Origin of the sequence: Chenggangzhangella methanolivorans (genome assembly GCF_042648545.1) — a bacterium.
Lineage (GTDB): Bacteria > Pseudomonadota > Alphaproteobacteria > Rhizobiales > Methylopilaceae > Methylopila > Methylopila methanolivorans.
Window position 1 is genome coordinate 1 of the sequence record NZ_JBHRXS010000016.1, and the last position, 57068, is coordinate 57068.

A 57068-nucleotide genomic window follows, 5' to 3' on the forward strand; every position below is an offset into this window, starting at 1 on the left:
CGCGTCAGCGCCGCTCATGAACTAACATTGCAACCGGACCACTCGATGGGGGCCGGCCACTGACGCCGAACTGCCAGATGTGACCCTTGGCGATATTGCGCAGCATGGAGGATCGGCGCTCACCCTGCTTCCCCCAGGGGATGCGCTGACCGGTCGAAGCTTGCTCGGCGGACGCGTGGAAGCCGGCGCCTTTCGAGTATTTGTATTCGACGAAGCCCCTGTCGCGGCAGAACTCCAGCCAGGCGACGTTAATCATCGCGACGACGTTGTTCGATGCGATCTTCTGCCCAATGCCCAGGGCGGGAAAGCCGTGCTCGACAAACTCCAGCAACGGGATCTCATGCTTCAGCACGAACCTGCCGACTCTCGCGAGGCCCGCGTCGATTTCGGATTGGTCAGCGAAGCAGAGCACGCCGGAGCCATGGACGACGTGGGGGCAATCGAAGGCGGCAAGCGCCTGATCCAGAAGCTTGCGATCGATCGCTCCCGAACTCTCGAAATACCGGATGACGTCCGGGGCCTCGGCCGCGCGCAACCAGTTTGACGTGAGGCGTTCAGCCTGATCAACGAGCGCAACTGCGCCGCGTCGGCGAAAGATCTCCCAATTGGGATCGATCGCGACCTTGTCGGGGAAGCGGGGCGCGTTGCGCCGCTTGAGCGCGTCCAGCAGGCGATCGAGCCCTTCCGCCCATCCTCGAACGAAGTCGACAGGTATCGCGTCGCCGAGGCCTTTGACGTTGCGAGCCGGCTCCAAGCGAAGCGGAATGATGAAGCGCGCGTCGCCGAGCTCCTTCGACATCTCCAGCGCGAGATCGAGATCGTCCCTGACGTGAGGGTCGTCGAGCGTGGCCTGACGGCAAATCAGCAGGACCTTCGCCGCTCGATGCTGCAACGCCTGGCCGACTTCACGGCGCCAGCGGTCTCCCGGCGAAAGGGTCAGGACGTCGGCGAACACCCTGTAACCCGCGGCCTCGAGCTTGGGCGCGAGCCAGAGCGCGAATTCGTCGTCGGATGGAGATGACTTGATCAGGAAGAGCGTGTCGCGCTCGGCTGCCTCGCCGACAGCCTCGGCGCGAGGCAGCAGTCTGGCGAGGACGTCCGGAACCGGTGCGGACTTCGCAATGCCCTTCTGCACAGCGCTGGTGACGATGGCCTCGAGAACACCGGCGCTTTGCGTCCAGAGTTTCGGGTGCGCCCTCTCGATGTCCGGATACTTGCGAAGCAGCGCATTCAGGTCTTCGAGCCCGACGATGTCGCCGCTCGTCAACAAGGCTGGCCCGATGAGCTCGCCCAGCACGGCTTTCTTTTTGTTTGTGAGCGAGACGGATGTCGCAAGGACATAGCGCTTAGGTTGGAGCCGATCGACGGACTCCCGCTCCTTGGACATCTTTGACTTGAGCTTTGAGAACCCGGATCGCTGGTAGTGCTTCGCCTGGAGAATTATCGCGCCGTCGGCGAGCGCATGGCGGCCGTCTATCCCGTCATCCGGGCCTTCGGGGAAGGCTTCAAAGCGCAGGCCGATTTCGCGGCCGATCAGGTCGCGGGCCAGATCTTCGAATTCGCTGAAAGACAATCCGGTGAAATCATAAGCCATCAGCTCGCAGAATGCGAACTTATCTACTTGGCGGTCAAGGAGTTCAAGCGATGGTGCGAGACACATATCCCTTACCAACACCAGAAGTTTTTTTTGGGACACGCGCCAGCCGACCGGCATCAACGACCCCGCATCAGCAGATAACGAAAGGTCTCGATAAGTTGGCTCGCTTTTCGCACGTTGGCGCCGTCTAGAAGACACTGGCTGCAGTGTATCGGAGCGGACTTACGCGGCGTCCGGTGGGTCAGAAACTGCCTATTCGAGAAGCTTAGCGGCTGGCACGGCTAGCGCTGAGGCGATCCCCTCGAGCACTACGATCGTGGGGTTCCTTACGCCGCGCTCGACCCCGCTGATATAGGTCCGGTGCAACTTGGCCTCAAAGGCGAGCGCCTCCTGCGACAGGCCTTTTTCCTGCCGGAACCGCTTCACGTTGAGGCCGACCCGCCGCCGTACGTCCATGGGCGGACGGTCACGGCGATGTCGCCTATCAATCTACAGACGATGAGTCTCATTTCACTCGACACGCCCACGCTTCCGAGCACTAGTATGCTGACTATGAGTCTCATCCGGACAACGTCGAATGTGTTGCTTATCTCGGGTTTCGAAGCGGAAGGCTGATGCCTTCTCAAGACGTCAGTCGCGAGTTCCCTCTCGCGGGCTCTCGCTTCATTCATTCGATCGCCCCGGCACAGCTCATAGATCTCCGCTCGCCGCGACGCGGCTGGCGGCGGCCCATCAACATTTCTACGTGACCAGGTAGCCGACGCCATGTCGCAGGCGCTCATCGCGATCAGCATGATTTTGCAGGTTGTCTTCGTGATCAGTCTCGTAAGACTGATCTTCCACTCGCAACGAGCGTCAGCGAAGAAATGGCTTAAACTTTCTGGATGGGCGTTCCTGGTCAGCATTGCCGCGCTGTCGTTTGTCATGATGCGCCAACTGGACGACGAAGCCGTCGCTCTAGGTTTTCAAGATTCCGCGGACCACCAGAAGGCCCAGGCTGAAGGCATCCTTGATCCAGCGGTCTGGCGTGTCCGCAAGGCGGAGCTCGCCGCCGAAGCCGCGAAGCTCCGGAAGGAAGAAGAGCGAAAGGCCGAGATCCAGGAAGCCGCGGCGGCCGAGCGCAAAGCGACCGAGGTCAAACTCGCGGCCTGGAAAGAGAAGAACTGCGACAAGGATCTCGACTGCATCGGCATGAAGAAAATGGCTACCGCAAACGCCTTCTGTTCCATGGCCGTCGAGCAACTGGCCAAATACCAATCTGAGTGGAGCGACAGCTTCGGCGAGCGGAAGTTTCCCTACTATCGCTGGGGAAACCGCGCGGGCGTCGTCACCTACTATGGTGGAGCCATCAAGTTCCAGAACGGCTTCGGCGCCTGGCAGAACATGGTCTACGAGTGCGACTTCGATATCCGGCGGGACCAGCCGATCGACGTCCGGGCAGAAGCAGGTCGGCTCCGCTGAGTGTGCGCCTAAAGCCGACGCACCGGCGCAGCCGTGCCGGTCCGTCGCATATCAAAGCTGTTTCCGGCGCTTAGGCTCGGAGCGACCTAAAACACCGTCCCTTGGGTCTTGGAGGGCTGGGCCGCTGCCTGCCGTTTTCGAGTTTGTGCACCGGGTTGAGGGTTTTTGTCCGGTCGGTCAGATACGCGAGCGCCTGGCTCGTAGAGTCGACCTGGTCATCGTGCTTGCCGTTCGGGAACGCCAAGAGCTCGTTCAGCCAATCCGCATACCACGGTGCCTTAACCGGCACGTGCACTTGCCCAGACTCAAAACGCGCTGATTGCGCCAAGAAGCGTGCCTGCTTTTCAATCCGCACCTTCTGCATGATGAAGTTCCGATGGCGTGTGCGCCGTAGGTCTTGGACGATCGCCCGGCCCATGTCGCCTTCTTCCACGACGGTCTGATCAACGTCCCAACGCTCAGCGAGCGCGACGATCTGACGGCGGAGCTCCGGGACCTCGCTCCGGACTCGAAGGCAGTCGAGCAGATAGAAGTCGAGCCCCTTCGCGCCCCAGACCGTGCCGACCGACCAGTCGGCGGTTTCTGAGAGGGTCGAGGCCGTGTCCCAACTGGCGATGACGAGGTCAAATTCCTCTGGCGCCTCGACATAGCTCCGCATCCACTCGCGCTTGACGATGTTGCCCTCGAGCGGGAGCGGCTGCTGCTGGTACTGGCTCGAGAATGTGAGGCTGCCTTGGGCTCGCCGTAGCGTCTCGAGCTCTTCGAGGGGCTCGCGTTCGGGATGCAGGACCTCGTTCGCCTTGCGAACGTAGACGTCACCGGGATCGTCGCTCAGCTGATAGGTCTGGTCTTCGGGCGCGATCGCTGGGATCGCGACGACCTCCCAGTCCTCGGATTTGAGCACATGGCCCACAAGATCGTCCTCATGCAGGCGCTGCATGATGATGACGATGGCTCCCTCGACCTTGTTGTTGAGGCGGGTGCGCAGCGTGTTGTCGAACGCCTCGTTGACGCTTCGACGGCTCGCCTCGGAAAGTGCGTCGGTCGCCTTGATCGGATCGTCGACCAGGATCAGGTCCGCGCCTTCGCCAAGAATCGATCCGCACATGCCTCTCGCCAGACGGTGACCCTTGAGCGTCGTTTCCAGCTTGAGCGTGCGAGGGCGTCCCGCAAAACCAAACCGCGGAAACGTCGTTCCGAACCAGTTGGTCTGCATGACGGTTTTGGCGTCGGAGGCGAGCTTGCGCGCGAGCTCTTCGGCGTAAGACACCGCGATGATCTTCTTGGTCGGATCGCGGCCCATCAGCCAGGCCGAGAACGCGACCGAGACCGTGATCGACTTCATCGAGCGCGGCGGAACATTGATGATGAGGCGGCGCACGTCTCCGCGCGCCACTCTCTCAAGCTGCCAGCAGATGTGCTGGATGTGCCAATTGGGCTGATAGGCGACGCCGGGTTCCAGCGTCGTAAAGCACTTTTCGACAAAGACCTTGAGATCCTTTCGGAACACGGCGCGCAGACGCGGATCAGACATCCTCGTCGCTCTCCGTCTTCGGCTGCGCTGCTCTGTTCGCCCACTCGCGTTTGAACTTCGCGAGCGCCGCATCGATTTTCGCTTGGACGTAGTTCTCGAGCAGCGCGTCGTCTGAGGCGTCGTGATCCTGTTCAGAAGCGTCGGAGGCCAATTCGATGCGCTGTTTGCGATCGTAAATGCCCTCAATCGCACGAACGTTGCCCTTCAAGCCCTCCTGCACCCAGCGCAGCATTAGCGCTTTCTCGAGAGTGGCGCGTTGCTTCTTCTGGCTCTCGGTGATTTCAACCTCTTGGTCGAGCACCTCCTTCAGTGTGGCGCTGATGTTCTGACTTCCCTTCTTGCGGCCACCCGGATTGCCGCTCTGGCCCTTTTTGAATTGGCCGGTCTTCGGCGGCTTGCAGTACCCGACCTCGTAACCGTCATCGCCCCCGGATTCGCCATTTGCACCGGCGGGCTTCTTCGACTTCGCCATGTCGATCACTCCGCAGCCTGAACCGCGGGAACGCGGCGGCGCACGCGGATGGCCGCCGGCGCCGGTTCCACCTCGGGCTCCGGCGTCTCGTCGCTCTTGGCGCTGCGCATGGCCGCCAGTTCAGCGAAACTTGCGCCCGTCTCGACGTGGCGGGCGACGCCTCCGGACCACGCCTCCCAGCGGCGGATCGCGACATCGACATAGGCCGGGTCGAGCTCGATGACGCGCGCGCGGCGGCCGGTCTTGGCCGCCGCGATGATGGTCGTGCCGGAGCCCGAGAAGGCGTCGAGCACGATGTCATTGCGGTTCGAGACGTCGCGAATCGCGTCCGCGATCATGGCGACCGGTTTGGGGGTCGGGTGCAGCTCGAGCTCTTTGCGCAGGCCCGCCGCGCCCGGATAGGCCCAGACGTTCGTGCGGTTGCGGCCGAACTTGCCGAGTTGGACATTGTTCGCGTGCGGAGCGCTCGGCTCCTTGAACACGAACACCAGCTCATGCTGGCTGCGATACAGCGAGCCCATCGCGCCCGAGCCCTTGTCCCAGACGCAGAGGTTTTTGAGCTCAAGCTTCGACGCGGCTCCTGCTGCCAACATCTCGGCCATGTGGCGCCAGTCCATGAACGCCATGTGCACCGCGCCAGCACGGCAGAAGCGCGAGCACATCATCAGGAAGTTTGCTAGGAACGTCGTGAAGGCCTCGGCGGTCATCTCGCCGACGCCCATTACGAACTCGCTGTGGCGAGAACTGCCGACGTGGTTCCTGATCGAGACGTTGTACGGCGCGTCGCTGATGCTCATCGCCGCCTTCTCGTCGCCGAGCAGCGCCGCGTAGGTCGCGAGATCGGTGGAGTCGCCGCAGACGATGCGGTGGTCGCCGAGCTCGAACATATCGCCGAGGCGGGTGACCAGCTGCCCGGGCGTTTCCGGAACGCTGTCGTCCTCGTCCTTCTGTTCTCCCTCGGCGCCGCCCGTCTCAATGAGGCGGTCGATCTCCGGGGAGGCGAAACCCGTCACCGTCAGGTCGAACGAGATGTCCGTCTTGAGATCAATCGCGACCAGCTCGGCGAACTCGATCGCCAGGAGCTTTTTATCCCAGCCTGCGTTCTCGGCGATTTTGTTGTCGGCCAGGCGCAGCGCGCGCTTCTGAGCATCGTCGAGGTGGCTCACGCGGACCGCCGGCACGCTCTTGCGGCCGAGCAGCTTGGCCGCCGCCACGCGGCCGTGGCCGGCGATCAGCGTACCGTCGTCTTCGAGCGTGACCGGGATCACAAAGCCGAAGCCCTCGATCGAATCTTTAATCTGCTCGATCTGGGCCGGCGAGTGCGTCCGCGCATTGCGCGCGTAACCTTTGATCTGGCTGATCGGGACGTCTTCGATCTTCACGCGCAGGTCGGCGTAGAGGTCGCGCGACGTAGCTGAGACGTCAGCGGCCGGGATCGGAATAGTAGTGGAGTTTCTGAAGCGGGAGGAGCTCACAGTCGTTTCGCCTGGGCATGAGTCAGCCTCTCACGCCAGACGAACTCTGGCGGTTCTCGACACTATTGTGTCGCCGAGAGGCCCAACTATAATGCCCGTGCGATGCACGTTCTTCCGAGTCGGTATACGAGGAAAGAACCACCACCGTACGCGGATGTCAAGGCCTTGGACTTGGATTTTTCAAGACCTGAAAGTACAAGTGTTTGTCAACGAGAATTGTTGCTGCTCCGAGGACATTTTCCTGCAGATTTCCCTCAGAGCAGTGAAGTTGGCGCAGGTGAGACCAGTTCGCTGTGGACCGCGTCCACCACCAACAAATCCCTGGCGTTATCCCACTCCTGAAGCCTGCGCGTTGGAAGCCTTCGTTTCCACCGTGTTATCCGCTCGGGGGGCGGCCCGCAGTTTCGCGACCTTCGACGTTTTCGACGCGCCGTCTCGCGAGTGGCGAGCCGTCGTCTTCAGGTTCGAACGGCCCGGCAGGCGACGGGCGCGTTCGAGGTCGGCGCCGGCGTCGATCGATTCGGTGACGCCGCCGGCACGGCTGTCCATCTGCCAGACGTTCCAACGCCTCGCAGCCGCGAGGTGGCTTCGGCCCGTTTTTTTCTCGACGTCTGGCTGGCTGCTTTGACAAACGGCATGCCTCAGCCAAGCGACTGTGGGCCTGACGGCAATAAAGACTGATAGCCAACGGCAGCGGCTGCCTGGGAAACAACCCGGCCAACCAGTCTAACGAAGGTAAGAACTTTCTCCGGCATAGATTGCCGATCGCCTACGGTCGTAGAACCTTCCAGACCGCACCTCGGTCTAGTGATGTGGATCTGATTTCTGAGGGGACTCGTCGCCAAAGCTGGGTTTACGCCACGGCTCACTGTCGCTAAGAACGGAGTCTGGGTACTCTGAACGCATCGGATAGCGGGCCGTCACGTCCGCCATCAGCAGGGTTGGACCGATGGCGTCTCTCAGCATCAGGATCGATCTTCATCCAGAAGGCAGCATCGGCCCCGGGAAGATCGAACTGCTCGAAGCGATCCATCGGGAGGGGTCAATTTCAGCCGCCGGGCGCGCGATGGATATGTCTTATCGTCGGGCGTGGGACCTCGTCGACGAGACGGCGAAGATCTGCGGCCGCCCGGTGGTCGCGTCGCAGACCGGCGGGAAACACGGCGGCGGAGCGAAGCTCACCGCCTTCGGCGAAGAACTGATCCAGCGGTATCGCGCGATCGAGAAGGCGGCCGCTAAGGCTGCGAAAGCCCAACTAGCCGCGTTGCAGTCCGGCACGCAGAGGTCGGATGAAAAGAATCCGGTGACTTCGAACGCCGCCTGAGCGCCGCGGCTTGGCTCTTTAGAAGGGGCGGCCGCATGCGCCCCGGCGCCTCGTCTGACGTGCGGGCAAGCTTGGTCGCGGCGGATTTGTCGAGAGAGCAGGACGCCTCGAAGCCATCGGAGGTTCGAAGCGTCAGAATCACGGTCTCACAGTCGGAGGCGGCTTCGAGCGTCCAGCGCCGTCAGTTCCGAACGGGATACGCGGACCCCGTCGCGGCCCGGTGATAGACCGCGCCGCCGAGCACGATCGCGACCGCTCCGGCGAGCACCGGCGCGACGAGGAACGTCCAGGAGGCGCCGGCAAGAATCACCACGATCGGGTCGGCTCCGGCCGGCGGATGGGTCGTTCGGGTCAGCAGCATGGCGGCGATTGCGAGCCCGACGCCCACCCCGAAGGCGAGCGGCGTCGCCCCAAAGGCCATGAAGGCCGCAAGCCCGACTGCGGTCGAAACGAGATGGCCGCCGATGACGTTACGCGGCTGGGCGAGCGGGCTGGCGGGCAAAGCGAAGACCAGAACGCAGCTCGCCCCAAAGGGCGCGATCAGGAGCGCGGCTCCGGAGAACTGCGAAAGTTCGGCCAGCGCGAAGATGACGAGAAAGCCGCCGAGGCCGGCCATCGCCGCGGCGCGCGCGGCCTCCCGGGACGCCATAAGCGCCCTCCCGTTTGGTGTTCTTGTGAGAGCGTGGCGGGACCGGCGGCGAGGCCGCCGATCCCCTTGAAGGCGCTTGGCCTCAGCTCGCCTTCTTGAACCTCGCGGCCTCGTCCGAACCGCCGGTCGAGTTTCCGCTGGCGTAGGACTTGGCCCCGACGCCCGCGAGCGCGCCGCCCTGGACGATCAGATATTCGTCGCGGATCGGACGGCCCTCGAAGTGGCATTCGAGGATTTCGCGCGTTCCAGCCGCATAACGCGCCTGCGCCGAGAGCGAGGTTCCCGAGATATGCGGGGTCATGCCGTGGTTCGGCATGGCGCGCCACGGATGGTCGTTCGGGGCCGGCTGCGGGAACCAGACGTCGCCGGCGTAGCCCGCGAGCTGCCCGCTTTCGCAGGCGCGGACGATCGCGTCGCGATCGACGATCTTGCCGCGCGCCGTATTGATGATGTAGGCGCCGCGCTTCATCTTCGAGATCATGGTCTCGTCGAAGAGGTTCAGCGTCTCGCTGTGCAGCGGGCAGTTGATCGTCACGACGTCGCAGACCTTGACCATGTCCTCGACGGTGTCGTGCCAGGTGAGGTTGAGCTCCTTCTCGACCGGTTCCGGCAGACGATGGCGGTCAAAATAGTGCAGGTGCACGTCCCAGGGCTTAAGACGGCGCAGCACTGCTAGGCCGATACGGCCGGCAGCCACCGTGCCGATGTGCATGCCCTCGACGTCGTAGGAGCGCGAGACGCAGTCGGCGATGTTCCAGCCGCCCTTCTTCACCCACTCGTAGGACGGCAGGTAGTTGCGGACCTGGGACACGATCATCATCACCACATGCTCGGCGACGCTGATCGAGTTGCAGAAGGTGACTTCCGCGACGGTGATGCCGCGCTTCACCGCGTCGATCCACGCCTTCGCGTCGCGGCCGCGGCTGTCGGGCTACTCCACCACCAAGGGCGCGGTGATGGCGATGACACGCGGCCTCGCGCTCGAGCTCGGGCCCGACAAGATCCGCGTCAACGCAGTTTGCCCCGGCCCGGTCGACACCGCCATGCTCCGCGGCTTCGCCAAGACCGAGGAGGCGCGCGATCGCATCTCGACCGGCGTCTGGGGCCTGAAGCGCCTCGGTTCGCCGGAGGAAGCCGCGGGTCCGATCCTGTGGCTCGCCTCCGACGAGTCGACCTTCGTGACGGGCGCGGCCTTCGTGGTCGACGGCGGCACGCTCGCGGCCATCTGATCGGAGCGCCGGTTTTCTGCGCGCGACAATCCACTAAACATTCCCTCCATTGCGCCGCCAAGCGCAATGGAGGTCGGCTTGGGCGAACAGAATCTCGATCGGCTGTCGGCCATGCGCGCCTTCGCGATGGTCGGCCGGCGACTCTCCTTCGTGAATGCGGCCGCGGCGCTCGACATCAGCGCCTCGGCGCTCAGCCGCCGAATCGCGCAGCTCGAGAACGCGCTCGGCTGCCGACTGCTCCACCGCACGACCCGAAGCGTGACCCTGATGGAAGCGGGCGAAATCTATCTCGACCGCTGCCTCGACGTGCTGGCGTGCGCCGAGGAGGCGGACGCGGCGGTCTCGGCCCACGCGGTCGAGCCGCATGGCCTGCTGCGGATCGCGCTGCCCAACCTCTATGGCCAGAAGGTGGTCGCGCCGCTGCTGCCGCGCTTCATGGAGCGCCACCCGCGGCTCAAGCTTCAGCTGCTGTTCGACGACCGGTTCGCGGACCTTGTCGAGACGCGCGTCGATGTCGGCGTCCGCATCGGGACGCTGACGAGCGGCGACTATGTCGTGCGCAAGCTGACGATGAACCGGCGGAACCTGTGCGCGTCGCCCGCCTATCTCGAACGGCGCGGCGCGCCGACGGCGATCGACGATCTCGGCGCGCATGACTGCCTGCATTTCAGCCCGCTGATGGACGGCGCGAGCTGGCGGCTCGTCCGCGACGGACGCGCCGCCGACGTGACGATCGACCCCTTGCTCCAGGCCGACAACGCCGAGGCTCTGCGGCTCGCCGCGCTCGGCGGGCGCGGGATCGCGCTTCTGGCGGATTTCCTGGTCGAACCCGACCTCGCCGAGGGACGGCTCGTCCGCGTCCTGCCCGAGTGGCAGGTCGCCGACAGCACGGTCTACGCGGTCTACCCGCATGGCCGCCACGTGCCGGCGAAAACGCGCGCCTTCGTGGACTTCGTGGCGGCCGAGATCGGCACTTAGGCCGCGACCTTCAGCACGACGCGGAAGCGCGCCTTGCGACGCAATCGCATGCAAGCGCAGCATGAAGGACAGATTGTCCAACTTGCCTGGAAGTCGCCGGGCGCAGAAGGACATTTTGTCCACTCGCGCGCGACGAAGATCATGGAGACCGTTGAAAAACGAGGCGCTTGGCGGGTGGCCCGGACATTGCTGACCGGCTCGGCGAACGCGGCGAAGACCGCGTCGCCCGGGACCGCCAGGAGGCTCCATGTCCGCAAGCATCGCCGCAGACGCCGGCTTCTTCAGCCGCGAGCGAACCATCGCCGCGCCGACCTTCAATCGCTGGCTCGTGCCGCCGGCTGCGCTCGCCATTCATCTGTGCATCGGCATGGCCTACGGCTTCAGCGTCTTCTGGCTGCCGCTCTCGCGCGCGGTCGGGATCACGCAACCCGTCGCCTGTCCGGCCGACATGAGCTTCCTCGCAGGGATGGTGGCCACGGGCTGCGACTGGAAGATCAGCCAGCTCGGCTGGATGTACACGCTGTTCTTCGTGCTGCTCGGCTGCTCGGCGGCGATCTGGGGCGGCTGGCTCGAGCGCGCAGGCCCGCGCAAGGCGGGCCTCGTCTCCGCCGCCTGCTGGTGCGGCGGCCTGCTGATCTCGGCGCTCGGCGTCTACACCCACCAGCTCTGGATGCTGTGGCTCGGCTCGGGCGTCATCGGCGGCGTCGGTCTCGGCCTCGGCTACATCTCGCCGGTCTCGACGCTCATCAAGTGGTTCCCCGACCGCCGCGGCATGGCGACCGGCATGGCCATCATGGGTTTTGGCGGCGGCGCCATGATCGGCGCGCCGCTCGCCGATTTCCTGATGCGCCACTTCGCGACCGAGACTTCGGTCGGCGTGTGGCAGACCTTCGTGGCGATGGCCGCGATCTACGTGGTGTTCATGGTCGGCGGCGCGCTCGGCTACCGCGTTCCGCGCGAGAACTGGAAGCCGGCCGGCTGGACCCCGCCGGCGCCTTCCGCCAACGCCATGGTGTCGGCCAAGAACGTCGACCTCAACGTCGCGACCAAGACCCCGCAGTTCTGGCTGATCTGGCTGGTGCTCTGCCTCAACGTCTCGGCCGGCATCGGCGTCATCGGCATGGCCTCGCCCATGCTGCAGGAGGTGTTCGGCGGCAAGCTCATCGGCCTCGACATTCCGTTCAGCGAACTCTCGGCCGCCCAGAAGGCCTCGATCGCCGCGATCGCGGCCGGCTTCACCGGTCTGCTCAGCCTCTGCAACATCGGCGGCCGCTTCGCCTGGGCGACCTCTTCGGACAAGCTTGGCCGAAAGCTCACCTACGCGATCTTCTTCACGCTCGGCGTCGTGCTTTACGCGCTCACCCCCACCTTCGCGGGCTTCAACACCACGCTGTTCTTCGTGCTCGCCATGGGCGTCATCATCTCGATGTATGGCGGCGGCTTCGCCACCGTCCCGGCCTATCTCGCGGACATGTTCGGCACGAAATATGTCGGCGCGATCCATGGCCGCCTGCTGACCGCCTGGGCGACCGCAGGTATTCTTGGCCCGGTGCTGGTGAACTATCTGCGCGAATACCAGCTCGCCGCCGGGCTGCCGTCGTCCCAGGCCTACAACCAGACCATGTACATCCTGGCGGGCCTTCTGGTGCTCGGCATGATCTGCAACCTGCTGGTCCGCCCGGTCGCGGCGCGCCACCACATGGCCGAGGACAAGACCGCGCGGCAGGCGAACGCCGCGACGGCGCAGGCCAGCATCAGCGAGACCCCGACGGCGGCGGCCACGACCTCGCTGGTCCTCGTCGGCCTCGCCTGGGCCGCGGTCGGAATCCCTCTCGCGATCGGCGTGCTGATCACGCTGCAGAAGGCCGTGATCCTGCTGCACTGAGCGGATCGCGCGTTCTGCTCCCCTCCCCCTTGCGGAGAGGGGAGAAGCATAACGCGCGACGTCCGTGACCCCTTCTCCCGTTTGCGGGAGAAGGTAAGGATGAGGGGGCATAGCGCAGCGGGATCCGAACGCCGCTCGTCCGCCCTGGAAGCGCTCAATTCTGAAGCCTCTGAGCTTCAATTCTGAAGCCTCGGAGCTAACGCCCCTCACCCCTACCCTCTCCCGCAAGCGGGAGAGGGAGGCGGGAACCTCCAGCCTCTCGACCGGCGACAAACCGGCGGGCCTTCGCGTTCAGCGCCGCGATGTTCTAATCACGTGGCGGCGGACTATCCGCCCGAGACGGCGGCGCCATGAGCGACCAGACGACAGCTCCAGACGACCAGCCGGACGCGCCGAACGATCCATGGCTCGCGCGCGCCCACATCCTCGTGGTCGACGATGAGCCGGGCATGCGGAACTTCCTCACCCGCACGCTGACCCCGCGCTGCGCGCGCGTCGAGGCGGTGGAGAACACGGCTGCGGCCGGACGGCTGATCGACGCCAGCCATTTCGACCTCATCATCCTCGACAACAAGATGGCGGGCCGCACAGGCCTGGAATGGCTCGCGGAGCTGCGCCGCGACGGCTTCTTCACCGAAGTCATCCTGATCACGGCCTTCGCCGACCTCGAGACCGCGATCGAGGCGCTGCGCGCCGGCGCGGCCGATTTCGTGCTGAAACCGTTCCGCACCAAGCAGATCCTCAACGCGATCGCGCGCTGCCTCGACCGGGCGGCGCTCCGGCGCGAAAATTTCGTCCTCCGCCGCCAGCTCGGCGCGAGCCCTGAGCCCGAAAAACCCGGCCGCCTCGTCGGGACCTCGCCCCAGATGGCGCGCATCCGCGAGATGGTGGCGCGCGCCGCCGCCACCCCGACCACGGTGCTGATCACCGGCGAATCCGGCACCGCCAAGGAGATCACGGCGCGGGCGCTCCACGACCAGTCGCCCTATTCCGCAAAACCCTTCGTGCCGGTGAACTGCGCGGCGATCTCCTCGGAGATCATCGAGAGCGAGCTGTTCGGCCATGTGAAGGGCGCCTTCACGGGCGCGGCGTCCTCGCGCGAGGGCCTGTTCTTCTATGCGCAGGGCGGCACGCTGTTCCTCGACGAGGTCGCCGAGCTTCCGCTCGCGCTTCAGGCCAAGCTGCTCCGGGTGATCGAGGACCGCAAGGTGCGGCCCGTGGGCTCGGACCGCGAGGTGCCGATCGACGTCCGGCTGATCGCCGCCACCAACGCCGACCTTTCCGAAGAGGTCGCGGCCGGGCGCTTCCGCGCCGACCTCTTCTACCGGCTCGACGTGTTCCGCATCCACCTGCCGCCCTTGCGCGACCGGCCGGAAGACGTCGAGGCGCTGGCGCGGATGTTCATGGGGCAGATTTCGGCGCAGCTCGGCCTGCCGCCGCTCGCGCTCGATGACGAGACGTTGAAACGCTTCGCGGCCTATCCCTGGCCCGGCAACGCCCGCGAGCTGCGCAACCGCGTCGAGCGCGGCCTGATCATGGGCGCCTTCGACGTGCCGCATGTCGAAGACGCAGGCGAGGCCGAGACCGACGACCTGTCGGAACTGGAAAAGCGCCACATGCTGCGGGTGCTGGACGCCGCCGGCGGCAATCGTGCGGAGGCTGCGCGCAGGCTCGGCGTGTCGCGCAAGACGCTCGACCGCAAATGCGCCGAGTGGAATGCCTGAGAGCCCCTCCTCGGACTGGCGGCTGCGGTCGGTCCGCTCGCGCCTGCTCGCCATCGCGCTGCTGCCGATGGGCGTGGTGCTGCCCGTAGTGCTCGGCTTCGCGCTGTTCTGGTGGCTCGCCCAGTTCGACGCCCTGCTGATCTCCAAGGCCAATGACGACCTCATCATCGCGCGCCAGTATCTCAGCCGCCTGAAGGAGCGCGGCGGCGAGCAGCTGACCGCCCTCGCCCAGTCGCAGGCCTTCGCCGACGCCGCGCGCTCGGGCGGGATCCGGCGCCTGCTCGACGCAAGGCGCGCCGAACTCGGACTTGATTTCCTCTACCTCGTCGAGCGCAACGGCGCGGCGACGCCCGATCCCGAGCGCAAGGTGGTGGAGGCGGCGCTTTCCGGCCGCCCCGAAACCGCGCTCGACCTGTTTGAGCAGGACGAGATGATGCGCCTGTCGCCCGGCATGGCGGAGCGCGCGCGGGTCGAGCTGGTCAAGACCCCGAACGCAGCCGAGACCGACCGCACGGTCGAGACGCGCGGCCTCGTGATCCATTCCGCGACGCCCGTGACGCTCGGCGACGGGCGGCGGGCCGCGCTCGTCGGCGGCGCGCTGCTCAACGGCAATCTCGGCTTCGTCGATACGATCAACGACCTGATCTACGCCCATGGCGAGCTGCCGGCCGGCGGCCAAGGCACCGCGACGCTGTTCCTCGGCGACGTGCGCATCGCCACCAATGTGCGGCTGTTCGGCGATCGCCGCGCGCTCGGCACGCGGGTCTCGCGCGAAGTGCGCGACGCTGTGCTGGGCGAGGGCCGCACCTGGCTCGACAGCGCCTTCGTGGTCAACGACCGCTACATCTCGGCCTATGAGCCGATCGTGGACGGCGGGGGAACGCGCGTCGGCATGCTCTATGTCGGCTTTCTGGAGAGCCCGTTCCGCACCGTGCGCTGGACCATGATCGCGGCCGTGCTCGCGGCCTTCGCGCTTGCCGCCGCCCTCACCCTGCCTTTCCTGCTGCGGCTTGCGCGCGCGATCTTCCAGCCGCTCGAGCAGATGAACCGCACGATCGCGGCGGTCGACGCCGGCGACCTGTCGGCCCGGACCGGCAACCTCGCCTGCCATGACGAGATCGGCCTCGTGGCGCTTCGCTTCGACGAGCTGCTCGACGGGCTGCAGGCCCGCGACGCGGAGCTTCGGACCTGGGGCGCCGAGCTCGACGCCCGGGTGGCCGAGCGCACCCGCCAGCTCGAGGACGCCCGCCGCCAACTGGTGATGTCGGAGAAGCTCGCGGCGATCGGCGAGATCACGGCCGGCGTCGCACATGAGATCAACAACCCGATCGCGGTGATCCAGGGCAATCTAGAGGTCGCGCGCGAGGCGCTGGGACCGGCGGCGCTCGACGTGAAGACCGAGTTCGACTTGATCGACCAGCAGGTCCACCGGGTGAACATGATCGTCACGCGGCTGCTCCAGTTCGCGCGGCCGGACGAATACGCCGGCTATGTCGAGCAGGTCGCGCCGGGAAGCGTCGTGACCGATTGCCTCGTGCTCGTTCGCCACCTGCTCGAACGCGCCGCCATCACGGTCGAGACGACGGATGCGACGAGCCGCGAGGTCGAGGTCAGCCGCACCGAGCTGCAGCAGGTCGTCATCAACCTGATGGTCAACGCCATCCACGCCATGCCGGAGGGGGGCGCGCTGACGATCTCGACCGCCGACGAAGCCCGATCGGGGGCGCCCGGCGTCGCGATCCGGGTGATCGACACCAGCGTCGGCGTTCCGTCCGACAAGCTCGAAAAGATCTTCGACCCGTTCTTCACCACGCGCACGAGCGGCGGAACGGGGCTCGGCCTCTCGACCAGCTACACGCTGATGGCGCGCTATGGCGGGTCGATCACCGTCGAAAGCGAGGTCGGTCGCGGCTCGACGTTTACGATCTGGCTGCCGGTCGCGCTTAGCTGTTCAGATGCGCCCCGTTGAGCCGTTCGAGGTCGGCTGCGGCGATCTCGAGCTTCCGCTCCATCTCCGCATTCCACTCGGCGAGGTCGCATTCTTCGGGAAGCCACATCTTGATGTCGTAGGGGGCCCCTCGTTGAGGCGTGACGGTGAAACGCGTCAGGCCGTCTGCGTCCACGCCCGTCTTGCGCATGTTTTGGGCTCTGACGAGCAACATGAGGAACCGCGACAGGGTGACGATCGCGGCGGAAGAAGCTGTGGTCGTCATCGGCTCCTCATGGCGCTAGGCCGCTCATTATCAGGCGATGCGCGGCATGTTTCACTGATTTGGATTAGGCGCCCCGACGACGCCGCCGGCAGACTCGATGCTTTGGGCGAGAAGCCCCCGCCCTCGCCCGCGCGTCACGCCGTCGCCGGCCTCGCGGCGCGCTGGCGATCGCCTCGCCGGCCGGCGTCGGGAGACGACTTCGCCAGAAAGATTTGAGCGTTACGAAGCCGCGCTTATCCGGATGACCGCCGCGACGCTTGGGACGCCGTTCGGCTCGATCGCGAACAGCATCCAGTCGCCCGGGAGCAGCCGCGCGCCCTTCGTCTTGAGGTCCAGGGCGTACGTCGTCCCGTTGACGGCCGCCGGCTTCAATTGCACCGACCTCTGGTCGTTGCTGACCGAATGGGTCACGGCCGCCAGCCTGATGAGCGAGAACTGGGAGACCGGAACGTCGGTCGACACGCTGATGCGCTCGCCCAGTCGCGCTGTGGCGGGCGCGCTCGTGATCGCCGGCCGGGCCGCGAGCGATCCGTCGTCGTTCAACAAATAGGGAGGCGTCAGAATCTCTGCGTCGGGATGATTGGTGTCGCATGGGGAACCGCACAGCCCGCCGCCGCCGACGAACACCCTCGCGTCCTTCATGAGAAGCGCGATGCTGTGATAGTTCCGCGGGACCGTCATGGGCGCGAGCCTCCGGAAGGCTCCGTTTCCGCCGGACTTCGACCAGAGCTCGGGGATCATGACCGACCGCTCGTCGCTGAAGGCTTCTGGAAAATTGCTTCCTCCGATCACGACGACGTCTCCGCCCGGCAGGGCGACGGAGTTGGCGAAAGCGCGGGCGAAGGCCATCGGCCTTTGCCTCGTCACCTGGATCGGTCCCTTCGGCCCGTCCCCAAAGTCGATCAGATGGGCTCCATCGGACGCCTGGAGGCTTTCATAGGCCGGAGCCCCGCCGATCTTCAGCAGCTTGGTCGGCCCGATCATCACGACGTTGCCGTTCATGGCGTAGGCGTCGTCGCCCCGATCGCCGGCCGGCAGAATGCGCCCGTCGCCCTTGACGTCGATCCAGTGCATTTGCGCGCTGGGGCCGGCGTGCAGCACGTATCTATCGCTGTAGGCGAACAGCCACATGTGGTTGTCGGAGCGGAACTGTCCGGCGGGATCGGGTCCTGCGAGGTCTTCGCCGTTGACGCCCGAAAGCACCCGCCAGCCAGAGAGACGGTTCCAGACTTCGCTCTTCTTGTATCCGATCCCGCCGCTCCATGATCCGCCGACGGTCAGCACGTCGCCGGACGGCAGCACGGCGTCTCCCTGATAGCCGCGCGGCACGTTCATTTCCGCGCTCGTGGTCCAGACGTTCAGCTCGGGATCGTAGATGCTGGTCTTGGCGTTGCTCGATCCGCCGTTCACGAGGATGCGACCGTCAGGCAGGGTGGCGGTGCCCGGACAGAACATGTCGTGGCCGGTGCTCGAGACAGTCACGGACGTCGAGGATCCGCTCGCGAGATCGAAGATCGTCGTGAAGGTCTTTCCCTGATCGTCGCCGAAGGTGAACGGGTCATGGGACGCCCACATGAGGATCTTGCCGTTGCGCAGCGTGGACGCGGCGACCGGGATCAGCGGCAGGGAGATTTTCGGCGACCAAACCGACTTCAGTGCGGGATCCGACAAGGTCCATTTCTGGGAGTTTGCCTCGCCGCACGCTGCGTGGAGCGACGCCGCATCGTCGTCGATCGACGAGTCGGCGACGTCGAGACATTCGCCGGACACCGCCGAAACGATCTGGAACCAGTCCTGAACGCGCCGGAAACTCCAGTTCTGGCTCGCCTCGCCGTTGCACGGCGCCTGAACGACTGCGGCTCCGTCGCTCGGACGGGCCGCGAGGCACATGCCGGAGCGGACGTTGACGATCCGGCTGACGGCCGCCGTCTTCTGGAACAGCCACCTCTGGTGCGGCTGATCGGAGCAACGGCCTTGGGACACGCGCGCGCCGACCTGAAGATTCGCGTCCTTCAGCTCCGCGCACATTCCGCTGTTGCGGTTGACGAGCAACCGCTCGACCCGAGCGAACGCGCCGCCCGACCCGATGAACGCCAGGCAGACGACCGCTGCGACAAAGGAGACGATGGGCGCCCGCATGACAGTTCCCCGAAACGTTTGACGAGGAATTCCTAGGCTTGCCCGCCATGCCGCTTAAGACGCTCAAAAGAGAGTCTCGAGCAGCGCGGGCGACGCCCTGGGGCGGCGTAGGCGTAGAAAGTGGTAGGGCCAGCATCGGGTCCGCCGTCATATCCGGACAGGGCGACACGTCTTTTTGCCGCCTCCATCGCCTCGAAGCTGAATCGAGGCGGCCAATGCGCGGAGGTACTGAAGAGCGATCGTTCCGCTCTTGGGAGCCTTCCAGATGTCCTACATGGTCGTGTCACGAACGGAGCCGCCTCACACGATGGTCGCGGCGACCGTCACCGAAGCCCTCGAGCTTGCGCGCGAACTCGGGCAGGCGGAGCATGAGAAGGTGACGATCCTGAGCGACAGCGGCTGGATTCTCAGCCTCGACGAACTCGAGAATCTCATCGAAGGCTGAGAGCGGGCTCAGGCCCGAACGGCGAACCGCGCAAGGTCGATCGCGCCGCGCGCGAAGGCGCGGGTGCGCTTCTCGACCCTCCCGAGCGCGAACATCGCGTGGAATCTCGGCGTCTCGTAGCGCGCTCCGGCGAGCCAGCGTTCATAGCGCGGCTCGATCACCTTTCGGATGACGGACGTCCAGCGCGAGCACAGAGATTCTTCCGAGAACGCCTCCGCCGCAGCCCGGCCCGTCTCGACGAGCCGTTCATACGCCGAGCGGTCGTGCTTGAGCACGAACGCCGCCTGCATGACGCCCTCGACCGTTCTCGCCTGAAGAAAGTCCTGTCCGGGCCGCCCGACCTGCTCATAGGCGCTGTCGAAGCCGCCGATAAAGGGAACCTCGGCCCGCCAGGCGTTGATCAGCTTGCTCGGGGGCTTGGTGGGATAGCGCCGGCGATCGAAACTCCGCACCCCGACAAGGATGTCGACGCCGCTGAAGTCGTGCCACGCCTCCCGGGGCGGCGTCAGGAACTCCAGGTCGATCGAGGCGAAGGCCTTGCGCCAGAAGACGGCGTCGGCGGCGAGATTGCCGTTGAACGTCTGCCCGACATAGGCAGCCGTCTCGACGCTTTTCCGACCGCCGCTGCGCTTGATGAGTCCAGGCTGGGCCCACAGCGGCAGGTATGTCGCCGTCGCAGACGCCTGGAGCTTGTTCTGGACGATGTGGTGATGGGCCCAGCGCCGCGCCGGGTAGTCCGCGCGGAGGCAAACGACGAAGGCCGACGATCGTCCTCCGATTTTGCCGAGCTGGTCGGAGTGCACGAAGTTGATCGCGTCGTCCCGCAGGCGGTTGCTGCACGACACCGGCAAGTAGGTCCATTGCGCGAGATTGAGATAGGTCTGGAGGCTCCAGCACAGGTCGCCCTGGGAGGCGATCCCCGCGGCGACGCCGGGGTCGCGCGCGAAGCAGTCGGCCACGCTGCGGATCGCCAGGAACCGCGGCATCGCGTGGTCCGGCTGGTCGATCACGAAATTGAGCTGCGGCGTCATCTGGGCGAACCGTGGAAAGCAGGACTTGGGTCAGGTCGCGAGCTCACGGGAGGCCGGCGCGGCGGCCGATCATGTCGGAGAAGACGCTCTTCAGCCTCCGATCGACGCGCTCGAGCCTCATGAGGTGGCCGAAGGGCGGGGCCGTTCGCATCGCGGGATTGAGGCGCAGCCCGAAGCCGAGGACGTCCGCTCCGGTCTGGCGTCGCCCCCGACACCATTGCGCGACCCCGGTCCAGAAGGCCGCGGCCGCAAGCCGGCGCCGCGCGAGCGCGCGCAGAGCCTCCGCGTCCTCGAGCAGTCGCCCGTCGCTCCCGAAGAACGTGTCGAAGGCGTCAGCCCGCTGAGCGTAGTCGATCAGGACGTTCCGGTAGTAGTCCGCGGACATGTTGGCGCCGTGCAGCCGATAGACCGCCTGCGGAACCGGCGTATCGGCGACGTCGCCATGAGCCGCGAACCTCAGCCACATCTCCATGTCGCCGGCGTGCGGCAGGGACGGAAGATAGCCGCCGATCGCCTTCTGCGTCTTCGTCCGCACGATGGCGGTCGGCGTCGGCACGAGATTGCGGATCTGCTCGCAGTGCTCCTTGACGAAATCCCGGCCTGGACGCACCCGCCAGCTTGGGTCGACGCGGTCGTCGCGAAGCGCGGGCGCGGGTTCGTCGGGGCGCGCGGTCTCGCAGGCGCCGTAGGTCAGCACGACCTCGGGCCGGGCGTCCATCAGCGCGGCCGCGCGCTCGAGCGCGCCGGGGGCGAGATAGTCGTCGGCCGACAGCGACAGGAAGTACGGAGCCGTCGCCCAGGCGATGCCCTCGTTGTAGGTCGCGATGTGGCCTCGGTTCTCCCGGTGGACCAACGCCTCGACCCGAGGATCGGAGGCGGCGAGCTCGCGCGCGACATCGGCGGAGTCGTCCGGCGAGGCGTCGTCGATGATCAGGACGCGAACGTCGTTCATCGATTGGGCGAGGATGCTGCCGACGCATTCGCGAAGGAAGCGCCCGTAGCGATAGCAAGGTATCGCGATGTCGACGACCGCCATGGAGCCCTCGCAGTCGGAGCGTTGCCGGATCAAGGTCTGATGCGACGCTAAGCGCTCTGCGCTCGGCCGCGCGACGCCCCCGATAGGACGCCGCAGAGATCGAAAGTGGTACGCGCAGGGCCGATCAGGGCCTCACGTCAGGCGCAGCCGGGCGCTTCGATTGACCTGCGCTTTGGAGTCGATGTTCGAAAACCCGTTGAGACTGATGTCGGTCAGGCGTAGGAATCCGCTTCCGCACGCCACGATCGGATCGCCTTCGACGGGTTCGCAGGGCTGGCCGGGAGCCGCGAGATAGCGGGACGTCGGCTCGACGACGTCGGCCCGCCAGATCGTCACGCGGCGGTCGTCGAGGAAGCAGAACGCGCCGTCGAACGGCCGCGACGAGGCGCGGATCAGGCGGCGGATCGTGTCCGCGTCGGTCCGCCAGTCGATCCTGGAGTCGTCGGGGCGGCGGGGATAGCAGCGCAGCGCCGCCGAGGGATCCGGATTCTGCGGCACAGGCTCCTCGCCGCGCGCGATCGAAGCGAGCGCGGACGAAAACAGCTCCGGCATCGTCGCGTCGATCCAGTTCTGGACGTCGGTGACGTAGGTGTCGGCCTCGAGCGGATAATGGGTCCGCGCATAGATCGGACCGGCGTCGAGCTCCGGCGTCATCTGGTGGACGCACAGGCCCACATGGGGCTCGCCCGCCAGTATCGCCCAGTTCGGACAGGCGTTTCCGCGAAATCGCGGCAGGTCGCCGGCATGTCCGTTGAGAACGCCGCGCGCGAAACAGGCGAGCGTCGCCGGCTTGATCAGCGTTCTCCAGTTCAGCGAGATCCCGAGTTCGCAGGCGGCGTCCCGCATGGTCTCCACGATCTGCTGGGAATTGACCTTCGCGGTTTCGACGAAGGCCGCCCCGCAGGCGAAGGCGAGCGCCGCAAACGGTTCGCTGGCCGCCATGTCGCCGGAGGTCACGACGAGTCCGATCGTGTGCCCGTCCGTGAGCAGACGACGCGCGGTATCGACGAGCAGTTTCGTGCGGCCGACGATCGCCAGTCTCATGGCCTGGTCGTCAGCTCCCCGACGCCTGGTAGATGACGTCGACCCAATAGTTGGACTTGTTGAAGCTGAGGTTGGGAAACACGCCGGACGCGCCGTAGGCGTAGACGCCGTTCCCGCCGCTCGCCGCATCCGACGGCGCGGTCAGCGCCCCGCTCGTGCGCGCGGAGGCGAAGTAGTTCCCGTCGACCGAATAGTATCCCGCGGTGTGGTACGAGGCCACGTAGGTCACGCCGGTCGAGACCGGGACCGGGGTCGAGAACAGCACCTGCTGCCAGCCGCTGGCCGTCTCGTTCGCGAAAGTCGTGGTCGCAAGCAGCGTCCCGTTCGCGTTCCAGAGGCGGGCCTGATGCACGCCGACATTCTGCGGCCCCTTGAAGAAGCGCATTCCCACGATCGTCCCGGCGGCGCTCACCTGGAACTTCACGCCGAGCTCGACGGACTGGGAGTCGTTTTCCGTCACGGTCGCCGGCGTGTCGGTCGTCGCGAACAGCGTCGTGCCCGGGGGCGGCGGCGGCGGCGCTGCGGGCGCGAACACCACGTCGACCCAGTAGTTCGACGCATTGGCCAGAGTGTCCGGAAACACCGTCGCAGCGCCGTAGTGAAACACGCCGTTGCCGCCGCCGGCGGCTCCCGGCGCGGTCAAGGGAGCATTGGTCCGCGCGTTGGCGAAATAGCCCGGATCGGCCGAATAGAAGCCGTTGGTGTGATAGGACGCCACGTAGGTGACCCCCGCCGAGACGGCGACCGGCGTCGCGAAGGTCGCGGTCTGCCAGCCGGTCGCGGTCTCCTGGGCGAAGGTCGCGGCGGCGAGTTGCGCGCCGCCGGCGCTCCAGAGGGCTGCGCTGTGCGGCCCGACGTTCTTCTCGCCCTTGTAGAACCGCACGCCGGTGATCGACCCGTTCTGGGATGACGAGAACCTCACCCCGAGTTCGACCGAATTGACGTCCTGCGTGAAGACGTTCGTCGGCTTGTCGGCGTAGCTCCAGAGGCTCTTGGTCGCCGCCGGCGCGACCGTGATGGGCACGCCGGGCTTCGGCGCCTCGAGGTTGGCGCTGTCGTCGGCCGCGCGCGAGCGGATGACGTAATTTCCGGCGGACTGGGCGATCCAGAGATAGGACCAGGACGCAAGGCCCGCAGCCTTGCGCCAGGTGGCGCCGTTGTCGGTCGAAACTTCGACGCCCGCCACCACGCCGCCGACGTCGGTCGCGGTCCCGGTGATCGTGACGAACTGGCCTTCGACGATGCTGGCTCCGCTCGCCGGCGCCGTGATGGTGGAGACCGGGGGCGTCACGTCCGTCGACTTCGTCGCGGCGGTGAGACCGTTCTGAAGCGTCGCCGGCTGGACGTTCATATCGGCGAACAGGTTGACCACCGCCTGGCGGACGCGCGTGTCGGTGGCGGTGGCTTCCGCGTCATGTTGCGCGTCGAGGCCCCAGACCAGGTAGACCGTGCCCGCGCCGAACACCAAGCCGCCGCCGGATCCGCGGTAGAGCGTCATGCTGTGGGTGGCGTTAGCCGAGCCGAGCGTCAGACCGTAGTCGCGCAGATATGTGCCGACCGCGACAGTCGTCAGCGACAGGTCGATGAGGCCGGCGGGCCGGAAGCCGTTGTCGACGTCCTCGTCCCACTCGTAGCCGAGATAGTTCGTGACCAGGGAGGCCGTCTGGCCCGGCGTCAGATTGGCGACGGAGGTGTTGCGCCAGAAGCGGAAGCGCGACTGGGCGTAGGGGATCCTGATCGTGTCGAGGCGATAGGAATCGACCTGGAAGATCGTGCCCGTCAGGGCGTTCTCGGGCCGGCCGCCGTCGGAAGGCGGCGAGAAGCGCGGGTCGCGCCACGTCCCGGTCCATGTCGCGCTCGGGTCGGTCTTGGCGTTTTCGCGCGTCTCCTTGTAGCAGACCATCGTCCGGTACGGCGTCGCGCTTGGGTCCGTGCTCGGCTCCCAGCGGATCTTCCAGTAGCACTCGTTGCCGCTGAAGAAAGCGAGGTTGACCCCAGCCGCGCGGGCCGCCTCGACGTTCGCGCGTTGCGCGGCCGACCAGTATTCGTCGTGGCCGACCGAGAGATAGATCTTTCGCGTCAGAAGCTGTCCGCCCCGCCGGTCGACGTCGACGCCGGTCGTGTAGGAGACGTCGTAGCCGTTGCGCTCGAGCCAGCGGATCATCGAGTGCTCGACGCCGAAGATCCAGTCCCACGGGCCGCTCTGGAACTGGTAGCCGCGGGTGTTGTACGGCCGATTGTAGCTGACCTTGACGGCGCGATTGATCGCGGTCGCGCCGCCGTAGAGGCTATAGTTCCCCCACGAGTTGTAGGCCTGCCACGTCGTGTCCGACGTCTGGAAGATCAGGTCGCTGGTCGCGCCGTCGTCGCGCACCACGAAGGGGATGTGGTTAGCGCCTGTGGTCGCGTCCTGGCGAACGAGCTTGGCGATGTAGAGCCCGGAGACGGCGCTCGCCGGCACGGCCCAGCTCGCCGACGTCGCCCAATTTCCGCAATCGACGAGGCCGAGAGCCGCGTTGACGATCGGGGCCGGCTGGGTCTGCGCGCTCGGGAGCTGCCGTTGGATCGTCGTCACTTTGCGCGCGCCCGATCCGCCGTAATAGCCGAGGCGATAGATGTCGATCCTGTAGTTGGTCGAGTCCGTCAGGATCTTGAAGCTGACCGTCTGGCCGCGGTTGACGCTGATGTCGGTCGCGAAGCCGACGATGTTGTCGTCGCCGATGCCTTGAAGATCCCATTCGCTGGCCGGGTTTCCGGCGAGCTGGTTCTCGATCGAGATCTTGTTCGTGGCCATGGAGCGTTCGCCTGGGTCTCGGACGGACCGATCCGTCCTTCGCGAGCCTCCGGCCCGATGATGAGGACAGCGATCGCGCAGGAGGGAGTGAAGCGCACGCTCGCCGCGGCGAGCGCTTCCTTCCATCGTGGGATGGGCTCGTCAGCCGAGACCTTCTTGGCGTCGGCCTGGCGACGCAACACCGTTTCAGGATGAGGACAGGAGCCCTCCGAACGGTAGAAAGTGTTACGGCTGGACTTTCGACGGACCGGCTCGTGGACGCTCGCGCGAGTCGGCTGGAGCGACGCCTGACCCTTTCGACGGATGCCCTGGCCAATCCCGCACGAAAGAGGTAGCCGGCGTCGCCGAGCCCGATCCTTCGGGCGCGTTGCCCCAAACCGGACGCCTCGGCCATCACCACGGGGGCGGTCGACGGGGAGTTCGGGCCATGAAATCGTTCGAGACGTCGAGCCGCGGCTCCGTCACCGTCCCGAAGCCGCGCGCGACAAGACCTGACGACACGATCGTTGGGCTCTCCCGACCGTGACGGCTTCGTCGCCGGATCGCGCGGCGCCGTCCACCGCGCGCCGCATCACCTTGGCGGTGCTCGCGATGTGGCTGTCGCGCGTCGCCGCCATCGCGCTCGGCCTCTTGCTGATGCCGCTCCTGTTCGCGCGGCTGCCCGCCGCGGAGCTTGGCGTATGGTTGCTTCTCAGCCAGAGCGGCGTCCTGATCCTGCTGCTCGATTTCGGCCTGACCTCGACGCTCATCCGCCGCTTCGCGTTCTGGCAGGGCGACCTCATGGTGGGCGGGGGCGAATCCGACGACGCGGCCCGGAGCTTTTCCCGGCTCGCGGCGACGGGACGGCGGCTCTATTTGATGATCGCGCTCGCGGTCGGAGGAATTTCCTGGCTCGGCGGGCTCGCCTTCATCGCCACGCTCGATATCGATCGGGCGCTGATGCAGGAAGCTCTGCTCGCCTGGTCGATCATCTGCTTCGGGCAAGCGATCGCGCTGTCGAACGGGCTCTGGACCGCGGCGATCTCGGGCCTTGGCCACGTCGCGCCGGTCTCGCTTCTCGCGATCGCGTTCAACGCCGCCACGATCCTCGCGCAGTGCGCCATCGTCATCGCCGGCGGCGGGCTGACGGCGCTCGCGGTCGCCGGCGCACTTGGCAGCCTCGGATTTCGCATCGGCGCGGTCGCCTATCTCCGGCGCAAGGAACCCTCGCTGGCCAAGATCAATGGCGGGTGGGACAAGGCGACCGCCGTCGACCTGATGGGGCCGTCGCTGAAGTATTTCCTGACCGAAGTCGGCGCGCTTCTGCTGATGAAAGCCGACCCCTACTTCATCGCCGCCTTCCTCGATCCCGCCAGCCTGCCGGTCTACGCCGCCAACTATCTGCTGGCCTTCAACGCTGCGGTGATCTCGATCGCGATCGGCGACGCCGGCAACGTCTATGTGTCCCAGCTCTGGCGGACCGGGACGACCGACCGCGTCCGGGCGATCGTCCTCAGGAGCATGAGAGTGGGCATGGGGCTCATGGCGCTGGGCGCCGCTCTCCTGCTGTTCGCGGGGCCGTCGATCACGGCGGTCTGGCTCGGCGACGGACGCTTCGTCGGCCTGCCCGTCATGGCGACGTTCAGCGCCATGCTGATCCTCTACACGCAGCAGAGCCTGCTCTTCGGCTTCTCGCGGGCGACCGAACATGAGGTCTACGCCGGTTGGTATCTTGCGGCCGGCGCCCTGAACATCGGCCTGAGCTTCGTGCTGACCCCCACGCTCGGCCTCGTCGGCGTCGCCTTGTCGACCCTGCTGGCGCAGGCCGCCACGACCGGATGGCGGATACCTCTTTTGGGATTGCGGCGGCTCGACATCGAGCTCTCGCAGTATCTCTCGCACGTGGCCGCGCCGATCGCCGCGCTGTTCATCGCCGCCTGCGCGGCGATCTGGCTCGTGACCTACGGACCCGCGGCGCCCGACGCGCCGTTGGCCAAGCTGATCGCCGCGACGGCCGCGGGCGGCGCGGTCGGACTTGCGGGCTTCTGCACCCTCGTGCTCGACGACGGAATGCGCGCCCGCCTGCTCCAAAAGGCGGCGCAGCTGGGCCGGCGCTCTCTCGCTCCTGGCGAGTGACATCGTCCGACTGTCTGAGCGCCTACGCCCTTTGACTTCCCCGTGGGCCCGGACGGCAAGAAAGACGGACGGAAGATCGACAGGAATCCTAGGTCGCGGCGCGCGCAGACGCCCGCCTATCGTCGGCGCGACCGAGAGGCCGGCGGCCTCCGAACGCGGCGGCACCACGATGTCTCAAGCGCCCCTCTACCTGAACGCCTTTCTCCTGACCGTGGTCCTGATCGTCCTGTTCCGCGACATCGCCTCGAGAGCAGGCTTCGTCGACCGGCCGGATCAGGAGCGCAAACGACATCAGGGCGACGTCCCTCTGGTCGGCGGTCTTGCGATGTTTCCCGCCTTTGTCGTCGCGTCGATCTTCCTCGCGCCGGACCTCAGGGCGCCTCTTGGCGTGATGGCGGGGCTGGGGGCCCTGGTCGTAGTCGGAGCGATCGACGACAGGTTCGGTCTGCGGGCCGGAGTCCGGCTGACGGCCCAGACGGGCGCCGCGCTCCTGATGATCTGGCCGATCGCGCCCTCGGTCGACTGGTTCGCGGGAACGCCCGCGGAAGTCCTCGCGCTGGCCGCCTTTGCGGGAGCACCGCTCGCGCTTGTCTTCGTGGTCGGGCTGGCCAACGCCTTCAATATGATGGACGGCCTTGACGGTCTCGCGGGCGGCGCGGCGGCCTCAGCGCTGTTCTGGCTCGCGCTGACCGCTATGGCGATGGGGCGCGAGGACGCGATCGTCGCGGCTCTGCCGCTGCTGTTCTCGGTGCTCGGCTTCCTCGTTTTCAACCTTCGCCACCGCTGGCGCGCGAAGGCGTCCGTGTTCATGGGCGACGCCGGCAGTCTGATGCTTGGCGCCGCCGTCGCCTATTTCAGCCTTTCGCTCGCCAATGGCGGCGAACGCGTCGTCTCCATGGGGCCGCTCCTGTGGATCTGCGCGCTTCCCGCCATCGAGACCCTCAGCCTGATCGTCAGGCGCCTGCGCGCCGGCCGCAGCCCGATGGCGGGCGACCGCCGGCACCTCCATCACCTTCTCGTCGACGCAGGCATGTCTCCGCGAAGCGCGGCCGCGACGCTCATCGTGGCCTGCGGGACGCTCGGCGCGCTCGGCTACATGGCCGCGATCCTGGGCGTCGACGACCTCGCGATCTTCGTCGGCCTCGCGCTGGTCGCGGCGCTCCATTCGCTCGTGGTCTGGAAGGCTCCCGCGTGGATCGCGCTCCAGCTCGCAAAGCCCGACGGCGCGGGCGCGCTGCAAGCCGCCAGGTCGATCTCCGATCGGCTCGCCGGACCCGCGTCTGGGCTCAGCGCGGCGATCGTCTCCCCTGCAGAAACGGAAGAAGCAAGATGATCCCCGTCTCCGTCGTCATCCCGACCAAGAACGAGGCGGTGAACCTGCCGCATTGCCTGGCGGCGCTCAAGGCGTTCGATCAGGTGATCGTCTGCGACAGCGAAAGCGCCGACGCGACGGCTGCGATCGCGCGCCGGTTCGGCGCGGAAGTCCTGCCGTTCGTCTGGAACAGGCAGTATCCGAAGAAGAAGGAATGGTCGCTGAAGCACCCTTCGGTGCGCAACGACTGGGTCTTCATGCTGGACGCCGACGAGATCGTGTCTCTGGCGCTCGTGCAGGAAATCTCGGCGCTGCTCAGGCAGGGGCCGCGGTGTTCGGCCTATTTCATCGAGGGCCGTTTCGTCTTTCTTGGAGAGCAGCTTCGCTTCGGCCATCGCAACTGCAAGATGATGCTGGTCGATCGCCGCCGCACGACGTTCCCTCATCCGGACGATCTCGACATTCCCGGCGGCTGGGAGGTCGAAGGCCATTACCAGCCGACGATCGACGGCAGGATCGGCCGGCTGAAGTCGTCGCTGCTGCACTGGGACCGCAAGCCCGCCGCCGCCTATTTCGGCCGGCACGACCTCTACGCCGACTGGGAGGCCCGGCTTGCGCAACGCGGCGGCCTGGCGAAGCTCGCGGCGAGCGAAAGTCTGTCCCGCAGGCTCATGAAGACGGCGTTCAGAAAAATACCGGGCCGCTGGCTTACGGCGTTCCTGCATTCTTACGTGCTCAAGCTCGGATTTCTGGACGGCTCGGCGGGGTTTCACTTCGCCATGGCGCGGGGGTTCTATTACTGGCAGATCGCGCTGCGCGGCCGGACGCTGGTCGCGGAAGCCAAGGTCGCGGAGAACGCCGGGAGCGCTCCGGCCGCGCTTGCAAGCCAGAAGCCCTGACCGATGGAGCAGCGCAGCCTTTGCAGGCCGGCGTATGGCCGACCGGCGCCCGGACTTTCAGGCGCTTCGCACAGGCTGATCAGGACTTTGCGCGGTCTGATCTACGTCTCCACCGCCGCATGTCTTTTCGCCGCGGCTGCGATCACCGGCGCTGGCTATGTGCTGCCGGTCAAAGACGTTTCACAGTCGGCCGACGCTCTGGTGGTTCTTGGCGGATTCGGCGTCCCTAGGGCTGAATTGGCGGCGTCTCTGTTCGCTCGCGGAGCCTATGCGCGCGTCGTCGTCACAGGCGCCGGGGACGGCGACGCGATGCGCGACACCCTGACCGCGCGCGGCGTTCCGGAGCGATCGATCGTGATGGAGCCGAATTCGAGAACGACGCAGGAGAACGCGATCAACGTCGCCGCGATCCTGCGCGCGCAGGGGCTGCGCTCCGCCAAACTCGTCACTCACTGGTTTCACGCTCGCCGGGCGATCGCCGCGTTTCGCGCGGCGGCGCCCGAGGTCGCGTTCACGGCGGCCTCCGTCACGCCGGAGGGCTCCCCGCGCTGGCGCCTGGGCTGGTCGTCGGAGCCGCAGGCGACGCTGTCGGAATACGTCAAGATCGTCTGGTATGCGATCGCCCACGGGGTGTTCGTCCGCCTGACCGCGGAACCTCTGGGGCCGCCGGCGTGAACGAAGCCCTGATCCTGGCCTTTGCGGCGCTGTGCTTCTTCCTGATCGCCGAAGGCGTTCTCCGTCGCGGCGCGGTCTATGAGTATCCGTTTCTCGCCGCGGCGATGATGACCGCGTTCATCCTTCCGCAATTGCCCGGGCTCGCGGACAATGTCTTCCTGCCCGCCGACGGGTTCGCCAAGACGCTTGCGTTCTCGATCGTTTGTCTCGCGGCCGTCCCGATCGGCTGGCGGCTTTCGGACCGTCCCCTTCTTTCGACGCCGATCCCGCTCGACGAGACACGGCTGCTGACGGCCGCCGCGACGCTGTCGGCGATCGGGGCGGGCTTCTACGTCGTCATAAGCCGCCTGCCGCCCGAGACCGTGGTGTCGACCGCGCTGAGCGGCCCGACCGTGATCTACCTCTTCTTCTCGAAGATGCTGGTCTTCGGCTTCGCGATCGCGGCGCTGTGCGCGGCCCGCCGGCCCTCGGCCGTCGCGCTTGCGATCCTCGCCTGCGACGCGGCGCTCTACCTCGACCGCATCGTCGTCACCGGAAAGCGCGGCGAAGCGTTCGAATTCGTCCTCATCATCGCGTTGGCGGTGTGGTTCCAGATGCGCCGCGCCCTGCCGCGAGCGCTCGTGATCCTGACGGTGCTCGTCGGCGTGATCGGCCTGTCAAGCACGGAGGATTACCGCAACATCACGCGGCGAGGGCAGACGCCGGGCCTCGAGGACATCGCCAAGATCGACTTCATCGGAAATTTCGAGACGCTGCTCGAGTCCGGGGGCACGGAGTTCCAGAACGCCGTCATGCGGATGGACGTCGTCTCGCGCAACCAGTCGTTCGACTACGGGCTCTCGCACTGGAACGATCTGGTGATGTCCTATGTGCCGGCGCAGATCGTCGGAGACGCCTTCAAGCGCTCCTTGCTGGTCGTGACGCCCGGAGCCGTGGACAGGTTCTACGCGGCGAATTACGGGACGACCGACACCGGCATGGCCGACGCCTTCGGCTCGTTCGGCTATCTCGGCTTCGTCAAGTTCTTCGCCGTCGCCTGGCTGATGCGATGCATCTATCGCAGCGCGGAGTCGGGCGACGCCTCCTGCCAGATCATCTACATGCTGAGCGCGTTGCCGGCCATGCACGTGTTCTCCCATCACACCAACTGGATCGTCACCGCCTGGATCCAGATGGCGATGTTCCTCGGGCCGGCGCTTCTCTACGCCGGCCGCCGGCGACGCCGCGCGCCCGTCGCCGGCAGGGCGGCCTAGATGAGCCTCGTTCGGGAGACAGCTGCGGCCGAGCCGCTCTCCCCTCGCCTCGGCGGCCCGACTTTCACGCTGCGCCATCGCCTGCTCCGCATCGGATGGAGGCTGTCATGGCTTGCGCTCGCGCGCTGGACCCCGTCGCCGATGCATGGCTGGCGGCGCGCGCTGCTCAAGCTCTGGGGGGCAAGGCTGGCGGCGAGCGCACGGGTCTATCCGGACGTCGTCATCTGGTGGCCTGCGCATCTCGTCATGGAGACGCACGCGTCGCTTGGGCCGGGCGTGACCTGCTACAATGTCGGCGAAATCCGGCTCGGTGCGTTCGCGATCGTCTCCCAGCGCGCGCATCTCTGCTCCGGCACGCATGACTGTCACGACCCGGATTTTCCCCTTCGGTCCCTGCCCATCGAGATCGGGGCGAACGCCTGGATCGCGGCCGAGGCCTTCGTGGGCCCCGGCGTGACGGTCGCCGAAGGCGCGGTCCTCGGCGCCCGCGGCGTCGCGATGCGAAATCTCTCGGCCTGGACCGTGCACGCCGGAAATCCGGCGTCGCCGATGCGCGAGCGGCGTCGCCACCCCTCCAACGCCGGAGCTCAGGCGTAGGTTTGGTCTTCGACCAACCGGGGCAGGCTAAAACCACCGACATCCTTAGGGGGTAGAGGCGTCGTCGAAAGGCGACGCCGCTTTCGTCTTACGAGACGATTTTGGCCTAGAGGCTCGAAACCTTTCATCATCTTCCCGCGACTCCGGGGCGGCCATAGCCTTCTCGCGTTCGCCTCATTTCGGGGCGACGGGGGGCAGCATCCATGGCGATCGCAAATGTTTCGCTGGGCGAGGGAGCGGGTTTCTCCCATCCCGACCTCGTCAACGCTTACGGTTGTTCGATAGGGCGCGGCACGCGCGTCGGACCCTTCGTCGAAATCCAGAAGGGCGTCGCGATCGGCGCGTCCTGCAAGATCTCGTCGCACTCCTTCATCTGCGAAGGCGTGACGATCGAAGACGAGGTGATGATCGCCCATGGGGTGATGTTCACCAATGACCTTTTCCCGAAGGCGACCTCGGACGGCGGGGCGCTGCAGGGCGAAGGCGACTGGACGCTGACCGAGACGCTCGTCGGCCGGGGAGCCTCGATCGGCTCGAACGCGACCATCGTCGCCGGCGTCACCATCGGGGCCGGCGCGCTGGTGGCGGCCGGGGCGGTGGTCACCAGGGACGTGCCCGACCACGCGCTCGTCATGGGCTCGCCCGCCCGCGTCGTCGGCGACGTCAGGGACAGGCGCAGGAGCGGCGCTGCGGCGCTGCTGTCCGAACGCGTCGCCGGCCAGCGGGTGGCGTCATGATCGGCGTCGGCGTCATCGGCTACGGGTATTGGGGGCCGAACCTCGCGCGGGTCGCGGCGGAGACCGAAGGCTGTTCGGTCGTGGCGATCGCGGACATGTCTTCGGCGGCGCTCGGCCGCGCGACCCAGCGGCATCCGCTGGCGCGGCTGACCAACGACTGGCGCAGCTTGATCGCCGCGCCCGACGTCGAGGCCGTCGTCATCGCGACGCCTGTGCATACGCACTATGAGATCGCCCTCGAGGCGCTTCAGGCGGGCAAGCACGTGCTCGTCGAAAAGCCGATGACCGAGACCGCGGAGCAGTCGGAACGACTGATCGAGGAAGCGGCGCGCCGAAACCTCGTCCTGATGGTCGACCACACCTTCGTCTACACCGGCGAGGTGCAGAAGATCCGGGAGATCATCTCGTCCGGTCACGTCGGCGACGTCTTCTACTACGAGTCGACGCGCATCAACCTCGGCAAGTTCCAGAGGGACGTCAACGTGATCTGGGACCTCGCCGTCCACGATCTCGCGATCCTCGACTACGCCCTGGGGGCGAAGGCGGTCGCGGTCTCGGCGAGCGGCGCAGGCCACATCATCGGCTCGCCCGAGAACCTCGCCCACATCACGGTGTTCTTCGATTGCGGGGCGATCGCCCATCTCAACGTGAACTGGCTCGCGCCGGTCAAGGTCCGGCAGACCTACATCGCCGGCAGCCGGCAGATGATCGTCTACGACGATCTCCAGACCAGCGAAAAGCTCAAGATCTACGACCGCGGCGTCACCTCCGACGCCACGCCGGAGGACCTCTATCAGCGCCACGTCGCTTACCGGATGGGCGACATGTGGTCCCCGCACATCCCCATCAAGGAAGCGCTCGCGACGGAGCTCGAACATTTCGTCGAGTGCGTCACGACCGGCGCGACGCCGATCACCAGCGGGCGCAACGGGCTCGACGTCGTCCGAATGCTGGAATGCGCCACGCTGTCCATGAAGCGGCGCGGCCATCCGATCGACCTCGAGCCGTTGAGGGTCGCGTCGTGATCCCGCTCTCGGACATCTCGGCGCAATACGGGCCCATGGCCGGCGAGATCGAGGCGGCGGTGATCTCCGTGCTTCGCGGCGGCCGCTACGTGCTCGGACCCGAAGTCGACGCCTTCGAACAGGAGTTCGCGGCCTTCTGCGGCGCGCGGCGCGCCGTGGCGGTCGACAGCGGCACGTCGGCGCTGCATCTCGCTCTGCTCTCGCTCGGGATCGGCCCGGGCGACGAGGTCATCACGACGTCCGCGACCTTCGTGGCGACGGTCGCGGCGATTCTCTACGCCGGCGCGACGCCGGTCTTCGTCGACGTCGACCCAAAGACCTGGACGATCGACCCCGCTTTGATCGAGCAGGCGATCACCCCCCGAACCAAAGCGATCATGCCTGTGCATTTGCACGGGCGTATCGCCGACATGGCGGCGATCGGCGAGATCGCGCAACGCCACAGGCTGAGGGTGATCGAAGACGCGGCCCAGGCGCATGGCGCCTTCCGGTCGGGCGTCGGGGCGGGCTTGTTCGGCGACATCGGCTGCTTCAGCTTCTATCCGGGCAAGAACCTCGGGGCCTGCGGCGAAGGCGGCGCGGTGGTCACCGACGACGACACGCTCGCCGACGTGGTTCGGCAGCTCCGCGACTGGGGTCAGGAAGGCCGGTACAATCACGTCCGGCGGGGCTTCAACAACCGGATGGACGCGCTTCAGGGCGCGGCGCTGAGGGTGAAGCTTCGGCGGCTGCCGGAGTGGACGAGCGCGCGCCGTCGGATCGCGGATCGCTATCGCCGGCTGCTCCAGGAAAGTGGCGTCGTCCTGCCGGCTCCAAGCGCCGGCGAGGACCACGCCTATCACGTGTTCGCCGTACGGCTTCGCCACCGCGACCGGGTCCGCGCGGCCATGATGATCGACGGGGTCGAGACCGGCCTGCATTACCCGCGCCCGGTTCATCTCCAGCCCGCCTACGCCGGCCTCGGCTATGGCCGCGGAAGTCTGCCAGAGGCCGAGACGCTCGCCGAAGAGACGCTGTCGCTGCCGATCTATCCCGAGCTGTCGGACGACGACGTCGGCCGGATCTGCGCCAGCCTCATCCGCGCGTCGCGACAGTGCGAGCTCGAGGACGAAACACGTCAGTTGGCGGCAGGGAGCGCGACATGAGCCAGACGCACGCTTCGCTCAGAGACAAGAAGATTCTGGTCACCGGAGGCGCGGGCTTCGTCGGCTCCCACATCGTCTCGCTGCTGGTCACGGAGGGCGCGGCGGAAATCGTCGTGGTCGACAACCTGGTTCGCGGCCGGACCGAGAACCTCAACGACGTCCTCGGCGACCCGAGGGTCAAGTTCTTCGAAGGCGACATCCGCGACCGCAGCCTGATGCTGACGCTCATGGACGACGTCGACACCGTGTTCCATCAGGCGGCTCTGCGCATCACCCATTGCGCCGCCGAGCCGCGCGCCGCGCTTCAGGTGATGGTCGACGCCACCTTCGACCTCGTCGAGTTCGCCGCGCAGAAGCGGGTTCGGAAGGTCGTGGCGGCCTCGTCGGCGTCGGTCTATGGCCTCGCCGACACGTTTCCGACGCCGGAAGCGCAGCACCCTTACGACAACCGCACCCTCTACGGAGCCGCCAAGCTTTTCAACGAAGGTCTGTTCCGCGCCTTCCACGACATGCACGGGCTCGACTACGTCGCCTTGCGCTATTTCAACGTCTACGGCCCCCGCATGGACATCCACGGGCGCTACACCGAGGTGATGATCCGCTGGATGGAGAGGATCGAGGCTGGGCTTCCGCCTCTCATCTTCGGCGACGGGCTCCAGACGCTCGACATGATTCACGTCGAGGACGTGGCGCGGGCCAACATCCTCGCCGCGACGTCCGGCGCGAGCGACGTCGCCCTCAACATCGGCAGCTCGACCGAGACCTCGCTGGTCGAGCTCGCCAGGCTGACGACGCGCGAGATGGGGCGGCCGGACCTCGTTCCGCTTCACGAGGCCGAACGCGCGGTCAACCCGGTCCCGAGACGGCTTGCGGACGTTCGCCTCGCGCGAGATCTCATCGGCTTCGAAAGCCGGATCGACCTCGCCGCGGGGATTCGCGGGCTCGTGTCCTGGTGGCGCGCGGAGCGCGGCCTCGACGGAAGGAGGCGGGCCGCGGAATGATCCCGATCACACGTCCCGTCATCGGCAATTCCGAGGCGCTCGCGGCGGCGCGGGTCATCCGCTCAGGCTGGCTGACACAGGGGCCGCAGGTCGCAGCCTTCGAGGAGGAGTTCGCCGCGACAGTCGGCGCCGCTCACGCCTGCGCCGTCTCGAACGGCACGACGGCTCTTCATCTCGCGCTGCTCGCCGCCGGCGTCGAGGCCGGCGACGAGGTGATCGTACCGAGCCACACCTACATCGCCTGCGCCAACGTGATCCGTCATTGCGGCGCGACCCCTGTGTTCGTCGACGTCGCCCCGGGATCCTTCAACCTCGACCCCCAGGCCGTCGCCGACGCGATCACGGATCGCACCAAGGCGATCATGTGCGTGCACCAGATCGGCATGCCGTGCGACCTCGCGCGCATCCTGCCGATCGCGAGGGCCGCGAACCTCAAGCTCATCGAGGACGCCGCCTGCGCCATCGGTTCGAGCATCAGCCTCGACGGCAGGTGGGAGCATATCGGCAAGCCGCATGGCGACGTCGCCTGCTTTTCGCTTCATCCCCGCAAGATCCTGACGGTCGGCGACGGCGGCATGTTGACGACGTCCAACCCGACTTGGGACGCTTGGTTCCGCCTGTGGCGACAGCACGGGATGAGCATCTCCGACACCGTGCGGCACGCGAGCGACCGCCCGGTGATCGAGAGCTACCCGGTCGTCGGCTACAATTATCGCCTCACCGACATTCAGGCCGCGGTCGGCCGCGAACAGTTGAAGCGTCTTCCCAAGATCGTCGCGGCGCGGCGGGCGCTCGCCGCCCGCTATCGCTGCCTCCTGACGCCGATCGGAGTGGACTGTCCCGACGAGCCGGAATGGGCGCAGTCCAATTGGCAGAGCTTCTGCGTGAGGCTGCCGCAGGGCGTCTCGCAACACGACGTCATGGCCTCCATGATGGCCGATGGCGTCGCGACCCGCCGCGGGCTGATGTGCATCCATCTCGAGCCCGCCTACGCTTCCGAGCCTCTTCGCACGCCACTGCCGCTTTCGGAGCGCGCCCGCGACGAATGCATCCTGCTGCCGCTCTTTCCCGGCATGACGGAGCGCATGCAGCGTCGCGTCGCGGCGGCGCTCCAGAGCGCGCTCGCCGCGCAGGAAAGCGCGTCCGCACGCCGACCCGCAGCGGCCGGCGGCGAAACGTCTTCGTCACCGACCAACGCCGCGCGGTTGCGGCTCGCCTGAAGGGTGGATCCGCCATGCTGACGGACGACCGCAACCCGACGACCCGTCGGCAGGCGTTACGGCCCGGGCCGGATCGCCCCGGCTTCTCGGCCGCACGGCTCGTCGCGCTCGCGCGCGAGCGGATCGAGGACACGGGACTGGATCTGCGCGGCCGCACCGTGCTCACGGAGGCCGCGACCGGCGTCTATGTCGCGACGCCCTTGCTGGCCGCGCTCGCCGGCGCGCGCCGCGTCTTCGCCTTCGCGCGCGACAGCGGCCATGGCGCGGCCGTCGAGGCGATCGGCTGGCTGCGCGAGGTCGCGGAGATCGCCGGAGTCGCGGACTCGATCGCGGTCGTCGACCGGCTGCCGGAAGCGGCCCTCGGCTATGTCGACGTCGTGACCAACACCGGCCACCTCCGGCCGATCGACGCGCGGATCATCGACGCGTTGCCGCCCCACGCGGTGATCGCGCTGATGTTCGAGGCGTGGGAGCGCAGGGAAGCCGACATCGACTTCGCCGCATGCGCCCGGCGCAACATCCGGGTCGTCGGCGTGAACGAACGGCATGCGGCCGTGGACGTCTTCAGCTATCTGGGGCCGCTCGCCGTACGGCTGCTGCATGACGCCGGCGTCTCGGTCTACCGAAGCAGGATCGCGCTGGTGTGCGACAACGCGTTCGACGAGCCGATCCTCTCCGGTCTGATTGGCCAGGGGGCGCAGGTGACGCAGGCCAGAACCCTGCGCGAGCTTCCGCCGCAGCCTTACGAGGCGGTGCTTGTCGCGCTCAAACCGGCCGAACGCGAGCTCAGGTTGGAGGCCGAGGACGCGCGACGCCTGGCGGCCCATGCGCCGGGGACGATCGTCGCTCAGTTCTGGGGGGATCTCGATCGCACGGCGCTGGCCGAGTGCGGCCTTGCGGTCTGGCCGCCGTCGCCGCCGACCTATGGCCATATGGCGATCCTGCTATCCGCCATCGGCCCGGAAGCGGTGATGCGCCTTCAGGCGGGCGGCCTCAAAGCCGCGGAACTGGCGCTTCGCCCGGACCAGCCGGATCCCGGCGCGCTCGCGCAGTTCATGTGAGCGCAGGTGGTTCGATATCCCGAACGCCGTTCGTGCCTTTCTGGATCTTCTGGATGACGAGCGCCGCCTGACTGTAAATCGGCGACGCCCCGTCAAGTGCGGCCTCGTTTTTCAGGGCCGCTATCGCGTCTGAGAAGATATTATCGGTTTCCCGATAGGAAAGCACCTGCTTGTCACGTAATGATAAAATCAATGATTCAAGTACAGCCAACGCCGCCAAGCTGAGATACTCTTTAGAATTTGGCATTAAAATTTCCAGTACTACGTAGGAGGCGACGCAAAAAAATGCGCCTTCATCGCCTTATAAGTTACCTATTATCAATTGCATATGCTAATTTGAGTGCGAATTCGGAAAATATTTTCTGCGGATCAAGGATCCTGCCCATGGGCCCTCAAAGCCCGCTACTGCGAAAGCTCCAGTCGCTCGGACCCTGGACGGATTCGGAGCTGTCTGTCCTCACGTCCATGAGCCAGAGAAAACGCCGTGTGGACCCCAACCAGCCGATCGTTCTACCGAACGACGCCTCGGAGGAGGCCTATCTCATCCAGCGCGGGTGGGCCTGCGTCTACAAGCTCCTGCCTGACGGGAGCCGTCAGGTTCTGTCCTTCTCACTGCCAGGCGACATCGTCGGATTGCCCGGGCTCTCTCTCGAAGGCGCTTCGCCGTTCTGGTTCGAAAGCCTGACCGAGGTCGAGATTTCCTCAATCTCGAGCGCGACGCTGTTTCGCGGCTTGGCGAGCGAGCCCGCCGTCGCCCGAGCCATGCAATGGTCGGTCGCGCTCGAAAGCGCGATCCTGATCGAGCGACTGATCAGCCTCGGCCGCCGAAGCGCGCTCGTGCGGACGGCGCACTTCATCCTGGAGCTGGCGACCCGGCTGAGCCTCATCGGAGAGGACACGCGCCGCGGCTTCGACTGTCCGGTCAACCAGTACTGGCTCGCCGACGCGCTCGGCCTCACCGCGATCCATCTCAACCGCGTGCTGAGAGAGCTTCGCGAGGCCCATCTGCTGACGATGCGGTCCGGCCATGTCGAGATCCACAATTTCGAGGGCCTGCGGGAGCTCGCCGCCTTCGACGCCGACTATCTGACGCCGCCCAAACGGCGACACTGAGCACAACATTACGCGACGACGGCCGGCTCCTTCCGCGCTCAAAAGGCGGATGACGAGGCGCGTCTGCGCCTTTTTGCAGGCGCCGCTCCCCCATCGGGCCTAGCGTTAGCGCCTCCCGCGTCCGGACGAGGGCGTTCCACGGCTTCTCCGTCTCTTCGAGACTTGCTCCCGACGTCCGCGGCGGCTGGTCTCCGCGGCGGCTGGGGAGACATCCGGATGGCGGCGGAAAAATCGGCGAAGACAGCCTTGATCCTCGGGGTCACCGGGCAAGACGGCGCCTACCTCGCGGAGTTTCTCCTTGCGAGGGGCTATTTGGTCCACGGGTTGAAGCGCCGCTCGTCGTCGTTCAACACCGGGCGCATCGACCACCTCTATCAGGATCCCCACGAGGAGAACGTCCGGTTCATCCTGCATCACGGCGACATGACCGACGCCACGAACCTGATCCGGATCATCCAGGAGACCCAGCCCGACGAGATCTACAATCTCGCCGCGCAGAGCCACGTCCAGGTCAGCTTCGAGACACCGGAATACACGGCCAACACCGACGGCCTCGGAACGCTGCGCGTGCTCGAGGCGCTGCGGATCCTGAAGATGACGGACACCTGCCGCTTCTATCAGGCCTCGACCTCGGAGCTGTTCGGACGCGTCGAGACGTCGCCGCAGGACGAGCGCACCGTGTTCGCGCCGCGCAGCCCCTACGCGGCCGCCAAGCTTTACGCCTACTGGATCACGGTGAATTACAGGGAGGCCTATGGCGTCCACGCCAGCAACGGCATCCTGTTCAATCACGAGAGCCCGATCCGCGGCGAAACCTTCGTGACGCGCAAGATCTCGCGCGCCGTCGCGGCGATCCATCACGGGCTTCAGCCGCGGCTCTTTCTCGGCAACATCGACTCCCGGCGCGACTGGGGACATGCCCGCGACTATGTCGAGGGGATGTGGCGCATCCTGCAGCAGCCGAAACCGGACGATTACGTGCTGGCGACCGGCGAGACCCACACGGTGCGCGAGTTCGTCGAGACCGCGTTCGGCTGCGTCGGCCGGCGGATCGAATGGCGCGGAAACGGCGTCGACGAGAAGGGCTACGACGCGGCGAGCGGCTCCACGCTGGTCGAGATCGACCCGCGCTACTTCCGTCCGACCGAGGTCGATCTGCTTCTCGGCGACGCCACCAAGGCTCGCCAGAGGCTCGGCTGGAAGCCGAGGGTGAAGTTCCAGGCGCTGGTCGCCGAGATGGTCTCGTCGGATCTCGACGTCGCGTTGATGGAGGCCGGGCGGAATGACCGCTACAACTGACACGCCGACGACGGCGGACTTCGATCTCAGCGGCAAGCGGATTTTCGTCGCCGGGCACCGTGGAATGGTCGGCTCCGCGCTGGCGCGGCGCCTCGCGCGCGAGGACTGCGAGGTCCTGACGGTCGGCCGCGAGAGCCTTGACCTGACCCGCCAGTCCGACGTCGAGCGCTGGATGACCGCCCATCGGCCAGACGCTGTGATGATCGCGGCGGCCCGCGTCGGCGGCATCATGGCCAACGCCACGCAGCCGACCGAATTTCTCTACGAGAACCTGATGATCGGCGCGAACCTGGTTTCGGCCTCGGCGGCCGCGGGCGTAGGCCGTCTTCTGTTCCTCGGATCGAGCTGCATCTATCCGCGCCACGCCCAGCAGCCGATCGACGAAGGACAACTGCTTACGGGGCCGCTCGAGCCCACGAACGAAGCCTACGCCATCGCGAAGATCGCATGCCTCAGCCTCGTGAAGAGCTTCAGCTCCCAGCACGGGCTCGATTACGTCACCGCCATGCCGACGAACCTCTACGGGAAGAACGACAATTTCGACCTGTCGAGCTCGCACGTCCTGCCGGCGATGCTTCGGAAGATGCACGACGCCAAGTCGGCCGGGCGCAGCGTCGTCGGGATCTGGGGCACGGGCGCGCCGCGCCGCGAATTCCTGCATGTCGACGATTTGGCGGACGCCTGCGTCTTCCTCATGCGGCGCTACCATGACGCCGCCCCGATCAATGTGGGCTCGGGCGAAGAGCTGACGATCCGGGAGCTCGCGGCGCTTGCGGCGGCGACGGTCGGCTATCGCGGCGCCTTCGAATTCGACACGTCCAAGCCCGACGGGGCGCCGCGCAAGCTCCTGAACTCGGACAGGATCCGGGCGCTTGGCTGGCGTCCGTCTATCAGTCTGCCCGAGGGGCTCCGGGAGACCTATCGGCAGTGGCTTGATACGCTGTCGTCTGCGCGTCCGGACCCCGCCGCGATGTCCGCGTGACCGCGGCGCCCGGCGCGCCCACGCTGCGATCGGCGCGCAGGATGTCGCGGGGCGCGAGCTCGGTGTAGTCGCCCACCTTGATGTCCGTGTAGACGCCGTCGACGAGCCGGGCCACGCGATAGGTGATCGGGGCCGGCTCCAGCGCGTCGCCTCCAAGCGCCGAGCGGATCTCGGCGACCGCCCGCGCGTCCGATTGGACGCCGCGCTCGCCCTGGGCGATCGCCAGCTCGACGTCCCGAAGCGCCGCGGCGTTCTCCTTTTTCTGTTGGTCCTCGACGTCCTGGATCTTCTTGTCGATTTCAAGCTGCTGCTGCTGGGCTCGGGCGAGGTACGACACGATCTCGAGCGCGTCACGGCGGGTCGCCGAAAGCTGGCGCTTCAGGCTCAGAAGCGTCGGCAGCAATCCCAACGCCTTATCAAGGAGCTTCTGGGCGTTCGCCGTCTCCTGCTCGAGCAGCAGGATCTCGCCGTCATGGAGCTTCTTCGCCGCCCGCAGCGTGTCCATCTCCCGGTCGAAGTTCGCGCGCTGGTCGCGAAGCGCGGCGATCTGGTTGGAGATGACCTTTCGCCTGACTGTGAAGAGATCGATCTCGTTCAGGAGCATCTTCCGCGCTTCGTCCGGGTCGATCGACAGGCCGACCGCCAGCGCCCGAACGTCGGGACTGAAGTCGCCCGCGCTAATCTCCGCTTCCAGGCGCGCCTTCTGGGCGCGGCTAGCGAACAGCGACAGCATGCGGGTCTCGACCGCCTGCTCCGCCGCGATGAGCTGGAGAGCGCGGGTCTCGCTGGCGGCCGCCGCGCGGCGCTCGCCGCCCGCGAGCGCGACGAGCTCGAGGGCGATCATGCCAGGACGGTAGGGATACTGTCCCGGCTTCTCCACAACGCCGGTCACGAAGACGGGCGCGAATTCGGCGACCTCCACCGAAGGAGCGCTGCGCACCGGTATCCGTTGCGAAAGGCGCGAGCGAAGACTTTCGGTGACTTCTTCGGTCGTCAGTCCTCCGGCCGTGACCGCGCCGATCAGCGGATAGCTCAGCGTCCCGTCCGGTCCGACGCGAAACTTTCCCGACAGTTCGGGCTGGCCGTAGACGCCGACCTGAAGCACGTCGCCCGGCCCGAGACGATAGTCGCGCGGATCGGCCTCGGCCGGCGCCGCGATCGCGCCGATGGCGAGAGCGATCAGAAGACGGCCGGCCGGCCGATGGCGCCGGCTGCGCCTTTGGAGGTCTAGGCGCATGGCTCGGCCACCTGATGGATATGTCGCCGCCATGGATTTTTCGCGACTGCGGCGCCGGCGGCGCCGTCGGCTTCGGCCTCGGGCGCAGTCGGAAGCTCCGGCTCGCGCCGACGCGGCATCGAGACGAGGCCGACGCCGACCGCCGACCCGATCGCCAGGCCGAAGGCGAGCAGCGGCACGAGCTTGGGGGTCGACGGCCTCATCGGAACCTCGGCGCTGGACAGCAGCGTCGCGTCGGGAGCCGCAAGTCCTTCCTGCTCGATCGTCTGCTTGTAGCGATTGAGAAAGCTCTCATAGATCGTCCGGTTCGCCGAGGCCTCGCGCTCGAGCCGGTTCAGTTCGACCCGGGCTTCGCTGTTCTCGGCCACGACCGCGGCAAGCCTCGCGGCTTCCGCGTCGAGCGCCTTTTCCTTGCGAGCGGCGACGTCGACCTCGTTCGCGAGGCTCGCGACCACGCGATCGACCTCTCCGTCGATCTGCCGGCGTAAGGCGGCCAGCTGGACGCGTTGCGCCGGAAGCGCCGTGCTGAGCATCGCGCCGCTCGCCTCGATGTCGCCGATCTCTCGGCCGATCTCGGCCTCGCGCATGCGCAGCGCCTGGATCGACGCGGAGGCGAGAACCTCGTTGAAGGCCGCCATGCCTGCGGCGTGGTTCGTGAGCTCTTTGGCTGCGGAGAGTCTGGCTTCGGCCCCCGCCCGCTGCGACCTGGCCGCGGCGAATTCGGCGCTGACCCCCGCCAGCTTTTGCGCGTCGGCGGTGGCGCCGTTGGTCTCGAGGAGCCCGGCTGTGCGACGGAATTCCTCGACGGCCTTCTCCGACGTTTCAAGTCGAACGCCGAGTTCCGAAACCTTTCGGCCAAGCCAGTCGCTGGCGCTTCGCGTGGCCTGGGTCTGAACCTCGATCTGATGATCGAGATAGGCTTCGGCGTAGGCGTTCGCCGCGTTCCTGGCGAAGACCGGATCTGCGGCCTCGAAGTAGATGAAGATCGTGAAAGACCGGCCGTCATTGTTGACGCGCAGGCCGTTGACCAGCCGGTCCACGGCCCGCGCCTCGGGCGACCGTTTGGCGGCGGGGTCCTCCGGCGCCGGCTCGCTTAGACCGTCGGCCGTGGCGCGGGAAACGAGGCCCAGCCGCCGGGCGACCTTCTGCGCCATCGAGCGCGACGCGATCAGGTCGAGCTCGGTGCGGAGGACCGGGCTGTCCTGAGGCAAGCGGGACACGACGGAGTCGATCGTGATCACCTGGACCTTTCGGGCGTCGAGCGCGACGACGGCTTCCGCCACATATTTGTTCGGCGTGACGAGCCAGACGCCGACGCCGCCCGCGACGCCCAATCCGACGGCGGCCGCGAACCAGGGCCAGCGGTCCCGAATGCGCTCGAGCATGTTCGGGGCCGCCGATCGGCTGCTCTCCAGTCTTTGCGATATGATCATCAGGATCGTCCCCTGTCAGAGACGACGGATCAGGACAGGTTCGCGTAATTGTTGGTTATGTACGCGACTTCGGTCCTGTTTCTCGCCTTTAGCTTCTTCATGATCGTCCGGACATGGACCTTGACGGTGCTCTCGCGCATGTCGAGCTCGTAGGCGATGATCTTGTTCGCCTTGCCTTGCCGGAGCGCATCCACGACCGCCGCCTGCCGCGCGGTGAACATGCCGTCCACCTGGCAAGACTTGTTCTCAGCCGTCCCCATGATTGACTTTCGGGAAGACACCAGGCTGCTGGCCGGGATGAAGGTCCCTCCGACCTCGACAAGGCTCAGCGCCTCCAGGGCGACCTTGAGACTTGAACTTGTGGGGATGTATCCACGCACGCCCCAATCCAGAGACTTCAGAATTTCAGCCGCATCCTCGCAATCTGTGATGAGGACGATCGGCGCGTCCGGAAAATGCTGGATCAGGTTTTCGAGATGGGTGACGAACGCCTCTCCGGATATCGTCGCGCGGCCGAGACTGTACAGGATCAACTTGACGTGACTGTCGACGTCCAGCGCGGCCACACAGTCAATGATGCTCGTAAAGTTGACGATATTTTCCTGCGGTCTTTTCATCTGAACGCAAAGCGCCAAGCATTCAGACACAATATTTCGTTCATCAATGATAGCTATTGTTCCGACGCTCGGAAATCCGAGATTAAGCTCGGACTTGCTTATCTCCAAGCCTGCAAGAACGCTCATATTCCACCTGTTTCGCTCTCACTGTGACGTCACTTCGTCTTGTTATGCCTGCCCTGTCGCCTTAAGGAAGCGCTCGCGTTCAGCTTACCAAAAAGGTAACCCGTGGTTGTGGAAATCTTCTTTAACCTAGATTAGGAGTCATTGACAAAAATGAATAATCAGATTTTTTGCGCCAAATCGGGACATAGATTGTCGTTTTGCAATAATCGTAAGGCGTACGTCCGTATTACTACGTATGGGTTGAGCCGTTACGCAAACTAGACTCCGTCACGCGATCCTGCTGCGTCGACCGTCGAGGCTTCACCGCGTGACCAAGGGAGTCGAGGGCGTCGTCGAGGGCCCGGCCGCCCAGCGATAGACCCTCGCCCACCGCTCGGCCGCCGACCGCCATGAGAAGCTCTGCTCGGCGAGGGCGCGGCCGCGTCGCCCCATTTCGGCGCGCTCTCGATCGGGCATGGCGAAGAGCGTCGCGAGACCGCTCGAAATCTCGTCCGCCGACCACCCGATCGGAAGGGCGGCGCGGGCCGCGAAGCCTTCCGGCAGGTTGCAGCGCGGCGTGATGAGCGCGGGCAGGCCGTGCGCCCAGGCCTCGAGCACGGCGAGCGGCTGTCCTTCGCTCACCGACGGCAGCACGAAGGCGTCGGCGTTCGTGAAGGCGCGGGTCTTCGCCTCGCCCGACCTGTGGCCCACAAGGCGCGCGGACGACCTCACGCCGAGCCGGTCGATGAGCGCCTCGAGTTCGGCGACGAAGGCCGGTTCGCCCGACCCTGCGATCTCGAGATCCCACGCCCCTGCGCCCGGATGGCGTCGTGACTGCGACCAGCCCTCGATCAGCGCGACGAGGCCTTTTTTCGGGGTGACGCGCCCGAGGAACAGCAAGGTGCGCCGCTCGCCCGAACGACGATGCGCGACGAAGTCGTCTGGGGGCAGCGCGACACCGTTCGGAATGACGCAGATGGGGTTGCAAAGCCCGAAAGAGCGGACGGCCTGCCGCTCGCTTTCGCACAGGGCGTGGATGCAGGCGGCGCCGTCGAGATGCCGGCGCTCATAGGCGCGCAGCGCGAGCTCTTTCTTCCAGCCGCTGTTGGCCAGCGCCCAGCTGTCCAGCATGCCATGCGGGCTCACGAGATAGCGGCGCCCGGTGCGGCGCGACCAGCTCCGCGCCGCGATCGATATGTACATCCACAGTCCGTGGACATGCAGGACGTCGATCCCTGATTGCGAGAGCGCGCGGTCGAGGCCGCGCGCGTAGCCGAACGTGGTGGGACCGAAGATCGGAAAGACTCTCAGCCCTACCGGCCTCCAGGACGCGATTTCGAGGGCTTCGACGGAGCCGGCGGACGCGAATGCGACCACCTCGACGTTCGGCAGGCGGCTGAGCGCGCTCGCCATGTCGCGCACGCTCGCCGGCACGCCGCCGCCCTGCTCCCCGACGGACCCGACAAGCATGCCGATCCGGACCGGACGATCGTTTCCGGCCGCAGACAGATCGCTCGTCGCAGGGTCGCTCATGCGGCCTTCGTCGCGCTGGGGGTCGCGGCGCAGGGGTGGTCGAGCGCCTCGATCAGCCTGCGTCCATAATCGCGCAGCCCGAATTCGCGCCCTCGCTGAAAAGCGTTCTCCGCCATCTTCAGGTAGAGGCCGCCGTCTCCGGCGAGCTGACGAAGCGCCGCCTCGATCGCGTCAGGGTCGCGGATCGGCGTGACGAAGCCGTCGACGCCTTGCCGCACCACGCTGCCGGAATTGGGCGTCGTGACCACCGGAAGCCCGCAGGCGAGCGCTTCGTAGATCACCGTGGCCGAGCCCTCGCAGATCGAGGGAAGAAGGAAGACGTCCGCCCAGTCGTAATGGGCGGCGATCTCCGATCGGGGAACGGCGCCCGTCAGCGTCGCGGCCTCCGCCAGGCGGCTCCGCGCCGCATGCGAGACATCGAGCCCGCCGACGAGGCGAAACTCCGCGACGCCGCGCAGCCGCCGCGCGGCCTCCAGCACATAGGGGCTGCCCTTCCGCAGGCCGACGCCGCCGACGGTCAGAACCCGCAGCGGGCCGTCGCCGCGTCTCCTGGGCTCGCGCCGTCCCGCCCGCAGGTCGACGCCGTAGGGCACGACCACCGTCCTGTTGGGATCTCCGCCGCTCGCGATGACGCCGGCGCGGACGAAATCGGAGCCGCAGACCACAAGGTCCGCCGCCGCCCACTCCATGGTCTCGCGCAAGGCGTAGCTTTCGGAGCGGGCGTCGGGTTCAGGGACGCCGACCCAATCGGGGAAGGACCGCCGCTCCTCCTCGACAAGTTTGTCGAGGATTCCCCTCGGGGCGTTGATCTGTTCGACGATCGTTTTCAATCCGCGCGACCGGGCCTCGCGCAGCAGTTCGAGGCATTCGCCGCTGAAGGCGTAGAGATGCGTCGCCTCGGGGTGTCCATGTCGGCCGAAGTCGCGCCGCACGCACTGCGACAGCCGGCGCCCGGCCCAGAGGTGAGCCTCAGTGGCGGCGGTCGGCGTGTCGGCGCGCGCGCGCCGGATCGCGAAGGACAGGCCGAGCCAGGAAAAGCTCGTGATCCGGCTCGCCGGCAGTCGCAGGACGCGTCCGACGAGCCGGCGCACCCCTCTCGGCAACATCGACGACGGAAGGCCTGCAAGCATGCGCGGCCAGCCGCTCGTCGCGCAGATGTCGGTGTAGAAATGCGCGAGCCGGCCCTCTGCGTGCAGGATGCGGGGAACCGCGTAATGCATGCGCGCGCCGAGTTGGGCGACGATGACGCGGCCGCCGGTCATGACATGCGTCCGGGCCGGGCGGGGTCGCGCGGGCGCGCCGGGCCGCGCAGTCGGCCGGAGGCCGGGCGGGTCGCGCAGGACATGACGACGTCCCGCCAGGCGGCCAGGCCGCGGTCGCGGCTGAAGCGGGCTTCGAACAGCCGCCGCGCGTTTCCTCCGAGGCGGTCGACCAGAACGGGATCGTCGGCGTAGCGCTCGATCGCCCGCGCCAGAAACAGGGACTCGCCGATCTCGAACGACGCGCCGCAGTCGCCGTCCTCGAGCAACCGCGCGATCTCGCCCCGGCGGTCGCCCACGAAAAGCGTCGCGCGTCCGGCGGCGGCCACGCCGTAGAACTTGCTCGGCACGACCGAGGACTCGAAGGCTGGCAGCAGCGACACGAAATGCGCGTCGGCCGCCGCGAGGCACTCCCGAAGCCGGGCTTCGGGCTGGAGCGGCCTGATGAGCAGGTTCGGAAGCTTTCGACGGGCCGCTTCCGAGATGACCCAGCCCAATCGGTGGCCGCCGCCGACGATCAGGAACGCGATGTCCTTGCGTGCGCGAAGACGGTCGGCCGCCTCGATCAGCGTCGTGAAGTCGTGCGCGCGGCCGAGATTGCCCGAATAGCCGAGCACGAACTTGCCCTCGAGCCCCCAGTCTCGCCGGAACGGGCTCAGGCCGCGCGGCATCGGCTTCAGCGCTTCGCCCTCGGACCAGTGATGCACCACGGATATTTTCGCGCGTTCGGCGTTTCGGGACCGGAGCGCCGCCGCCATGCGCTCGATCGGCGCGACGTTCGCCGCCGCCCGCCGCACCGAGAAGTCCCGAAGCGCAAGCAGGATACGGCCGATCAAGCCGTCTCCGCGCATCATCCCGGCCCCGAAGGCCGCTTCCGGAAACAGGTCGTTCAGCCAGTTCACCAGCGCCGCCCGCCGGATCACAAGCGCCGGCAGCGCGCTGATCGACATCAGGGGCGGATCGGTGCACACGACGCAGACGTCGCCCGGCGACACGCGGCGGAGCAGGCCCCAGGCCGCGCCAGCGTGGAAAGACAGATAGTCGAGAGCCCGCCCGAACGTCCGGCCGCGGCCGAAACGGGCGGCGTCGATGCGCGTCACCCCGACGCCGTCGATCGTCTCGGACGGCGGCAGCTTCCGCGACGGGTCGTCGTGAAACGACGCGCTCGCGATCGCCTCGACCTCGAAGCCGCTCGCGGCGAGGCCGGTCGCGAGGCTCGTCGCCATGCGGCTGGTGGCCGACTGGTCGGGCGCGAAGAAGCGGTTGACGATGACGATCTTCATCCGCCCGATCCGTCGTTGCGTTGACGCGATGGCATCAAGCCGAGGCCGGGCGGACAAGTTTGCAGAAGTGATAAGGCCGGCTGCCGGAAGCGCCTTTGGAGGTAGAGAGCTCCCTCATGAGCCAGCTCACATACCGCTTTGGATCGCGGACGGGCTCTCCCTAGTCCCGATCTTTTCCCCGTGGCGGACGATCACCGGGCGGAAAGCCGCTCCAGGTTCCGCCGATGTCGATCCAGTCCTGAAAGCGGTCCGAGCGAAAGGCCGCGCCGCGCGCGCCTGAACCGAGGCCGTCGATCCGGTTGGCGTGAAGCACCGTCTGGCGCAGCCGCGTTCCGTCGGCCGGCGTCGGCGCGAAGGCGCCGTTCGACCAGATGAGCTTGAGGCCCGACACGACGCCGTAGCGCACCTGCTCGATCTGGTTTCTCTCGAACACGGTGGCGCTGAAATCGCCTCCGCGCGTGTCCCAGGTGTCGAACGCAACGCCGATGTTGCTCATTCGGCGAATGTCGTTGCGACGGAACACGGTTCCGACGCCGCCGGCGACGACGGGGTCCGTGTCGAAGCCGAACGTCAGGCCGGTATAGAGCCCGTTCCAGCCGTCGCTGATGCGATTGTCCTCGACGAGCGCGAAGAAGGGGGCCGAGACGCTGTCGCGCTTCGTGCCCGAGGTGGCCGCCACCATCACTCCGTGGCGCATCCTCGAAATGTCGTTGTCCGCGACCACGACGTCGAAGCACAGGCCCCAGACCAGCGTCGCGGTCGAGTTGGAGTCGTGCTGCGAATGGGTCCGCCGGCCCTCGAAGCGGTTTCGATAGACCACCGCCCTTTCGGCGACCGGCGTCACGAAGAAGCGGCTGGCCTTCGCGTCGGGCGTGACGTCCCATGGCCGGTCGAGCGTCAGTTTCCCTTTCTCTGCCGACACGATCCGCCGGCGCTGACCAAAGCCCCGGCCGCCCGACACGACGACGTCAAAACCCGGCTCGATCTCCAAGCCGTCCTGCGCGCGAAAGGTGACGCTCGACGGACCGATCGAGACCGGCCGCGGCCTCAACAGGACCCCGCCGAACTCCAGTATGATCTGCTCGCCCTTGTTGCAGTCGACCTCGGCGCAATCGCGCGGCGCGGCGTTCACCGTCTCGTTGCCGGAGAAATATAGGTTCCGGGTCCTGCCGAGGTGGGGCTGCGCCACGAAGAGCCGCCCGACGCCATGTCCGTCCGCCCGGCTTTCATCGGCGTTGACGAGGCGATTGCCCGTCATCGCGATGTCGCGCCCGCCCCAGCTCGCGATCGCGGACTCGCCGTCGTTCGTCATCTGGAAGGTGGTTCCGGAAATGAACGCCTGGGAGCTCGACTTCAGGAAGCTGCCCGGACCGACGATGTCGGAATCCTCGATCGTCACGTCGTCGGCGGCCAGCCGAAGCGTGAGGCCGCCCCAGGACGACAGCTTCACTTTCGTGAACCGAAGACGAGACCCGCTGAGGCTGACGAGGCCCCCGTCAGGTCCGCCGACCTTTCCGTCCGCCTCGATCGTGAGACCGTCGAACGTCACGTGGGAGGCTTCGCCGCGCGAATGGATGAAAGCCGGAGCGTCGAGCGTCCGGAGCTCGACCGAGAACGCGAGCGTGCTGGCCTGGCGGCCCGCGCCGCGCCATTCGACGCCGGACGGCGCGATCAGCGCCCTGTCGCAGAGGTAGCGGCCCGGCGGAAAGTACAGCGTCGACGGCGCCGCCGCGGCGGCCGCCGCCAGCGCCGCCGCGATGGCGGGCCCGTCGTTCTGGACTCCGTCGCCCGTCGCGCCGAAGGTTTTGACGTCGAAGGTTTGCGGGGATGCGGGAGCCGCGCCGGATTCGATCACGAAGCGCAGGCGCTGGCTCCATCCGAGATCGCCGCCCCTGCCGTTGTGCGCCTTCAACTCGTATTCGCCGGGCGCAAGATCGGGCATGATCAGCTCGAGCCTGAAAGGGTTGGCGCGAACGATCGACGCCGGCCGCCAGGCGCCGTCGCGGTCCGCCGGACGGATGACCACGCGCGGCGATCGCCCCGGGCCGGTCAAGTTGCGGCCGAAGACCGAGACCGGCTCGCCGCCTCGCGCCGCCTTCGGACCGATCCACCAGACTTCCGTCTGGTTGACCGCGAAGGGCGCGCCATAGCCGGCGCGGCTTTTCGGCCAGATCAGATAGGTCGAATGCGGCGGCAGGCCCTCGGGCAGCTTGATCACCGCGGAGCCGGCGTCGATGCGGATCGGCTTCACCGTGCGGCGCACGGCGTTTCCGGCGGCGGTCTGCCCGAACGTCTCGAAACCCGAGACCTTTTCGCCGAAGTCTCCCGCAAGCGTCACGATCTCTCCGGGCTGCGCGCTTCGAAGGCCGTCGACGATCACGCCCGCGCCCCGCGCCGGCGTGATGGAGGGCGGTTGGAAGACGTCGACGTCGTCGGACGCGGGCGCAGCCTCGGCCGCAAAGCCGGGGCCGGCGGGCGACGCGAAGCTCGCAAGAACGGCGAGAACCGAGACGACCGTGACGCAAATCCCCTTGGACCGACGGTTCTCGGACATGTCGCCTCTGACAGGTTTCACGCCGGCGCGTGGCGGCGATGCGTCTTTCGAGGCGAGCAGCGCTTCCAGCCCGGGACGGGCGCCGATCACGACGGCTCTTGAAGAAACGTCTTCAGTGTTCTGAAGGAACTACCGGTGCGACGCCCCGAAACTAACTTAGATTGGTTTTACGTTCCTCGACTGCTCTTGCCGAAGCTTTCTTTCATCGAAGATTGTCTCTCAAATGCAACTGACGCGCTAGTCTCGGCGTGGCACAACACGTATCCATTCGCGGATCTGCGGGCGTCGAACTTTTGCGCGCTGTAAAAACTTTTCTTGGACTGGCGATGGCCGCCGGCGCGCTGGCGCTCGCTGGCTGCGCCGACAAGTGGGATCGTCCAGCGCTTGGCGTCGACGCGCCGGACCGGTGGCGCGACGAGAGCGGCGCGAAGGCGGCGTGGCCCTCGCCGGATTGGTGGCGAGGGTTTAAATCCGCGGAACTCAGCCTGCTGATCGAGACTGCGGAGCGGGAGAACCAGGACATCGGAGCGGCTCTGGCGCGGATCGAGCAGGCCGACGCCCAGTCGCGCATCGCCGGCGCTCCGTTGATCCCGCTGGTGTCGGCTTCGGCCGACGCCCAGGCCGAGCGCGTGTCCGGGTCGAGGCGCACCGTCGGCCTGCTCCAGGCGCAGCTCAACGCCAGCTACGAGCTCGACTTCTGGGGCAAGAACCGCGCGAACCTCCGCTCCGCCGAGGCTTCGGCGGCGGCGGCGAGATTCGCCAAGGAGGTCGTCGCGCTCGGCGTCGTCACGAGCGTCGCCAACACCTATTTCGCGCTGATGGCCTCCCAGGAGCAGCTCTTGATCGCGCGGAACAACGTCGCGAGCGCCAAGACGATTCTCGACGCCATCCAGGGGCGCGTCGACGCCGGGACGGCCACTGCGCTCGACCGGGCCCAGCAGCGCAGCGTGCTCGACCAGGAGAAGGCGCGGATCCCGGAGATCGAGCAGAACATCCGGCTCAACGAGACGGCGCTCGCTCTCCTTCTCGGACGCCCGCCGGTGCGGCTCTCGGTCAAGGGCGGCCGCATGACCGGCCTTGCGGTTCCGAAGGTCTCGCCGGGCATCCCGTCGGAGGTCTTGCTGCGCCGGCCCGACATGCGCCAGGTCGAGGCGGAGCTCGCCGCGACCGACAGCGACGTCACGGCCGCGCGCGCGGCGTTCCTGCCGTCGTTCGACCTGACCGCCGCAGGCGGCGTCGCAAGCACGGCGCTGAGATCGCTGTTCGCCTCGCAATCGCTCGTCTATGCGCTCGCCGCGGGCGTCACCCAGCCCTTGCTCGACCCGACGCTTCCGGGAGAGCTCGATCTCGCCAAGGGGCGCTATCGCGAAAACCTGTTCGCCTACCGCCGGGCCGCCGTCCAGTCCTTCGTCGACGTCGAGAACGCCCTCGTCTCCGTGCGCAAGACGACCGAGCAGGAAAGGCTCCAGCGATCTGCGGTCGACAGCGCGCGCGAGGCCTATGACATCGCGCGCGAGCAGCTCAAGGGCGGGGCGATCGACATCACCACGGTCCTCACGGCGCAGCAGTCGCTGTTCTCGGCGCAGGACATCCTGGTGGAGGTTCGGCTCGCGCGTTTCCAGGCGATCGTGTCGCTGTTCGAGGCGCTCGGCGGCGGCTGGGCGCCGTATGGGTCGCCTCTGGTCTCCAAGGCCGGCTGATCCGCCAAAGCCGGCTCAGCCGCTGGCAAGTTGACCGGCTTATGTCGCCGATGGCGGACCTGATCCCGTCGCTCGCCAGCCGCCCCTGCGCGCTCGCGTCAGCTTTCACGACAGGGGCCGGACGGCGCTTTCAGCTTCTCGTCTCGTTTCAGGGCGGCGCAGAAGCTTAGGGCGGCGACAGGCGAGCCCTTAGCCGCCAACCGGTCCCGACCCTTGCGGACGCGACGGACTGTACCGAGGCGCCGGGAGTTCGAGCTTCGCCGCAGCAGATTTTCCTGTCACTCGCAAAATCTCCCGCTCACAAAAAGAAGTCGTCCGCCCCCAGCTTCGAAATATCGTTGAGATGAATTGCCAGCTCTGGCGCACGATCATTGTCCATGTTGACGAAGACATTGAGATCGCCGTTTTTGGTCGTTTCGTAACGGATCTGTCCGGCGTGATCGAACTCTTGCTCCCCGATGAAGTCATATCCGCCTTTCGACCCGTTCAGCGGAAGTTCCGCGAAGGTCAGCCGGTCTTGGCCGCGATGAAAGTCCGTGATCGTGTCGCGACCGCCTCCGCCTGGCCCGCTCTCGTGCGCCCAGATCTGCGCCTGAAATGCGAACTGGTCGCGCCCGGGACCGCCTGTCAACTTGTCGACTCCAAGTTCGCCCAACAGGTAATCGCCGCCAGAGCCGCCGACGAGCGTATCGGCGCCGTCGCCGCCGGACAGGACGTCGCCACCTCCCCCGCCATAAAGCTTGTCAGCGCCGCTAATCGAAGCCAGATGGTCTTCGCCGCCCTTCCCATACATCAGGTCGCGGCCTTCCGTGCCCATCGTGCCGCTCGACCCGGAGTCGCCGACGTAAAGGTGGTCGTATGTCCATCCCGAGGCGGGCGCAGCATCGTCATGAAGCCACCCCAGTCGTTCTGTCGACAGATCTTTAGCGCCTTCGTTCTCCTCCGCAGCGAAAAAGAACATCATGTCATCAGCGCTGGTATATTCCGACATAAATCACATCCCCGCCTTGTAATGTATGCGCCCCTCTGTGGATGCACATGCAAAACTTTGCGTCCGAATCGCCTCGAACCTACGTATTTCTGCGTAGTCGAACGAATCTCCAATCGTCCACCCCCAAAAGTTCGGGGAGATTTATTTTCTCCACCTCTACGCTAATCTAGGTTATTTTTTACAATACCTTTTTACCTGTTTGGCGACTCTGTGGCGTACTGGATGTTTCTTTGGAGTCAGGTGAACGAGCCAAACCGGCGAACGCGGGCGTTTTCGGCCACCGGACGCTCGCCGAACTGCGCGACGCGCGGGCCGATTCCATGGCGAGCTTCGTGGACGGCATCTGAAGCGCGCCGGTCGTTCTGGGTTTTCAGGTCGGCGCGCGCCCGCCCGATCGGTCCCGCGGCGGATGCGCGACGCCCGTGAGCCGGGGCGACGAAAGATCGACCTTTATGGCGCGTCGCGCCGGTCGGCCGCCGTCAGGCGGCCTCCTCGACGGAGATCTCGCCGCCCGCCGGCTTCGTCGGCTTGGAGCCGGCGACGACAGGCGCCTTCTCGGCCTCGTCGACGCGAAGGCTGAAGATGTCGGGCCGCGAATAGTGGCCGACCGGATCGAAGTCGAGCTTGGCGCCGATGATGTCGTCGACGTCGACGTCGGCCGTCAGCGTGCCCTCCTCGTCGACCAGCGGGCCCGCCAGCACGTCGCCGAGCGGGCCGACGATGACCGAGCGGCCATGCATCATCCACTCGTCGGGACCTGCCTCGATGCGGCTGGCGTAGTCCTCCGGGAAGTCGGAGCGCTTCATCACCTGGCAGGCGCCGATCACGAAGCAGCGCCCCTCCATCGCGACATGGCGCATGGTCGAGATCCAGCTCTCGCGGTCGTCCGCCGTCGGCGCCGCCCAGAGCTGGACGCCCTTGGCGTAATAGGCCGCGCGCATCAGCGGCATGTAGTGCTCCCAGCACACCGCGCCGCCGACGCGCCCGAAGGGGGTGTCCATGGTGGTGAGCGTCGAGCCGTCGCCAAAGCCCCAGACGAGACGCTCCGAGCCGGTCGGCATGACCTTGCGGTGCTTTCCGACCTCGCCGGTCGGCGAGATGTAGAGCACGGTGCAGTAGAGCGTGCCGCCGTCGCGCTCGATGACGCCCACCACGGCGTAGATCTTCAGCCGCGCGCAGGCGAGCGACAGCGCGTGGACCTCCGGGCCCGGAACAGTGATCGCGCCCTTGAAGTAGCGGGCGAAGTCGGCGCGGCCCTCGGGCGTGCGGCGGCCGATCGCGCAGCCGAAGTCGAGCCCCTTCGGATAGCCGCCGATGAAGGCTTCCGGAAACACCGCGAGCGAGACGCCCTTGGCGGCGGCCTCGGCCAGCAGCTCGATCGTGCGGGCCGTCGCGGCCGCGGCGTCGAACGGAACGGTGGACGCCTGGACGGCCGCGACCTTGATCTTGGTCATGTTTCTTGGATCTCGCGGATGGGAGGTGACAGGTCGGAAGCCGCCCCGGACCAGACCGGCCGGGACATGTCGAAGACGTCGCGGGTGCGCGCGTAGGCGGTCGGCCCGTGCATGCGGGCGATGAGGTCGAGCGCCGCGTGGTCGACGCGCGGGCGCGCCGGGTCCCCGGTCAGGACGCGGGTCGCGAAATGGGCGTGCAGCACCTCGCCGACCAGCAGCCACTGGCCGGGGCCGGTCTCGTAGTCATGGATCAGCCGGCACTCGAACGCGACCGGGGAGGCTGCGATGCGCGGAGGCGCGACCGCGACGCTCGCCGCGGTCTCGAGGCCCGCGAGATCGAGCTCGTCGACGCCGGCGGGCGCGTCCACGCAGGTGACGTTCATGGCCTCGGCGAGTTCGTAGGGCACGAGGTTGACCACGAACTCGGCCGTCGCGCGGATGTTGGCGGCGGTGTCCTTCGGCCGCTCGGGCCGCGCCAGCACGCCGAGCGCGACGACAGGACGGTCGGAGCCGAAGACGTTGAAGAAGGAATAGGGCGCCGCGTTGATCTCGCCGGCGGGCGAAGCGGACGTCACCCAGGCGATCGGCCGCGGCAGGACGGCTGCGGTCAGAAGGCGATAACGATCCTCCGCCGCCATCGCGCCGAAGTCGAAATGGCGGGAGGCAGGGGCGGATGGCGGCGCGGATCGGGTTTCCAAGATCGTCATCATCGTCGCCACAAATTCGGGATTGGCGCGGACTCTCGCCTGAAGGCCGCGCCGAGAAGCGCGCGCCTCTCCCCTCCCCCTTGCGGGGAGGGGTCGGGGGTGGGGGTGGTTCAGAAGGGAGCGCCGCGGCCGACGCCGCTCTACGCAAAACGTCAACGCCCTCTCCTGAACCACCCCCACCCTCACCCTCCCCGCAAGGGGGAGGGATGGTCGGCGTGGAGCCCTTCGCCAAGCCGGCCGAAGGGCGCCGCCAACCGCGGAGACATGGTCGGCAAGGGGCGGCGCTGAAATCAGCCGATGACCTTCACCGACTTCGGATCGAAGTTCGCGGCCGCGAGCGCCGTGTCGACCTTGCCCGCGATCTCGGTGTTGATGAACTTCGAGACGTCGGGCATGCGCGGCAGGAGCTTGGCCTCGACGCCCCATTTGGCGAGCGTTCCCATCTTGGCGATCTGCTCGTCGGAGAGCGCCGCCTTGATGTCGGTGACGGCCTTCGCGTTCCAGGCCGGGTCGTAGCTCGAGGCCTTCTGCAGCACGGGCTCGGGGATGTTCTTGGCCGGCTCGAGCGAACGGAACCAGCCGTTGACGAGGTCGTGGTTCTGGCTCGCGAAGAACAGCGCCTCGGAGCTTGCGCGAAGATAGCGCTCGACGACCTCCGGACGGTCCTTCACGAAGCGGTTGTTGGCTGTGAGCACGATGACGGGCGTGAGGTTCTGCGACACGACCTGGGC

General features: G+C 66.8%; 49 protein-coding genes and 1 pseudogene (1 of these 50 running past the window's edge). 24 read left to right on the forward strand and 26 right to left on the reverse strand.

Annotated features, from left to right (window positions below; genetic code table 11):
• Window positions 1-4: 4 nt before the first annotated feature.
• Window positions 5-1714, reverse strand: coding sequence for a TIR domain-containing protein (locus ACFOWB_RS21975; RefSeq protein ID WP_378149369.1), 1710 nt, complete (start codon window positions 1712-1714; stop codon window positions 5-7).
• Between the two features lie 135 nt (window positions 1715-1849).
• Window positions 1850-2053 carry a helix-turn-helix domain-containing protein gene (locus ACFOWB_RS21980; protein ID WP_261404493.1) on the reverse strand — a complete coding sequence of 68 codons (204 nt, stop codon included), beginning with the start codon at window positions 2051-2053 and terminating at the stop codon, window positions 1850-1852.
• Window positions 2054-2362: 309 nt separating this feature from the next.
• Here ACFOWB_RS21980 and ACFOWB_RS21985 point away from each other — a divergent pair, with 309 nt between their 5' ends.
• Window positions 2363-3058 (forward strand): hypothetical protein, encoded by a 696-nt coding sequence (locus tag ACFOWB_RS21985; RefSeq protein WP_261404494.1) that lies wholly within the window; start codon window positions 2363-2365, stop codon window positions 3056-3058.
• Between the two features lie 70 nt (window positions 3059-3128).
• Here the strand turns inward: ACFOWB_RS21985 and terL are convergent, their stop codons facing one another.
• The 4 genes from terL to ACFOWB_RS22005 all read right to left on the reverse strand — a co-directional run bounded on the left by terL (window position 3129) and on the right by ACFOWB_RS22005 (window position 7088).
• Window positions 3129-4568, reverse strand: a complete 1440-nt coding sequence (gene terL / locus ACFOWB_RS21990; protein ID WP_378149372.1) for a phage terminase large subunit — start codon at window positions 4566-4568, stop codon at window positions 3129-3131.
• Window positions 4569-4584: 16 nt separating this feature from the next.
• Entirely contained in the window at window positions 4585-5064 is a 480-nt protein-coding gene (locus ACFOWB_RS21995; RefSeq protein ID WP_261404496.1) for a DUF5681 domain-containing protein, read from the reverse strand.
• Window positions 5065-5069: 5 nt separating this feature from the next.
• On the reverse strand, window positions 5070-6539 hold the full coding sequence (locus ACFOWB_RS22000; RefSeq protein WP_378149376.1) for a site-specific DNA-methyltransferase: 1470 nt from the start codon (window positions 6537-6539) through the stop codon (window positions 5070-5072).
• A gap of 327 nt (window positions 6540-6866) precedes the next feature.
• On the reverse strand, window positions 6867-7088 hold the full coding sequence (locus ACFOWB_RS22005) for a hypothetical protein (protein WP_378149378.1): 222 nt from the start codon (window positions 7086-7088) through the stop codon (window positions 6867-6869).
• A gap of 400 nt (window positions 7089-7488) precedes the next feature.
• Between ACFOWB_RS22005 and ACFOWB_RS22010 the strand changes: the two genes are divergently transcribed.
• Window positions 7489-7863 carry a winged helix-turn-helix domain-containing protein gene (locus ACFOWB_RS22010; protein WP_378149380.1) on the forward strand — a complete coding sequence of 125 codons (375 nt, stop codon included), beginning with the start codon at window positions 7489-7491 and terminating at the stop codon, window positions 7861-7863.
• A 181-nt stretch (window positions 7864-8044) separates the two neighbouring features.
• Here ACFOWB_RS22010 and ACFOWB_RS22015 read toward each other — a convergent pair whose 3' ends face one another.
• Both ACFOWB_RS22015 and ACFOWB_RS22020 read right to left on the reverse strand, forming a co-directional pair.
• A complete protein-coding gene (locus ACFOWB_RS22015) occupies window positions 8045-8512 on the reverse strand; it encodes an HPP family protein (protein WP_378149382.1) in 468 nt (155 codons plus the stop codon).
• An 82-nt stretch (window positions 8513-8594) separates the two neighbouring features.
• Window positions 8595-9404: pseudogene (locus tag ACFOWB_RS22020) on the reverse strand (NAD-dependent formate dehydrogenase); the annotation flags it as partial.
• Here ACFOWB_RS22020 and ACFOWB_RS22025 point away from each other — a divergent pair.
• From ACFOWB_RS22025 to ACFOWB_RS22045, 5 genes are all read left to right on the forward strand, one after another.
• Window positions 9388-9741, forward strand: a complete 354-nt coding sequence (locus ACFOWB_RS22025) for an SDR family NAD(P)-dependent oxidoreductase (protein WP_261404499.1) — start codon at window positions 9388-9390, stop codon at window positions 9739-9741. The pseudogene ACFOWB_RS22020 and the gene ACFOWB_RS22025 overlap by 17 nt on opposite strands.
• Before the next feature lie 78 nt (window positions 9742-9819).
• Window positions 9820-10719, forward strand: coding sequence for a LysR family transcriptional regulator (locus ACFOWB_RS22030; protein WP_378149384.1), 900 nt, complete (start codon window positions 9820-9822; stop codon window positions 10717-10719).
• Window positions 10720-10966: 247 nt separating this feature from the next.
• On the forward strand, window positions 10967-12604 hold the full coding sequence (locus tag ACFOWB_RS22035) for an OFA family MFS transporter (protein ID WP_261404500.1): 1638 nt from the start codon (window positions 10967-10969) through the stop codon (window positions 12602-12604).
• 350 nt (window positions 12605-12954) lie between these two features.
• Window positions 12955-14328, forward strand: coding sequence for a sigma-54-dependent transcriptional regulator (locus ACFOWB_RS22040; protein WP_261404501.1), 1374 nt, complete (start codon window positions 12955-12957; stop codon window positions 14326-14328).
• Window positions 14321-16297, forward strand: a complete 1977-nt coding sequence (locus tag ACFOWB_RS22045; protein WP_378149387.1) for a cache domain-containing protein — start codon at window positions 14321-14323, stop codon at window positions 16295-16297. Before ACFOWB_RS22040 ends, ACFOWB_RS22045 begins: the two co-directional genes overlap by 8 nt.
• On the opposite strand, the gene ACFOWB_RS22050 is transcribed toward ACFOWB_RS22045, so the two are convergent.
• Window positions 16272-16541, reverse strand: a complete 270-nt coding sequence (locus ACFOWB_RS22050; RefSeq protein ID WP_261404502.1) for a hypothetical protein — start codon at window positions 16539-16541, stop codon at window positions 16272-16274. The genes ACFOWB_RS22045 and ACFOWB_RS22050 overlap by 26 nt on opposite strands.
• A 219-nt stretch (window positions 16542-16760) precedes the next feature.
• Window positions 16761-18680, reverse strand: coding sequence for an RICIN domain-containing protein (locus tag ACFOWB_RS22055; protein ID WP_378149389.1), 1920 nt, complete (start codon window positions 18678-18680; stop codon window positions 16761-16763).
• 265 nt (window positions 18681-18945) lie between these two features.
• Between ACFOWB_RS22055 and ACFOWB_RS22060 the strand changes: the two genes are divergently transcribed.
• Window positions 18946-19125, forward strand: coding sequence for a hypothetical protein (locus tag ACFOWB_RS22060; RefSeq protein WP_378149391.1), 180 nt, complete (start codon window positions 18946-18948; stop codon window positions 19123-19125).
• Window positions 19126-19133: 8 nt separating this feature from the next.
• Here ACFOWB_RS22060 and ACFOWB_RS22065 read toward each other — a convergent pair whose 3' ends face one another.
• The 4 genes from ACFOWB_RS22065 to ACFOWB_RS22080 all read right to left on the reverse strand — a co-directional run bounded on the left by ACFOWB_RS22065 (window position 19134) and on the right by ACFOWB_RS22080 (window position 25030).
• A complete protein-coding gene (locus ACFOWB_RS22065) occupies window positions 19134-20156 on the reverse strand; it encodes a hypothetical protein (protein WP_378149393.1) in 1023 nt (340 codons plus the stop codon).
• A gap of 43 nt (window positions 20157-20199) precedes the next feature.
• Window positions 20200-21192, reverse strand: coding sequence for a glycosyltransferase (locus ACFOWB_RS22070; RefSeq protein WP_261404507.1), 993 nt, complete (start codon window positions 21190-21192; stop codon window positions 20200-20202).
• Window positions 21193-21324: 132 nt separating this feature from the next.
• On the reverse strand, window positions 21325-22236 hold the full coding sequence (locus tag ACFOWB_RS22075) for a methionyl-tRNA formyltransferase (RefSeq protein WP_261404508.1): 912 nt from the start codon (window positions 22234-22236) through the stop codon (window positions 21325-21327).
• A gap of 10 nt (window positions 22237-22246) precedes the next feature.
• Entirely contained in the window at window positions 22247-25030 is a 2784-nt protein-coding gene (locus ACFOWB_RS22080) for a N,N-dimethylformamidase beta subunit family domain-containing protein (protein WP_378149396.1), read from the reverse strand.
• 522 nt (window positions 25031-25552) lie between these two features.
• Here ACFOWB_RS22080 and ACFOWB_RS22085 point away from each other — a divergent pair.
• The 12 genes from ACFOWB_RS22085 (at window position 25553) to ACFOWB_RS22140 (ending at window position 38070) form a co-directional block, all read left to right on the forward strand.
• On the forward strand, window positions 25553-27145 hold the full coding sequence (locus ACFOWB_RS22085) for a lipopolysaccharide biosynthesis protein (RefSeq protein WP_378149398.1): 1593 nt from the start codon (window positions 25553-25555) through the stop codon (window positions 27143-27145).
• Window positions 27146-27314: 169 nt separating this feature from the next.
• On the forward strand, window positions 27315-28478 hold the full coding sequence (locus ACFOWB_RS22090) for an MraY family glycosyltransferase (RefSeq protein ID WP_378149400.1): 1164 nt from the start codon (window positions 27315-27317) through the stop codon (window positions 28476-28478).
• Window positions 28475-29356 carry a glycosyltransferase family 2 protein gene (locus ACFOWB_RS22095; RefSeq protein ID WP_378149402.1) on the forward strand — a complete coding sequence of 294 codons (882 nt, stop codon included), beginning with the start codon at window positions 28475-28477 and terminating at the stop codon, window positions 29354-29356. Before ACFOWB_RS22090 ends, ACFOWB_RS22095 begins: the two co-directional genes overlap by 4 nt.
• Before the next feature lie 87 nt (window positions 29357-29443).
• Window positions 29444-30031 carry a YdcF family protein gene (locus ACFOWB_RS22100; protein WP_378149404.1) on the forward strand — a complete coding sequence of 196 codons (588 nt, stop codon included), beginning with the start codon at window positions 29444-29446 and terminating at the stop codon, window positions 30029-30031.
• The gene (locus ACFOWB_RS22105) at window positions 30028-31284 is read left to right on the forward strand and encodes a hypothetical protein (protein WP_261404517.1); all 1257 of its coding nucleotides are present in this window, start codon (window positions 30028-30030) and stop codon (window positions 31282-31284) included. Before ACFOWB_RS22100 ends, ACFOWB_RS22105 begins: the two co-directional genes overlap by 4 nt.
• Window positions 31285-31881, forward strand: a complete 597-nt coding sequence (locus tag ACFOWB_RS22110; RefSeq protein WP_378149407.1) for a putative colanic acid biosynthesis acetyltransferase — start codon at window positions 31285-31287, stop codon at window positions 31879-31881.
• A gap of 203 nt (window positions 31882-32084) precedes the next feature.
• Window positions 32085-32618 carry an acyltransferase gene (locus ACFOWB_RS22115; RefSeq protein ID WP_378149409.1) on the forward strand — a complete coding sequence of 178 codons (534 nt, stop codon included), beginning with the start codon at window positions 32085-32087 and terminating at the stop codon, window positions 32616-32618.
• Window positions 32615-33643 (forward strand): Gfo/Idh/MocA family protein, encoded by a 1029-nt coding sequence (locus ACFOWB_RS22120; RefSeq protein WP_378149411.1) that lies wholly within the window; start codon window positions 32615-32617, stop codon window positions 33641-33643. The genes ACFOWB_RS22115 and ACFOWB_RS22120 overlap by 4 nt, the downstream gene beginning before the upstream one ends.
• A complete protein-coding gene (locus ACFOWB_RS22125; protein WP_261404519.1) occupies window positions 33640-34788 on the forward strand; it encodes a DegT/DnrJ/EryC1/StrS family aminotransferase in 1149 nt (382 codons plus the stop codon). Before ACFOWB_RS22120 ends, ACFOWB_RS22125 begins: the two co-directional genes overlap by 4 nt.
• Window positions 34785-35789 (forward strand): NAD-dependent epimerase/dehydratase family protein, encoded by a 1005-nt coding sequence (locus ACFOWB_RS22130; protein WP_261404520.1) that lies wholly within the window; start codon window positions 34785-34787, stop codon window positions 35787-35789. Before ACFOWB_RS22125 ends, ACFOWB_RS22130 begins: the two co-directional genes overlap by 4 nt.
• Complete coding sequence (locus tag ACFOWB_RS22135; protein ID WP_261404521.1) at window positions 35786-37009, forward strand: DegT/DnrJ/EryC1/StrS family aminotransferase; 1224 nt, start codon at window positions 35786-35788, stop codon at window positions 37007-37009. Before ACFOWB_RS22130 ends, ACFOWB_RS22135 begins: the two co-directional genes overlap by 4 nt.
• 14 nt (window positions 37010-37023) lie before the next feature.
• Complete coding sequence (locus ACFOWB_RS22140) at window positions 37024-38070, forward strand: hypothetical protein (RefSeq protein ID WP_261404522.1); 1047 nt, start codon at window positions 37024-37026, stop codon at window positions 38068-38070.
• Here the strand turns inward: ACFOWB_RS22140 and ACFOWB_RS22145 are convergent.
• Window positions 38063-38290, reverse strand: a complete 228-nt coding sequence (locus ACFOWB_RS22145) for a hypothetical protein (RefSeq protein WP_261404523.1) — start codon at window positions 38288-38290, stop codon at window positions 38063-38065. The two genes, ACFOWB_RS22140 and ACFOWB_RS22145, sit on opposite strands and share 8 nt — an antisense overlap.
• A gap of 266 nt (window positions 38291-38556) precedes the next feature.
• On the opposite strand from ACFOWB_RS22145, the gene ACFOWB_RS22150 reads away from it, so the two are divergent.
• The 3 genes from ACFOWB_RS22150 (at window position 38557) to ACFOWB_RS22160 (ending at window position 41464) form a co-directional block, all read left to right on the forward strand.
• A complete protein-coding gene (locus ACFOWB_RS22150) occupies window positions 38557-39183 on the forward strand; it encodes a Crp/Fnr family transcriptional regulator (protein WP_378149415.1) in 627 nt (208 codons plus the stop codon).
• 216 nt (window positions 39184-39399) lie between these two features.
• Window positions 39400-40482, forward strand: coding sequence for a GDP-mannose 4,6-dehydratase (gmd, locus tag ACFOWB_RS22155; protein WP_378149417.1), 1083 nt, complete (start codon window positions 39400-39402; stop codon window positions 40480-40482).
• A complete protein-coding gene (locus ACFOWB_RS22160; RefSeq protein WP_378149419.1) occupies window positions 40466-41464 on the forward strand; it encodes a GDP-L-fucose synthase family protein in 999 nt (332 codons plus the stop codon). Before gmd ends, ACFOWB_RS22160 begins: the two co-directional genes overlap by 17 nt.
• Here ACFOWB_RS22160 and ACFOWB_RS22165 read toward each other — a convergent pair.
• From ACFOWB_RS22165 to ACFOWB_RS22195, 7 genes are all read right to left on the reverse strand, one after another.
• The gene (locus ACFOWB_RS22165; protein ID WP_315855154.1) at window positions 41373-42701 is read right to left on the reverse strand and encodes a polysaccharide biosynthesis/export family protein; all 1329 of its coding nucleotides are present in this window, start codon (window positions 42699-42701) and stop codon (window positions 41373-41375) included. The genes ACFOWB_RS22160 and ACFOWB_RS22165 overlap by 92 nt on opposite strands.
• A complete protein-coding gene (locus ACFOWB_RS22170; protein ID WP_378149421.1) occupies window positions 42692-44086 on the reverse strand; it encodes a GumC family protein in 1395 nt (464 codons plus the stop codon). Before ACFOWB_RS22170 ends, ACFOWB_RS22165 begins: the two co-directional genes overlap by 10 nt.
• Window positions 44087-44163: 77 nt before the next feature.
• Window positions 44164-44877, reverse strand: coding sequence for a LuxR C-terminal-related transcriptional regulator (locus ACFOWB_RS22175; protein WP_378149423.1), 714 nt, complete (start codon window positions 44875-44877; stop codon window positions 44164-44166).
• A gap of 300 nt (window positions 44878-45177) precedes the next feature.
• Window positions 45178-46389: a glycosyltransferase gene (locus ACFOWB_RS22180; protein ID WP_261404528.1), complete on the reverse strand. Its 1212-nt coding sequence runs from the start codon at window positions 46387-46389 to the stop codon at window positions 45178-45180.
• A complete protein-coding gene (locus ACFOWB_RS22185) occupies window positions 46386-47651 on the reverse strand; it encodes a glycosyltransferase family 4 protein (protein ID WP_261404529.1) in 1266 nt (421 codons plus the stop codon). The genes ACFOWB_RS22180 and ACFOWB_RS22185 overlap by 4 nt, the downstream gene beginning before the upstream one ends.
• The gene (locus ACFOWB_RS22190) at window positions 47648-48931 is read right to left on the reverse strand and encodes a glycosyltransferase family 4 protein (RefSeq protein WP_261404530.1); all 1284 of its coding nucleotides are present in this window, start codon (window positions 48929-48931) and stop codon (window positions 47648-47650) included. Before ACFOWB_RS22190 ends, ACFOWB_RS22185 begins: the two co-directional genes overlap by 4 nt.
• A 160-nt stretch (window positions 48932-49091) precedes the next feature.
• Window positions 49092-51485, reverse strand: coding sequence for a glycosyl hydrolase family 28-related protein (locus tag ACFOWB_RS22195; RefSeq protein ID WP_261404531.1), 2394 nt, complete (start codon window positions 51483-51485; stop codon window positions 49092-49094).
• A 326-nt stretch (window positions 51486-51811) separates the two neighbouring features.
• Here ACFOWB_RS22195 and ACFOWB_RS22200 point away from each other — a divergent pair, with 326 nt between their 5' ends.
• Window positions 51812-53185, forward strand: a complete 1374-nt coding sequence (locus ACFOWB_RS22200; protein ID WP_378149427.1) for an efflux transporter outer membrane subunit — start codon at window positions 51812-51814, stop codon at window positions 53183-53185.
• A 298-nt stretch (window positions 53186-53483) separates the two neighbouring features.
• Here ACFOWB_RS22200 and ACFOWB_RS22205 read toward each other — a convergent pair whose 3' ends face one another.
• The 4 genes from ACFOWB_RS22205 to ACFOWB_RS22220 all read right to left on the reverse strand — a co-directional run.
• The gene (locus tag ACFOWB_RS22205; protein ID WP_378149429.1) at window positions 53484-54176 is read right to left on the reverse strand and encodes a M10 family metallopeptidase C-terminal domain-containing protein; all 693 of its coding nucleotides are present in this window, start codon (window positions 54174-54176) and stop codon (window positions 53484-53486) included.
• Window positions 54177-54655: 479 nt separating this feature from the next.
• Window positions 54656-55630: a carbon-nitrogen hydrolase family protein gene (locus ACFOWB_RS22210; RefSeq protein WP_378149431.1), complete on the reverse strand. Its 975-nt coding sequence runs from the start codon at window positions 55628-55630 to the stop codon at window positions 54656-54658.
• Window positions 55627-56337 (reverse strand): flavin reductase family protein, encoded by a 711-nt coding sequence (locus ACFOWB_RS22215; RefSeq protein ID WP_378149433.1) that lies wholly within the window; start codon window positions 56335-56337, stop codon window positions 55627-55629. The genes ACFOWB_RS22210 and ACFOWB_RS22215 overlap by 4 nt, the downstream gene beginning before the upstream one ends.
• A gap of 290 nt (window positions 56338-56627) precedes the next feature.
• A protein-coding gene (locus ACFOWB_RS22220; RefSeq protein WP_378149831.1) for an ABC transporter substrate-binding protein crosses the window boundary here: on the reverse strand, window positions 56628-57068 show its end. The gene runs 606 nt beyond the window's last position; only the last 441 of its 1047 coding nucleotides appear in the window; its start codon lies beyond the right edge, outside the window — the gene reads right to left on this strand; its stop codon occupies window positions 56628-56630.

Excerpts from the sequence above, each read along its gene's own strand:
- ACFOWB_RS22185 (WP_261404529.1), bottom strand. The coding sequence starts at position 47,651 with ATGACCGGCGGCCGCGTCATCGTCGCCCAACTCGGCGCGCGCATGCAT.
- ACFOWB_RS21975 (WP_378149369.1), bottom strand. The coding sequence starts at position 1,714 with ATGCCGGTCGGCTGGCGCGTGTCCCAAAAAAAACTTCTGGTGTTGGTA.
- ACFOWB_RS22170 (WP_378149421.1), bottom strand. The coding sequence starts at position 44,086 with ATGCTCGAGCGCATTCGGGACCGCTGGCCCTGGTTCGCGGCCGCCGTC.
- gmd (WP_378149417.1), top strand. The coding sequence starts at position 39,400 with ATGGCGGCGGAAAAATCGGCGAAGACAGCCTTGATCCTCGGGGTCACC.
- ACFOWB_RS22040 (WP_261404501.1), top strand. The coding sequence starts at position 12,955 with ATGAGCGACCAGACGACAGCTCCAGACGACCAGCCGGACGCGCCGAAC.
- ACFOWB_RS22065 (WP_378149393.1), bottom strand. The coding sequence starts at position 20,156 with ATGACGCCGCAGCTCAATTTCGTGATCGACCAGCCGGACCACGCGATG.
- ACFOWB_RS22090 (WP_378149400.1), top strand. The coding sequence starts at position 27,315 with ATGTCTCAAGCGCCCCTCTACCTGAACGCCTTTCTCCTGACCGTGGTC.
- ACFOWB_RS22055 (WP_378149389.1), bottom strand. The coding sequence starts at position 18,680 with ATGCGGGCGCCCATCGTCTCCTTTGTCGCAGCGGTCGTCTGCCTGGCG.
- ACFOWB_RS22010 (WP_378149380.1), top strand. The coding sequence starts at position 7,489 with ATGGCGTCTCTCAGCATCAGGATCGATCTTCATCCAGAAGGCAGCATC.
- ACFOWB_RS22035 (WP_261404500.1), top strand. The coding sequence starts at position 10,967 with ATGTCCGCAAGCATCGCCGCAGACGCCGGCTTCTTCAGCCGCGAGCGA.
- ACFOWB_RS22120 (WP_378149411.1), top strand. The coding sequence starts at position 32,615 with ATGATCGGCGTCGGCGTCATCGGCTACGGGTATTGGGGGCCGAACCTC.
- ACFOWB_RS22080 (WP_378149396.1), bottom strand. The coding sequence starts at position 25,030 with ATGGCCACGAACAAGATCTCGATCGAGAACCAGCTCGCCGGAAACCCG.
- ACFOWB_RS22050 (WP_261404502.1), bottom strand. The coding sequence starts at position 16,541 with ATGACGACCACAGCTTCTTCCGCCGCGATCGTCACCCTGTCGCGGTTC.
- ACFOWB_RS21980 (WP_261404493.1), bottom strand. The coding sequence starts at position 2,053 with ATGGACGTACGGCGGCGGGTCGGCCTCAACGTGAAGCGGTTCCGGCAG.
- ACFOWB_RS22215 (WP_378149433.1), bottom strand. The coding sequence starts at position 56,337 with ATGACGATCTTGGAAACCCGATCCGCGCCGCCATCCGCCCCTGCCTCC.
- ACFOWB_RS22015 (WP_378149382.1), bottom strand. The coding sequence starts at position 8,512 with ATGGCGTCCCGGGAGGCCGCGCGCGCCGCGGCGATGGCCGGCCTCGGC.
- ACFOWB_RS22070 (WP_261404507.1), bottom strand. The coding sequence starts at position 21,192 with ATGGCGGTCGTCGACATCGCGATACCTTGCTATCGCTACGGGCGCTTC.
- ACFOWB_RS22075 (WP_261404508.1), bottom strand. The coding sequence starts at position 22,236 with ATGAGACTGGCGATCGTCGGCCGCACGAAACTGCTCGTCGATACCGCG.
- ACFOWB_RS22180 (WP_261404528.1), bottom strand. The coding sequence starts at position 46,389 with ATGAGCGACCCTGCGACGAGCGATCTGTCTGCGGCCGGAAACGATCGT.
- ACFOWB_RS21985 (WP_261404494.1), top strand. The coding sequence starts at position 2,363 with ATGTCGCAGGCGCTCATCGCGATCAGCATGATTTTGCAGGTTGTCTTC.
- ACFOWB_RS22025 (WP_261404499.1), top strand. The coding sequence starts at position 9,388 with ATGCCGCGCTTCACCGCGTCGATCCACGCCTTCGCGTCGCGGCCGCGG.
- ACFOWB_RS22135 (WP_261404521.1), top strand. The coding sequence starts at position 35,786 with ATGATCCCGATCACACGTCCCGTCATCGGCAATTCCGAGGCGCTCGCG.
- ACFOWB_RS22130 (WP_261404520.1), top strand. The coding sequence starts at position 34,785 with ATGAGCCAGACGCACGCTTCGCTCAGAGACAAGAAGATTCTGGTCACC.
- ACFOWB_RS22165 (WP_315855154.1), bottom strand. The coding sequence starts at position 42,701 with ATGCGCCTAGACCTCCAAAGGCGCAGCCGGCGCCATCGGCCGGCCGGC.
- ACFOWB_RS22115 (WP_378149409.1), top strand. The coding sequence starts at position 32,085 with ATGGCGATCGCAAATGTTTCGCTGGGCGAGGGAGCGGGTTTCTCCCAT.
- ACFOWB_RS22195 (WP_261404531.1), bottom strand. The coding sequence starts at position 51,485 with ATGTCCGAGAACCGTCGGTCCAAGGGGATTTGCGTCACGGTCGTCTCG.
- ACFOWB_RS22200 (WP_378149427.1), top strand. The coding sequence starts at position 51,812 with ATGGCCGCCGGCGCGCTGGCGCTCGCTGGCTGCGCCGACAAGTGGGAT.
- ACFOWB_RS22175 (WP_378149423.1), bottom strand. The coding sequence starts at position 44,877 with ATGAGCGTTCTTGCAGGCTTGGAGATAAGCAAGTCCGAGCTTAATCTC.
- ACFOWB_RS22110 (WP_378149407.1), top strand. The coding sequence starts at position 31,285 with ATGAGCCTCGTTCGGGAGACAGCTGCGGCCGAGCCGCTCTCCCCTCGC.
- ACFOWB_RS21995 (WP_261404496.1), bottom strand. The coding sequence starts at position 5,064 with ATGGCGAAGTCGAAGAAGCCCGCCGGTGCAAATGGCGAATCCGGGGGC.
- ACFOWB_RS22205 (WP_378149429.1), bottom strand. The coding sequence starts at position 54,176 with ATGTCGGAATATACCAGCGCTGATGACATGATGTTCTTTTTCGCTGCG.
- ACFOWB_RS22005 (WP_378149378.1), bottom strand. The coding sequence starts at position 7,088 with ATGGACAGCCGTGCCGGCGGCGTCACCGAATCGATCGACGCCGGCGCC.
- ACFOWB_RS22045 (WP_378149387.1), top strand. The coding sequence starts at position 14,321 with ATGCCTGAGAGCCCCTCCTCGGACTGGCGGCTGCGGTCGGTCCGCTCG.
- ACFOWB_RS22160 (WP_378149419.1), top strand. The coding sequence starts at position 40,466 with ATGACCGCTACAACTGACACGCCGACGACGGCGGACTTCGATCTCAGC.
- ACFOWB_RS22140 (WP_261404522.1), top strand. The coding sequence starts at position 37,024 with ATGCTGACGGACGACCGCAACCCGACGACCCGTCGGCAGGCGTTACGG.
- ACFOWB_RS22210 (WP_378149431.1), bottom strand. The coding sequence starts at position 55,630 with ATGACCAAGATCAAGGTCGCGGCCGTCCAGGCGTCCACCGTTCCGTTC.
- ACFOWB_RS22095 (WP_378149402.1), top strand. The coding sequence starts at position 28,475 with ATGATCCCCGTCTCCGTCGTCATCCCGACCAAGAACGAGGCGGTGAAC.
- ACFOWB_RS22060 (WP_378149391.1), top strand. The coding sequence starts at position 18,946 with ATGTCCTACATGGTCGTGTCACGAACGGAGCCGCCTCACACGATGGTC.
- ACFOWB_RS22190 (WP_261404530.1), bottom strand. The coding sequence starts at position 48,931 with ATGAAGATCGTCATCGTCAACCGCTTCTTCGCGCCCGACCAGTCGGCC.